The following is a 57,255-nucleotide window of genomic DNA, read 5'->3' on the forward strand; positions in this document are numbered from 1 at the left end:
AAACGGAAGGAGGCCGGGCGGACGCACACCCGCCCCACGGACCTGAAGCCCCGCCCGCTCGACGTGCTGCTGGCGACGAACATGATCTCCGTCGGCGTGGACGTGCCGAGGCTGGGGCTGATGGTGTGCAGCGGCCAGCCCAAGACGACCTCCGAGTACATCCAGGCCACCAGCCGGGTCGGGCGGAAGTTCCCCGGCCTGGTCGTCACGGTCTACAACTGGGCTCGACCGAGAGACCTGAGCCACTTCGAGACCTTCGAGCACTACCACGCCACGTTCTACCAGCACGTCGAGGCCCTTTCGGTCACGCCCTTCTCCGAGGGGTCGATCTACCGGGGGCTTTCCGCCCTCTTAGTCTCGCTCGTCCGGCTGCGGGGCTTCGAGTTCAACAAGAACGAGGCGGCGATGCGGATGGCGACCGACTCGACACACCCGTTCGTCCAGGAGGCGATCGACTGGATCGTGCGACGGGCGAGGCTCGTGGGCGGCAACGAGGTGGCCACGAAGGTCGAGGCGGAACTGAGGCAGAAGGTGGACCACTGGCAGAAGCGGGCCTTGCGGCTCTCCGGCGGCAGTCGGCTCGGCTACGAGGGCAAGAAGGACAGCGAGACGGTCGGCCTGCTGCAAAAACCGGGGATCGAGGCGTGGGACGAGTACACCTGCCTGAACTCGCTCCGGGAGGTCGAGCCGACCTCCTTCCTGATCCTGGACGATCACAACCTGGACGACGAGGCCGACTTCATGAACGTGGCCCAGGGCGACGGGGAGGTTGCCGATGAACAAGGGGCGTGACAAGCCACGGGTCGGCGAACTTCGGCCCAGCCAGATGCTCACGACGTTCGGAGTCGGCTCGGTCGTCGATCTGCCGCATCTCTCGGTCATGGTCATGGGGCTGGAAGACTGGCCCATCAGCGACTTCCGAGAGTTGACCGAGGAGCGGCTCCTGGCGTCGATGCGCAACGTCCTCGGGGCGCAGGTCAACGCCCTCCGTTCCCCGCCGATCGTGCCCGACACGGACCGCACGAACCCGTTCGAGGAGCAGTCGTACGTGGGGGTGCCGGTGGCCCCGTTCCCCCGGTGGATGCTCTGCCCCCGCTGCCGCCGCCTGGCCCCGCTGAGCAGCAACCAGTTCGCCCTGAAGCCGGACCCCTATCGGCCCGACCGGGTGAAATACGTCCACGAGAATTGCCGCTACCCCGGCAAGCTCCCCACCGCCGTCCCGGCCCGCTTCGTGGTGGCCTGCAAGAACGGCCACCTCGACGACTTCCCCTGGGTGAACTTCGTCCACGGGGGCGGCCCGCCGGACCACCCCTACAAGCTCCAACTCCTGGAGGTGGGGCCGTCCGGGGAGGCGGCGGACATCTACGTCCGCTGCGAGACCTGCAACACGTCCCGCCCCATGTCGGACGCCTTCAAGCTCCACGACGGCGACCTGCCCGCCTGCCGGGGGCGGCGGCCCCACCTACGGGACTTCGACGAGGACGGCTGCAAGGACGAGCAGGGCCAGCCGATCCGGGTCCGGGCGATGACGCAGGGGGCCTCCAACACATGGTTCCCGATCCTGCTCTCGGCCCTCTCGATCCCGCAAAGCTCGAACCTGCTCAAGCAACTCGTGGTCGACCGCTGGAGCGACCTCTACGACATCGAGGGCGAGGGGGACATCGCCAAGCTGCGCCGTCGCAACCTCCTGCGGGACTTCTCCGACTTCCCGGACGCCGACCTGTGGGCGGCGATCCGGGAGCGGCAGATGGGGAGCGAAGAGGCGACGGTCGAGGACGTGGCCGACCTGAAAACCCCGGAATGGCAAATCTTCTCCAATCCCGACGGTGCCCAGAGGACGAACGACTTCCGGCTCCGGCAGGTCTCGGCCCCTCGCCGCTTCGCCGGATTCTTCGAGAAGGTCGTGCTGGTCGAGCGGGTGCGTGAGGTGCGGGCCTTGATCGGCTTCACCCGGATCGAGTCGCCCGGCGATTACGAGAGCCCGGCGGACTTCCCCGAGGCCCAGCGGATGCGAGTCGCCCGAGGCAAGACGACCTGGGTCCCGGCCGGCGAGATCCGGGGCGAGGGGATCTTCTTTCAATTCTCCGAGACGGAGGTGGAGGGCTGGCTCGCACGGGTCCAGCGTCTCAACATGGAGTTCTTCGCCGCCCACAAGCAGTGGAGGACGGGCCGTGGCCTGACGCCGCCCGAGGAGGGCTTCCCCGGCCTGCGGTTCGTGCTCCTGCACTCGTTCGCCCACGCCCTGATCCGGCAGCTTTCGCTGGAGTCCGGATACACGGCGGCCTCGCTCCGGGAGCGGATCTACTCCCGGAATCCGGGAACCGACCGCCCCGAGATGGCGGGCGTGCTGATCTACACCGGGGCTCCCGACAGCGAGGGGACGCTCGGCGGCCTGGTGTCGCTCGGGGAACCGGCGGTCCTGGAACGTCACCTGAGGCAGGCGTTGGACTCGATGCGGCTCTGCTCCAGCGACCCCCTGTGCGCCGAGCACCATCCGGGCAAGGAAGGTACGTCGCTGCACGGGGCGTCGTGCCACGCCTGCCTGTTCGCCTCGGAGACCTCGTGCGAGCGGGGGAACAAGTATTTGGACCGCACGGTTTTGGTGCCGACGGTGGACCGGGAACAGTTCGCCTTCTTCCGGGATAGTCAAGGAGCCCCGAGCGGCTCTTCCTCTTGCTGAGCGAATCGCCATGGCCGCCACCCCAGCCCTCATCGAGGCCGTGACGAAGCTCGCCTGCGGCGTGCCGGTCGATGTCGTCGATCGGGTGGCCCAGGTCATCTCGGCGTGCGACCCCGCCGAGGCCCGGCGGCGGATCGCCGACGCCGTGCCCCATGCTCGCCACCGCAGCCTGGCCCTTGGGTTCCTCGACGCCTGGCTCGCCGAGGGACCGGGCGTCACGGCGGCCGAGGTGTCCATCTCCCTCCAGACGGCGGCCCACCTCAACCGCCGGAGGGGTCGGGAGCAGTCGGTCGAGTTGGCGTGGACCGGCCCACGATGCCGGTCGATCCCGCACCGCCACACCGAGCAGGCGATCCTCCAGGTGCTCGACTCTGCGAGGTCCCGCCTCCTCCTAGTCAGCTACGCCGTCTACTCGATCCCGAACATCCGAGATGCCGTCGTCCGGGCCGCCCGGCGGGGCGTCGTGATCGAGGTCGTGGTCGAGACGCCCGACCGGCTCGAAGGGCACGGCACGTACAGCACGCTCCAGGCCCTCGGCGAGGACGTGGCCGCCTGCTCGAAGGTCTACGTCTGGCCCAGTGAGGAGAGGGGCCGGAGCGGGGGCAAGCCCGGCATCCTGCACGTCAAGTGCGTCGTGGCCGACGGTCGCTGGCTGTTCCTCTCCTCGGCGAACCTGACGGAGTACGCCTTCACCGTCAACATGGAGCTTGGCCTCCTCTTGACGGGGGGATGCCTGCCGGGCCAGGTCGAGGGCCTCTTCGATCGGCTGATCGAGGACGGGATTCTGGTCAAGGCGTGAAGCCCGGAAGGAACAATCAGGCTGGTCAAGGATTTGCGACGTCAGCAAGACGGCCGATAGGCGGACCTTTGCCAATGCTCGACGACCGGATCAAATCTCGCATCCTGGACGACCACAGGCGGCTGACCGCCGACGGGAAGCTCTTCCCGAGGCCGAAGCTCGACGAGTTCTACAAGAACTTCCGCTCCCGGTTCGGCCCAGACCAGTTGGCGGGCCTCGACGGCGAGCGTCTGCTCGAAGCCATGCACGGCCACGGCGGCAAGGACAGCATGGTCTACTGGCTGGAGTTCAAGAACGACGACGAGTTCCCCGGACGCTTCGGCAGCATCGCCGGGGGCAGCGCCTTCAAGTTCGGCATCTTCCGCAGCAAGGAGACCGGGACCTGGGTGACGGGCTCCCCGACCAAGGTCGTCGAGTTGTCGGTCCCCCAGGCCGTCGAGGTCGCCCGCAAGCACCGGGACCAACTGATCCGGGGGACCGAGCGGCTCGGCGGGCTCCCCGACCTCGCCGACGACGCCGAGTACCGGGGCCTCCAGGAAGACCTCGGGCGGATCGCCCCGTCGGTCAACGACCTGGCCTGGGGCCACAAATACTTCTCCCTGATGCACCCTGAGAAGCTCGACGACTATCACAACCCCGACTACCAGCGGTTCCACCTCGTCAAGATGCTCCAGGTCCCTCCCGAGGGCGAGGGCCGCTACCTCTGCGCCGGTCGCTTCGTGGCCGCCGCCCACGAACTCGGCATCCCGATCAATCACCTGACGACGACCCTCAATCACCACGACGGGGAGCCGCACGCCTACTGGCGGGTCGGCACATCCGACGGGACGCAGCCGAGGAATCGCTGGCCGTTCATGCGGGACGGGTCCTGCGTGGCGATCGGCTGGCCCGACCTGGGCGACCTGTCCAATTTCGAGAAGGACGCCGCCTCCAAGGAGAGGCTGGTCAATCTGCTCGGCGAGCGCTATCCCGGCACCCCGCAGCAGGTCGGGAGGGCGGCCGCCCAGGTCCTCAACTTCGCCAGGGGGATCGCCGAGGGCGACGTCGTCCTCGCCTGCGACGGCCAGTCCGTCCTGGGCGTCGGTCGTATCGTCGGGGCGTACGCCCACGATCCCGCCTCCGACTTCCCCCACCGCCGGGCAGTCGAGTGGCTCTCGCTGGACGAGTGGAGGATGCCCGAGCCCGAGGGGCTCCAGACGACCGTCCACCGGCTCAGGAAGGCCCCGGCCAACCTCGTCGAGGCCGAGGAGCGTTCGCTCGACGGCCCTGTCGTCGCCCGGCCCCCGATCACGGTGCCGAACAAGACGGGCGGCGGGTCCGTGCCCCGCCCCGTGGGAGTTCCCGGTCGCATCCAGGCCGTGCTCGAACGCAAGGGCCAGGCGATCCTCTACGGGCCTCCGGGCACCGGCAAGACGTACTGGGCCGAGCGGACGGCGCTCGACCTCGCCTCATACTCGCTGGGCGGGAAGCCCTTCCACGGGCTGTCGGACGGCGAGAAGGCCGAGGTGGCGGGCGGACTCAATGCTGTGGGGGCCGTCCGCATGGTGAGCTTCCACCCGGCCTACGGCTACGAGGACTTCATCGAGGGCTACCGCCCCAAATTGCACGAGGGGCGGATGACTTTCGTCCTCCGGGACGGGATCTTCAAGCTGCTATGCCGGGACGCCGAGGCCCGGCCCGATCGCCCCTTCGTCCTGATCATCGACGAAATCAACCGGGGCGACATCCCACGCATCTTCGGCGAACTGCTGACCGTCATCGAGAAGGACAAGCGGGGCAAGTCGGTCATCCTGCCGCTGAGCCGGGCGGCCTTCCGGGTGCCCCCGAACGTCCTCCTCATCGGGACGATGAACACGGCGGACCGCTCGGTCGCCCTTCTCGACACCGCCCTGCGGCGTCGGTTCGGGTTCGTCGAGTTGATGCCGGACGTCACGCTCCTGGAGGGGACGGCGGTCGCCGACATCCCGCTGGGTCCCTGGCTGGAGGCGCTCAACCGCCGGATCTGCGAGCACGTCGGGCGGGACGCCCGCAACCTCCAGGTCGGCCACTCGTTCCTCATGGAGGCGGGCAGGCCCGTCCGGGATGCCGCCCGGTTCTTCCGGGTCGTCCGGGACGAGATCATCCCGCTGCTGGAGGAGTATTGCTACGAGGACTTCGACGCCCTTCACGCCATCCTTGGGGGCGGGTTGGTCGATCTCCCGAACCGGGCGGTCCGCCACGACTTGTTCGAGGAGCCGACGGGGCCGGAACTCGTCCAGGCGCTCCTGGCCCCGTGCCCCGAGGTGCTGACCTCGCTCAAGGCCGTGACGAGTCTCGGGGAGGGCGAGGCCGAGATCGACGAGGGCGAGGAGGAGCCCGATGCGGGGTCGCCGTCGTGACGGGCCACGCCCTCCGGCTCGCCGAGTGGCGTACGATCCCCCCCGATCCGGGGAGCCCGACGGAGGGCGTCAGCCTCGGGGATGAGCCCTCCGTGCGAGAGACCGCCCGCCGCCTGACCGAGAGCGGCATGCTGGAGGTCCAGGAACTTCGCACGGGCTTGTCCGTGCGTTCGACTTCCTTCGTCGGGCGGGTGCGACTTGGGGCGATCGACGTCACGATCGTCCCCAAGCTGCGGACCGTGGCCCTGCTGAGGCTGCTCCGCTACGCCTACGGGCTGCGGGACCTCCACCTCCTCCCCACCGCCGCCCACGCCACGCAGGACTTCGGCTTCCAGGACCTCCTGATCTCTCAGTTGGCCGAGGAGGCGCAGGAACTCGTGGCGAGTGGCCTCCGGCGGGGATACCTGCGGCGGGATGAGGACTTGGCCTCGCCCCGAGGTCGCATCGATTTCCGGGCGTTGGCCGGTCGGGGTGCCCTCGTGGAGGCGACCCTGCCGTGCGCCCACCACCGCCGTGATGAAGATCGGCTGATCAACCGGGTCCTGCTGGCGGGCCTTCGACTGGCGGCATCTCTAGCCGGAGACCGAGGGCTGCGGTCCAGGCTCGGGCGGCTCGGCGACCGGCTCGGCGAGACGGTCACATCGGTCCGGCTCGACCGCCAGGTGTTCGTGCGACTGGAGGCCGAGATGGACCGCACGACCGGGGCCTACGAGCCCGCCGTCTCGATCATCCGCATCCTCCAGGAGGGCGGCGGCCTCTCCCTGGATGAGGGCGAGGCCGGGCCACCTTTGCCCGGCTTCCTCTTCGACATGAACCGATTCTTCCAGGCGTTGCTGGGGAAGTTCCTGGCGGACAATCTGCCGGAATATACGGTCCGCCCCGAACATCGACTCAAGGGCATGCTCGCCTACGTCCCCGGCTGGAACCCCCGGCACGCCCAGGCCCCGACGCCCCGACCGGATTTCGTGGTGACTCAAGGGGCGAACGTCGTGGCGGTCCTGGATGCGAAGTATCGGGACCTCTGGGAGAACCCGCTGCCCAGGGACATGCTCTACCAGCTTGCGATGTATGCGATGGGCCACGAGGGCGGGACGGCCACCATCCTCTATCCGACAGCCCACGCCCAGGCGACTGAGGCCCGGATCGAAGTGAGGGACCCAGTGAACGCAGGGAGGAGAGCACTCGTCGCCCTGCGGGCGGTCGATCTGGAGGAACTCGAAGGGCTCGTGTCGGCCAAGCCGACGGCCTCGATCCTCCGGCAGAGGATTACCTTTGCCCATCGACTCGCCTTCGGATAAGAGAACCAAGGTGGCTTACGATAGTGGACGGTCAGGGTCCGGTGAATCCGTGGGCTTCGAGCCGTTTAACAACCGAGGCCGGGCGATGTTGAAGCTCCCCGTGATGACGCCCCACACGGCGGCGAAGCACCTCCTCCTGAAGCGGTATCTCGATCGCTGGTTCCCGATCCTCGGCAAGGGCGACAGGTCGATCAACTACATCGACGGCTTCGCCGGCCCCGGCGAGTACCAGGACGGGGAGGAGGGATCGCCCCAGGTCGCCATCGGGGCGGCCAAGGCCCACGTCGACCGGGGGACGCTCGCCCCGGACGTCCAGATCGACTTCACCTTCGTCGAGGCCGACCCCCATTCCGCCGAGAACCTCCGATCCAAGCTCTCGGCCCTGACCTTGCCGCCCTCCTTCACCTGGAGCGTTGTCCCCGGCGAGTTCGCCGAGGTCATCGGGGCCGAACTCGACCAGATCGAGAGGTCGGGGACGGCACTCGCACCGACCTTCGCCTTCGTGGACCCGTTCGGGTTCAGCGGCATCCCCCTGGACCTGATGGCCCGAATCCTCCGCTACCCGAAGTGCGAGGTCTTCGTCAACGTGATGGTCGAGTTCATCAATCGCTTCCTCGAACACCCGAACGAGCAGGTCGTCGCCCACTTCCCGCAGACCTTCGGGACCGACGAGGTGCTGGAGATCCCGAGTCGTCTGGGGGACCGGGTGGCGGCGATCCTGGCTCTGTACCGCAGCCAACTGGGGACGCTGGCGAGGTACGTCGGTCGGTTCGACATGCACGGCAGGCGGGACCGGAAGACCTATTCGCTCTTCTTCGCCTCGAACCACCCGAGGGGCTTCGAGAAGATGAAGGAGGCGATGTGGTCGGTGGACAAGGCCCAGGGGTCGAGGTTCTCGGACGCCGACCCCGGCGAGTCCTACGCCTTCGAGTTGTTCCCCTTCTGGCCGCTCTGGGACCAATTGCTCGCCCGGTTCGCCGGGCAGCGGGTCCCCATGGAGGACGTCGAGCGGTTCGTGGTCGAGGAGACCGATTTCCTGCCGACGCACGCCCGCACCATCTTCAAGGAATGCGAGCGGAAGGGCGATCTGGTTGCCGAGTCTGCGCCCGGATATCGCCGACCGCCGGGGACGTACAAGTCGGACCGGGTGTTCATCGGGTTCCCGAGTCGGGACGTGAGGCGGGGGCTCTTCTAAACCGGCGGTCGAGGCCCAGGGAGCCCTCCGTCCAGTGGTGGCTTCCCGGCATGCCGCCGATGGGGCCGCCGGGTTCGGGGCGATACGGAGATCGCCTATCCATCGACATCCCGCCTCGCCCGCCGGGTCGCCCATGCCTTGAGGGCCGCCTCACGACGCTTGTCGGCCCGCCCGTCGGGTCCTCGGGTCGAGGGTCCGCTCGTGTCCACCTCCGGGTGGTCCTCTCGGGACCCCCAACTCCGATCCTGAGCGGACCAGTCGGCCTGGTCGATCGCCGGCCCGATGGGCATCTCCCGCACCCGTAGCTCCTCCGGCCACTCCGACCAGTCCCCGGCGTGGCCGTCCTCGAACGACATGCGTCGGCCGTCCCGGACGACCACCGAGCCGAGTTGCTTGAGGAAGTAGCTCACGCCCTCGGCCCGGCAGAGCCCGATCAGGTCCACGGCCCAGGCCATGTCGAAGGGGCGTGCCTGCCGGCCCGACTCGCCGCCCTGGATCACCCAGTCGAGCTTCGGCAGCCAACGTCTCAGGTCGATGGGCTCGACCTGAGGCTCGACCGAGAGGAAGCGTGTCGTCCGGGGCGTGCCGACCTTGAGAAGGTTCTTGATCCGGCTGGTCGTCGCCTGGGTGGTGATGCTGGTCCCGGCCCAGAGGTTGTCCGGCCACTCGATCCCCCGATCCCGGAGCCAGGACGAGAACTGGGCCATCCGCTCGGGACGCTTCGTCAGCCAGAGCCAGCGATGACGCCGCCCAGGGCCATCGGCGACGTTGGCGACGATCTCGTCATGCAGGTACTCGAACTCCACCGACGAGGACAAGGAGTCGCTCATGTCCGAAACGAAAACGGTGCGGGGCAGCCCGTCGAGCCAGGGCTTGTCGGGGCGGCGCTTGCCCGTGAGGTCGGAGTAAGAGGCGGCCTGGGCCATGCGGCCCGGAAACATCGTGACCTCCTCGAAGGTCGGAGCATAGCCCTGGGTCACGCCCCCGAAGCGAGCATGGAGCGTCCCGGCGTAGCACGAACGCCGGAGCGAGCCCCATATCTCGCATCCGTCGCACCCCATGGTGGGATTCACGGTGCTGTCGCACCATTGGATTTTCGTCTTCACGGCCATATCGAGAACTCCTCGTCGCAGTGTACTTTGCGCTAGTGGGATGCGAAAGAGACGAAGCCTTGCTTCGACTTTGCCGGCGAACGGCGTGATCTTGGTCACGATCAGCTTTCGGGAACGACCCGTCGGTCGGGCTCTCGGAAGCACGAGCGAAATGAGAGGGACGGACGGTGGATGGAATCGATATCCGACCCGCCGCCCTCGGAATCAGGAGAGGATGCTCTGGACCTCGCCGTCCGGGCCGTCGTCGGCGTGTACCATGTAGCTGTGGACGAAGATCCGCTTCCTCTGCGAGCGGCCCGGCCCGTACGGCTGCATCTTCCAGTGGCCACGACGCCGGTGCCTCCTCTGGCGATGACCGGCAAGCCCATCGATGCCGTCCGTCGCAGGGCTCGTGGCACGGAGGATCAGGTCGAGATCCTGGATGACGACTTCCTGGGCGTCACGGGCGGCGAGCCGGGCCATGCGGCCGTCATGATGGGACTTGCGCCGTCGTTTCTCGGCTCGGGCGTCCAGGGGGAGGATTCGCACGCCACGCTCGACGGCGAAGAGGCAGAGGTTGATGACGATCCTTGCGACCGAGACTACTTTCTGGAATTCGACGGCACCGGGTCGTTCCTCCCCTTCGATGAAGACGCTCTCCGAGAGACTCTTTTCGATCGTCTCGCCGGGGGGAGAATTGATCTGCAATTGCGTCGTGTTCGTCACGCCGTGGTGCCCCGCTCTTGGCTCGTCGAAGAGGATGATATGGATGGGGCAGCCGGGCATCCAGGTGCTCGTCGCAATACGATCCTTGGAGCCGTCGAAGAGCGTCCCCGGCAGGATGACGCCGAGACCGTCATAGGGCTGGGCGTACTTATTCGCATCGATTCGGAGTTGAACATTCTTCAGCACGTCGCAAAGCCGTGCCGACGGCCTCATGACCTTCGCCCCGCCTTCGAGCATCAAGGCTGTGCAAAACAAGGTCGTCCGCTCATGCTTGGCGAGAGCGAGGCGTCCCAAAGTCATCGGGTCCCGGTTAAGGGCCGTGGCGAGATCGATCAGATCGGCAGGCATGTATTCCGTCAGATTCAAGGCGTCGGCCCTCTCTAGGTCGGTAGTTGAAGGTCGTCAGTTGGAGGCACCGCCCCGTCGCTCTCGGCGGTGCCTCCCGATCGCCGCCAGGCAGGCGGCGGCGATCTGGCGGGCGAGCGTTAGGTGCCGCTCGTCGAGGCCGGCGGGGTCGGTCCCGCCCGCCGCTGCGGCGATCTCGGCGATCGTCGCCGAGGTTCGATCGGGGAAGAACGTGTCGATGAATTGGTCCGTCCCCGGCTCGCAGTTGCCCGCCTTGAGCGAGTCCCGCCTGGTCACGACGACGTGGCCCACGTCCGAGAGGTCGTGACGGGCCAGTTTCCCCATCAGCCGCTCCAGCCGGGCTCGCCGTGCCTCACGGATGCGGCGACGTCGCTCGTCCTTCTCCTCCTGGGGGACCGCTTGGTTCCGCATCTTCCGCCGGAGCCCCGCCGCCGCCCTGGCGGCGTCCCCGCCGGGGAGGTGGTACGACGTGCCGCTCGGACGATGGCGGGCGACCCAGCCCGTCTCGGCCCGGATCGAGAGCCCCCGGCCTTGGCGGACCCAGGAGGCCGGATACGCATCGACTTCGCCGACCCGCACGACTCGGCCGGCGTGGGTCGTGAGGAGTCCGTCCAGCACGGCGAGCCCACGGGCATGGACCGACCGCCGCCAGGACGGGCTGACGGTGACGCCGACTTCGAGGTCGGTGCCCGACCAGGCATGCCTGCGGTGCCAGACCTTACGACTGCGGGCGGACGCCTTCGGCTCGTCGCCGATGGAGACCGTGATCTCGTTCCCGCCGCCGACCCAGCCGGAACCGGCGAGTCGATAATTGGCCCGGAAGAGGCTTGCGACCTCTTGCACCAACGTCTTCTTCTTCGCCATGGACGTACCTTCCTCGCCCTCCCCGTCGGGGAGTTCGTCGATGATGGACCTTGGGCCGGGGATGAAGTCCCCTGGCACCGTTCTGCGGCGGGGCCTCCTACCTGCGGAGACCTCTTACCGCCGAGCATCTCGAATCGTTGCGTTGCCGAGCGGGCCGACCGGCAGGCACGTCGGTTCGTCCCCTCCCTGGGGCCGGGATCACGTCACGTTCGCCGTCGGACGAAGCCCGCACGGCGGGATGGCCGCACGGGGCAAACCCCACGGCATCAGTCCCGGACCTCCAGCCCGAGCTTCCGCCGGATGTGCTCGTCTCGGGCGACGGCCCGGTGTGCCCTATAGAGCGGCTCGTGGGGCTTGAGGCTGCGGATGAGGTCCCGCTGCTCGGGGACGGCGTGTTCGATCGCCTCCTCGACGAACCGCTCCCGCTCTCCGGGCGTCAAGGATGCCCAGAACCTAGAGACCTTCTCCTCGTCGAGTCGCCTGGCACGCTTGATCGACTCTTCTCGGGCACGACGTTCTCTCTCCTCGGAGTGGCGGGCCGCCTTCTCCCCGGCACGCCGTAGCTCCTCGGGCAACGCCCAGTCCTCACGGATGGACGAGACTAGCGTGGCGGCCCTGTCCTTCGGCTTGCGGTGCGGCAGCGCCTCGATCTGCCGGGAGACTTGGTCGTCCCCGAACTTGCTGGCAAGCGCCTCGGCGACGGAGCGGGTGACGCCCGAGCCGACCAATTGCTCCACTGTTGACGACGTGGCCGTCGTCCGGCTCCCTGCGTCGGGCTCCTCCCTCCCTTGCTCATTCCCAACAACATCTCTCTTGGGCTTTGGTTCCCGGTCCTGCGCCGGGCCTGGGTCTGTTGTTGTTGATCTGCGTCTTCCTCTATCTGGCGAGTCTGAGTCGGGTGCATTGCACTGCGAGCGCAGTGATTTGCGCCGGGCTTCGCCTCGGCCGGGGCCGGGGTCCTCCGGGGCCTCGGGGACGCCCGCTCCCGCTCCTCCTGGGGCCTCGCCCTCCCGCCAGACGAGCACGATCCGACGCCCCGTCTTGACGGAGGGGTCCGGCTCGAAGCGAATCCAGCCGTGGCCTTTCAGGCTCGTCATCCACATCTGGATCGTCCTGACCCCATGTCCCATGACCTCGGCGAGTTTCTCGACGGAGACCCAGGTGGACGAGTCGGACCAGGCGAAATCCAGGATCACCCCAAGGAGCACCTTGGCACCGTGGGGGATGGTGTCGTCCTTGAGGACGGCCACCGGGATCGGCGAGAAGCGGAGGGGGTTCGGGGCGGACGGCGTAGGATCGGTGCGGGCCATGAGGGGGGCCTCCGGGTCGATAAGGTGGAAATGAAAACCGGCGGCAAGGGCCGCCAGGGAACGGTCGTTGGGTGCCGTGGACGGCGGGCATCAAGACCCCGATTCGTCGAGGAGTCGCCGACGGTAGGCGTCGTGGGCGTCCGAGAGTCGGCGCTCGGCCAGCCGGTGGTACGGCTCGTGGACCTCGAAGCCGAGGTAATACCTGTCCGCCAGGAGGGCCGACTTGCAGGTGGTCGCCGCACCGGCCAGGGGATCGAGCACGACGTCGAGGGGGCGAGACCAGGAGAGGATCAGGTCTCGGGCGAGCGCCTCCGGCATCAGGGCCGGGTGCTCGAAGGCGTAGCGATCCGTCGCCGTCGCCCGGCCGCCGGTCGTGTATCTCCAGATGCTCGGCCGAGCGCCGAAGGGCTTGGTCAGGACCTTCTTGGTCGTGCTGATCACCCCGGCCCGGTCCCGTGTCGAGTAGCGGAGGAGCTTCCCGGCGTGCTTGTTCGGCTTGTCCCGGATGAGGTTGATGGACCTCGGCCTGCCCTTCGAGAAGACGAACACGAACTCGGGACTCACGCCGTAGCGGACCGGGTTGATGCCCCTCGTGACCTGCTTCTCGATGATCAGCGTGTTGTGCAGGCGGAACCCGAGGCCCATGAAGTAGAGCGCCTGCCGAAAGCTCGTGCCCGTCTGGCGGCCCTTGGCGATCTGGTCCTGGACGTTCCAGCAGACGATCCCGCCGGGCATCGTCACACGCCAGAGTTCCAGGGCCACCAGCATGAACTTCTCGAAGTCCCAGGGGTGGTCGCCGTAGGACCGGATCGAGTCGAAGGGCGGCGAGGTGGCGCTCAGGGGGATGCAGTCGTCGGGGAGCGACCGCAGCCCGTCCACGGCGTCCACGCACTCGATCCGGTTGCGGACCGGGCAGTGCGTCTCCTGAAGGATGGGCTTCCGGGGGTTGCGGGCTGTGCGTCGGGCTTGGGCGGTTCGAGGCGGGAGGGGCAGGCATGCCATGTGGCACCTCTTGGTCATGGGCACCAGCAATGAAACGAGCCGCCCGGCTGGTGCGTCCGGGGCGGCTCGGGGGGTGGTTGCGGTCTTGGTCGAGGAGTCAAACACGAACGGGCCTCGGGGTTGGTCCCAAGGCCCGTCACGGCCGCCGACTTGTTCGTGTGGAGTCCAGGAGGCGTCTCCGATGCGGAAGCCACCTCATGCGGCGTCACGCCGGGCGATGGAATCCCGCAGGGTGTGGAGGAGGCCGGAGGCCCGGTCCAGGAGATCCAGCGCCCCGGCGTCCAGCCCGCCTACTTTGCCGACCTCCTCCAGGGCTCGAACGACCTTGGCGAGGATCTCCTTCGACGTCGGGGGAGCGGACGGGGCGGTGGCCCTGCCGGGTTGTTTGTTCTCGGCGTTGCGGGCCGGCGTCGAGGCCGAGACGACCGCCGATTCGTTGGGTTCCGCCTGCGGGGTCCGCTGCGGCCCGGCGTCCCCAGCCACGACCGTCGGCTCCGGCTTCGGAGCCTTGTCGGTCTCGGCTCCCGTTTCGGGCTTCGCCCCAGTGGGGGCCTTGGGCTTCCGGTTGAGGATTCCGAGCTTCTCCAGGGCCTCGGTCTTGCTCGTGAACTCGTCGAGCCGCTCGAAGGTGACGGCGTTGAAGAATTTGCGGGCGTAGCTGTCGGTCGTGGTGCTGACGCCGATCTCCTTCAGGGTCTTCCCCCACTCGCCCATCGGCCGGCGGCGGTACAGGTAGGCCAGCATCTCGCCCAGCTTGTGGAAGTCCTGGATGACCCGGCGCTTCCGGTCGAGGATCGCACGGACGTGGCCGTCCACGGACCTGGCGTACTTGCGGGCGGCGGCGATAAGCTGTTCGTCCGAGGAGCCCTCGTCGGGCGTGACGGGGACGGCGGGCATCTCAATGGTGACAACAGTGGCGTTGTGGTCGATCATGGCTGGCGCTCCTGAATCAGAAAACGACGAGGCAGGACGGCCCGGCCCCCGGCGACGAGCCGAGGCGGGCGGTCTCGAACATGATGCGTAACGATCCGGCCGTGAGGCCCCAACCCCTTGGATTCAGCCGATGTCAGAACCGACCATGGCCGAGGGCGGTGATGCTCGGCCCCAAGGCGTGAGCGGATCGCTCAGGGGGGCGATCAAGGAGTCCGGCATCTCGATCAGCGAACTGGCGAGGCGCACCGGGGTCGCCCGGCAGGCGATCAACCGCTTCCTCTCGGGGGAGAGGGGCTTGACCACCGAGACCGTGGACAAGCTCTGCGAGGAACTCGGGTTGGAATTGGTGCCGGCGAAGGCAGCCAAAGGGCCACCTCCCTCGCATATCGAAGTCGCCCCCTCCCCCGAGCAAGACGTGAAGGCCCAGAGGGTTTCAGATGAACTTGCACTGTTCAGATGCAAATACTTCCTGTCCAAACTCGACGACAGGAACGCTTTCTCGTACAACCCCATCTGGAGCGACATCATCAGGAGGACCAGGCATAGTTTGCCGATGTTCCATTTCTTGATGGAAGTCCGAGGCTTCGGCAGCGACAAGCAAAGGGCCGCCGTTCTGTGCTTGGTATTGTCGATCCTGGAGATGAATCCGAACTGCGAGAAGCTGCTGGCCAACGAGCACCTGCCGGGCTTCCTGCGCTATCTTGTCACCCAGGCCGAAGACCCGCTGTGCATCGGCTCGCTGGGGGCCGTCCTCGACACAAGCCACATCTACGCCTGGATTAACACCTTGCCCGACCCTGAGCCGGACGAGCATGATGCGGAAGACGAGTGGATCGGCTGACGTCAGATGGCGTCACTCCGGGTCTACCAAGCAGGGTGCCACGACTGTTAGTGCCAATCGGCACAGCGATTGGCTGCATTCAAACATTGTGCCAGGTGTGTCGTCTTGAGTAACTCCGATGAGATTGCACCTCCCACAAGGTTGATTTGAGGGACTCGATTCCGTGGAAAGTGGCCAGACCGGAGGAGAGAAAGGGGACCGCCGTCGTCTCGCCGACGTCCTGAAGCGGGCGATCGATGGGTCGGGGTTGAGCCACTATGAACTGGGCAAACGGGCGGGGGTCGCATCGCAGGGCATCATGCGGTTCGCACGGGGACAGCGGGGCCTCACCCTCGACGTGGCAGATCGCCTCTGCGAGGCGCTGGGCCTGACGCTCTACTCCGAGCGCAAAATTCGCCGTCTTCGTGCCAGGCTGCGGCGAGCCGAATCGGGTGACGAGCCCCCTCTCCCCGCCGGGGAGATGTACTCACACCAGACGATCTATAGAGCACCTGAGCGCCCCGGTTCCGTTTCGGCGGGCCTCGCCGAACTTCGGGCGAGGCACTGGCTGAGGAGTTGGTGCCTCGGAGACACGAGCCGTTGGAACTACCTCAGCCACATGTGGCCGGAGGTCGATCGCTCGAACCGGCCGCTCTACAAGCTGTACCTGTCCTTGATGCACGAGGAAGGCGATCGAGGGGACCGCCTCGATTATTTCGTGTCCTGCCTTATGGAACTCAACCCGCTGCGTGATCAAATCCTTAAGTTGCCCCAACTTGTCCAGGCCGTCGAAATCGTCCTGGATCAGGTCGATTCGACGTGGGCTTGTGGCCCGCTGGGAGCCAAGCTGACACCCGAGGACGTTGAACGCATCATCAAGAGCAGCACACTCGCTTCTGATGGCCAAGGACCTCAGGATGGGGACTGATCAGCCCGATTCACGCATGGATGTTTTCTCAGAGTGAAAGAGAGCCGCCGAGGTCGCCGAGTGTGCCTGGGCGACCAGATTTGAAACCAACGCTCATCGACGAACCGGCGATCGAAAAGGTCGAGGGACCAGACGGCGGCAAGGGAGCGTCCTGCTCTCCGCCCTCGCCACGCTTGAGACCTCCGATCCTCTGAGACTTGAGACTCTCAGGCGGCGTCCTCCAGTGCTTATCGGTCCTTCACCTCCTTATCTGATGGGACCATGACCTCCTCCGCCTGAGGTGCTGACTGCTTTGCGGCCCGCCTCGGCCTCGCCCTCCTCGCCACGACCAGCCCGGCCGCCCGCTCCCTCTCCCGCAGTTCCTTCGTGTACCTGAAGTAGGTCGCCCTCGACATCCCGGTCAGCGAGCAGAACCTGGCGAACCGCTCGGACTCGGCGACCAGGCTGGCGTCGTTGCGGATGTCGTCGAGGATCTTGAGGTGATCGGGGGGCTCGATCTGCTCTTCGAGCCAGGACTGCCAGTCCAGCTTCGCCCGCTTGAGCTTCAGGGCGTGGACGTAGAGCCGCTGGCTGGGCTGGTGTATGCGGCCCAGCCGCTCGCCGATGAACCCGTAGACCGCCTCGTCCTGGAACCACCGGCCCGCCTCCTTGTGGACCTCGGCCGGGGGTGGGGCGAAACGGACCAGGATGCCCCGGTCTTCGAGCGCCCCGAGGTTGCGGTCGAGGCCCTCCCACTCGTTGGCCACGATGCAGACCTGGGACTTCGTGTCGAACTCCCTGGGGACGCCCTGGGCGGCTAGCTCCTTGCTGGTCGTGTGCCAGGCGACCTTGCGGACCGGGCGGCTGTCCGTGACGGCCTTCAGGACCGAGACTGCCTGTTTGTCCTTGTAGAGTTGGTCCACGTCGTCGAAGACGATCGGGGCGTCCCTGTATCGATAGAGGTTGGCATATATTTGGATGCCCGTCGCCCGGCTGTTGATCCAGCGTGCGTGTCCCTTGAGCCCCTTCGACTCCTCGGAGTGCGGGCGGCCGTCGGCCTCGGTGGGGAAGTCCGGGAGCAGTTCGGCGAGGGAGGTGCTCTTCCCCACGCCGGGCGGCCCCACGAGGATCAGGCATTCGAGCTTCTCGGTGGCGAACGCCTTGCAGAAGCGCCTCAGGTCGTCGTACGTCGGGATCAGGATCGGCTTGGCCATCGGTCGAATCACTCTATGTTGCGGAATTCATTGAGACATGAGACCGGAGGACCGCCCTCCTTGAACGTCGTCTCGTCTGTCCGGGCGGAACCTTACCGGCCTGAAAGAGAAAGAGATAGGCCGCCTTTCGGCCTTTCGAACGTCTTCGTCCCACCCGGCGTGATGAGGACGTCCTGACGGTGAGCCGCATTCACGGTCTAAATGACTCGATGACTCATCTCCAGGCCCGATCGCAACGAACCTCCCGTTCATCGTCGATCGCCAGCGGGGCCTCCACCGCTCCTGGCCGATGGACCCAACCTCTTCCTCGGCAATATCCAAAAAAACTCCCTCCGGGCGTGAGAATTCGATCTAGGTTCGCTATGTAAAGGAGGGAGGCGAAGCAATGAAACTTCTTGATTGGATTGATGTGGAGCGTGAGACGGGCGTCTCGAAGCATCGCATAAAATACGCCCTGGACAGGCGCAGGATCGGCGGGATCGCCAAGGTGCGTGGGGCCTACGTGTTCACGCAGGATGACGTCGTGATGATCAGGTCCTACTTCGCCGAGGCGAAGCCGTGGCAACGGATCGCCAACACCATGATCAGCAGCACGGAAGTGGAGGGCGATAATGAGAAAGGTTGAAGCATGACCCTATCGTATGTCACGCAGAGCAGGCTCGGGTCTTGGTTCGGGATCTCCTCGATCAAGGTCGGCAAGATCCTGGTCATGAACGGGCTCAAGGATTGCCACGGTGCGACCCGGATGGCCGTCGCCGGGGGTTACGCCAAGGAGGCCCAGACCAAGGAGAAACTCCCCTTCTGGGTCTGGGACGCCACGAGGGTCTCCTTGATCCTCGACGAGGCCCTCGGCGGCGTCGGGACGTCGTTCATCGACGAACTGGTGGTCCAGGTCGGCGAGGCGCTCGCCGAAGCTCACGGCCTCCGGGAAGGGGGCAACGACTTCGTGGCCGAACTGATCGAGGACCAGGCCCTGGCGGGCGTGCCGCCGGGGCTCGTCGGGCTGCTCCGTGGGCGGCTCTCACAAGAAACGAAGCAAACAATAGGAGCGTGAACGACGACGGCCACGGGGGCCTAATCCCGTGGCCGTCCGATTGCAGCGTCACTCAACAATGACTGATTATATAGTAGAATGTAAAAAACACAAAACCAAAGCTGATGGCCCGTCCGACCCGGATTTCTTCGGTCGTGGAATCGAAGACGGGGAGAAGAAGGCCAAGATCGACAAGGCGATGCCCCGCTTGCGGGACCTCTACCCCGACGACCTGGAACGATACCTGGAGTTGTTCGTCCACCGTTCGGATCACAGGGCCTTCAACACCAGGCTGGGATACTGGGGCGACGGGGACGTCCCCTATTGGGAGCAGGCCGAGGACGTGATGTCCAAGGACTGGCGTCCCCAGGTCAGGGGCAGGTCGATCGACGGGAAGCCCTTGTACGTCGCCGCCACCACGAACAACCTGCTGCCCCTGATCGAGCGTCACCTGGACACCGACTACTGGAGGTCACGGGGGCATCGGGCCAAGGGGTTCAGGCAGCCCTTCTGGATGGGCACTCTCGGAGGCCGTTTCACCTCCTCGGCGGCGTTCGACCTGGATAATCACGGCGGCCGGGTCCTCAAATTCACCAGGGACGGCGGGAACTACCGGGTGCCGGACCTCGGGGTCGAGATCCTGGACCTCGCCCGGCGAGTCCTGGGCCTCCCGTACCAAGCGTATGGGCTGCCCAGCCCGACGGCGCTCGCCACGTCCTCGGACAGCCTCGGGCTCTGCGTCTGGGTCATCCCCGAGGCACCCCAGGAGACCGCCGTCCTCCACGCCAGGATGAAGGAGATGGCGGCCGACCACGGCCTGCCGAAGCTGGAGGTCTACCCGATCCCGCCGGCACGAGGGCGTGGCCCTTACGAAGGCCGCAGCGTCCACCGCCGTCCTTGCGGGCACGGGGCCGTCACGCTGGCCGGCACGGGGATCATCCGGGGCTGGCGTGAGCAGGTCGCCAACTTCCTCGACCCCCGCCCGTTGCCATCCCTGCCTCAGGTCGCCGAGCAACTCCTCGAATTGTGGCTCGGGCTGCATCAGGTTTGGCGTCCCAACTTCCTGGACGTGCCCGGCGAACGACTCGACCACTTCAACCAGCGGTGCCGGGAGATCCGGGACTGGGTGGGGCGAGGCTGTCCACCGCTCGATGGCGGTGACGCCGAAGCCGGGGCCGCCGTCGAGGTGGTCAGGAGGGCCGGGAAGCGGTCGTCGTCCGCTTGTCCGAAGGTGAGTTTGCCCGAGGGCTGGGAGTCGTGGCCCTACCCCGAGAGGTTGTACTACATCGCCAGTCGTGGGTGTCCCGCCGAAGGAATGCTGAACGAGTGCCTCATCATGCTGGCCAGGCACATGATGGCGTACGAACTCGACGGCCTGGGCGACGAGGAGAAGGATGAGGTCGCCTTCTCCGTCCTGGAGGCGTGGTGCCTGTCCCGTCATAACGGCTGTTCGGGTCGGCTGTCTGAAGGCGACACCGCCCTGCCGAAGGACGTGGAGTCCGTGATCTGGAGGGACCTCCGGTCTGTCTCGTGCCGTGAACCGTGGGCGGGCGTGAAGAACACGCTACGGGTCCGCCACCTGATCACGGGCGAAGGGCCTCGCAACGGGCTCGTCCCCCGTTATATACAAGGGGGGAGAGAGGAGGACCTTCTTAGTGTTTACACTTCCGAAGAATCCCCTTCCCAAGGCGACGACTACCGGCAGGCCGAAGCCCGTGTCATCGAGGCGATCAGATCCGGCCTCTACGACCACGAGACAATCGAGGCGGTCGAGGAGAAGATCGCCCCGGCCACACGGACCTTCCAGAGGTTCGCCCGGAGGTTGGCGAACTTCCTGATGATGAAGGACAACCGGACGGCCAACATCCACACCAACATCTTCAAGGCGATGGCCGACACCTCAAGCCCCACGACGGCGACGAAGTACAAGCGGGCCGCCCTGGACGAGAAGGTCATCAAGGTGGTGAGCCACAAGTACCGGATCGGTGGCCAGTCGAAGTCCTACCAGTTGCACCCAAAGCTGCGACTGCCGGGATCTCTCTGAGGAGTCTTTCTCGGACAGTGAGCGGCTGCTTGCAGGAACCCGGCATGCGGACCGTAGATCGCTACGGCCCGCACCCCGTTCAGGGACAGACGGGTTGGCGACAGCAAGTCTCAAGTCTCACGGATCTGGGGTCGCCTCTCGTGACGGCGTGACCGGCACGACGGGAATAGCGTCCTTGTCGCCGCCCGACGCCTTCCCCGACCGCTGTCGTTCCCACGGTTGCGGTCGCTCGGCCCGGCTCACGTCCCGCTGATAGCCCCGGCCTCGCTTCGCACCACATCCCCGCTACTTCCAAACCCTTAACAAACCTCGTCGTCGCCGTGTTGTACCCCTGCCTACCCCAGGGCTCGGCCGCTACGTGCCCCGAGGGCAAGGACGGCTCCGGCACCAAAACGGTCTCCTTCGGCCCGACGCCGCCCCCGCAGCACTCGTCCTGGACGTCCGGCCGACTGCCGTCCTGGAGGGGCACGAGCCGGCCGGCGAGCAAAGAGTATTGGCACCCTGACGGAGGCAGCACACGACATCCCTCTGGAGCACGCCATGCCCCCGTACGTCCCCAAGCTCTTGGGAGATCCTCGGCTTTGCAGCAGGTACGTGGTACGTGACCGGAGCCGCCGCCCCGGCGACTGGTATTGGACGGGGCGAGGTTGGAGCCGCCGGCTCGCCCAGTCCCTCCTGTTCGACGACATGAACGAGGTGAATCGGACCATCGCCCGGCTGTATGCCGACTTGCTCCGCTGAACGACCCATAACTCGGAGGAGACCCTCGTCGTGCAACGCCTCGTCGGCCTCGTGTTCGTCGCCTGGCTGGCCATCATGGCGGTCGGGCTCGTCATCGCCCTCCTGCCGGTCCTCGCCTTCGTCGCCGGGTTCGTCGGCGTCCTCCTGCTCTTCGCCTTCATGGGCCGGTTGGTCGCCGGCCTGTTCTGGTGATCGACCTTGCCTGACCTCCGTCCTGGCCAGGACCCACCCGAGGAACCCATGCCCGACGACCACCGACACATTGAAATTAACGACGTCGGCCCCACGAGCCTCTCCCACATCATCGGCCAGCGTGGCGTCGTCGCCCAGGTCGCCGTCGCCCTCGACGCCGCCTTCGCCGACGACAAGAAGCTGGACGACGCCCTGCTCGTGGGGCCGCCGGGGCTCGGCAAGACCCAGGTCGCCAAGGTCATCGCCGCCGAACTCGCCAGCGAGGTTCATGAGGTCCTGGGCCAGGCCATCGAGACCCCGGCCGACCTGAACGCCCTCCTCCTCACGGCGAAGGGCAAGGACGTGGTGTTCATCGACGAAGTTCATGAACTCGCCAAGGAGTTCCAGACCGCCCTCTACCTGGCCATCGATCAGCGGCGGGTTCTCCTGGCGGGCGGCAATTCCGGCCGCATGCCCCAGTCGATCCCGATCTCGAACTTCACGCTCCTGCTGGCCACGACCGACGAATACTCGCTCCTGGCCCCGCTCCGGGACCGCATGAGGCTGACGCTCCGGTTCGTCTACTACGACGACGGCGAGCTTGTCGAGGTCGTGAAGCACCGGAGCCGGGCAGTCGGCTGGCGGGTTGCCGAAGACGTCCTTCCCGAGATCGCCGGGCGATCACGGGGCACGCCGAGGCTGGCCCTCCGGCTCCTCCAGTCGTGCCGCCGGGTCTGCCGTGCCGAGGGCGAGGCCGTCATCACGATCGACCACCTGAGGCGGGCCTGCCTGCTCGAACAACTCGACGACCTCGGGCTCGGGCCGATCGAGCAAAAGTACATCGAGATCCTCGCCCAGGGCGTCTCCAGGCTGAACGTGATCGCCTCGATGCTGGGTCTGCCGTCGAGGACGGTCGCCGAGGTCAGCGAGCCATTTCTCATCAGAACCGGGCTCATGATCAAGGACGACCAAGGACGTCGGCAACTGACCTCGGAGGGCCGGGAGCGCCTGCTCGTTACCCGCCAACAACGTGTTTGATTCGTGCCGGAGTTTTGTCTTATGGGTGCCCAGCGACAGCAGGAGAAGGTCGCCGTTTCGGTCAGCGAGATGGCCAGGATGGTCGGTATGAGCAGGGCTCGCTTCTACCAGTTGATGGCCCACGGTTGCTTCCCGAGGCCGAGCTACGACCCCGATACCGGGCGGCCCTATTTTGAGGAAGCCCAACAACTCGTCTGCCTCGATGTCCGCAGGCGGAACTGCGGGATCGACGGCAAGCCCATCCTGTTCTACGCCAGGCGTGTCGAGATCCGACCGGCCGACCCACGTACCCGCAGACCCGCCGAAGGAAAGGCTCGGAGAGTCGAGCCGGACGACCACGCCGACCTCATCGATGCCGTGAAGTCCCTGGGCCTGGCGTCGGCGACGAGCGCCCAGGTCAAGGCGGCGGTGGCCGAGTTGTTCCCCCTGGGTGTCGCCGGCATCGACCAGGGCGAGGTCATCAAGAAGGTCTTCGTCCACCTGAAGCGCCGGAACCCGGCGGATAACGTGCGGTGATAAGTGCCCTTACCAGCCCGGTTAGCCACGGTGAGCGTCTACATGCTGTCTGATTCGTGCCCGCAACGCCGCCGGTACTCGGGCGATAAGGTCTTCGAGGGCATCCCGGCCGGTCCCGATGAGTCGGGGCTCGTCCTCGCCTTCCTGGACGGCAACGACTTTTCAGCCCAGACACGCCGGGCCTTCGTCAACGACCTCAAGAAGTTCGCACGGTGGTTCACCGAGGCCAACCGGGAGCCTTTCGTCGTCGCCAGGGTCACGACCCGAGACGTCGGCGACTTCCGGGACCATCTGCGGCGTGGGAAGTGCCAGGCCGTCGCCACGGTCAACAGGGCACTCGTGAACGTGCGACGGTTCTTCTCGTGGCTCGTCGAACATGGCCACCTGACCGCCAACCCGGCCGTGAAGGTCAAGGAGCTTCGCCGGGTCCAGCTTGCTCTCAAGGGGCTGGACCGCAGCCAGGTCCGGCGTCTGCTGCGTGAAATTGAACTGCGTCAGGACGTGCGGGCCAACGCCATCTTCGGCCTGTTGCTCTTCACCGGCTGCCGTGTCGGCGACCTCGTAAGCCTGGAGATGCACGACCTGATGATCAGCGAGCGGAACGGCCAGGTCGTCTTCAAGCAGGCAAGGGCGGCAAGCAAAGGACCGTGCCGTTGCCGCTGCTGGCCAGGAGGGCTTTGATGTCGTACTTGGAGACCCGACCGCCTGCGTCCTCGTCGAGCGTCTTCATCGGAGAACGTGGGCTGTTGACCGATCGAGGCATCCGGGCGCTTTGTGATCGCTACGGGGCGATCATTGGCGTCAAGCTGCACCCGCACCTCTTCCGCCACAGGATGGCCCACCAGTTCCTCGCCGACAACGGCAACGACCTTGTAGGTCTGGCGCAGATCCTCGGGCACGAGTCGCTGAACACGACCGCCAGGTACACGAAGAAGACGACCGAGGAATTGTCGGCGGCCTCCGAGCGGCTGAGCTACTGAGCGGTTCCGTTATTTTGTGAAACCAACGGCCTCGTAGATCGGCGAGGTGGCCGCCTTCGAGGCCGCTTCATTTACGGGTCTGGTGGGCAGGCGAGCGTTCCGGCGAAGTCGGGGGGAGCCACTGGACGCCCATCGGTTCGTGGCCATGAAGGCATTCAGGAGCGGCACCCTGGCTCGTGAAGGTCAACCCGACACAACCAAGGAGCGAGAGGATGCCGACCCAGACCGAGCTTCGCCGTCAGATCACCGACTCGATCATCGCTTCCCTCGAAAAGGGCGGGATTCCGCCGTGGCGAATGGGCTGGTCGGTCCACCCCGCCGGCAGGGGCATGCCCGCCAATGCGGTGACGGGCCGCAAATACAACGGGATCAACGTCCTGTTGCTCCAACTTCACGCTCGCCGCTTCGGATTCACGAGCCGTTATTTTGCGACCTTCAACCAATGGCGTGATCGGGGCTGCGCCGTCAAACCTCGCCCGGCGGGAGTCGAATCCGGCCAGTGGGGATGCCATGTCGTCTTGTACAAGCCCGTCGAGAAGACCGAGACGGATGAGGCGACCGGGGAGTCGAAGGAGATCAAGTTTCCCATGATGAGGTCGTTCGTCGTCTTCTCGGCGGATCAGGTGCGGGGGGCCGAGAAGTGGCAGGTGCCCGACACGTCGGACGCCGAGCATTTCCCCGGCTACGAGCCCGCCGAGACGGCCATCAAGGCGACCGAGGCTGACATCCGATTCGGCGGCAACCGGGCGTTCTACAGCCCGGCCCACGACTACATCCAGTGCCCGCCAAAGGGCCAGTTCATCGACATCAAGGAATACTACGGCACGCTCTTCCATGAGTTGGCCCACTGGAGCGAATCCCGCCTGAACTGGAAGGGCGACTACCCGAGCGGGGAGCTACGGGCGGAAATCGCCGCCGCCTTCGCATCGGCGGAACTCGGGGTTCCCCAGTCCGACGACCTGACGAACGTCAACGCCTACCTCAAGTCGTGGCTCTCGGCCCTCAAGGACGACCCCCGGTACATCTTCACGGCGTCGGCGGCGGCGAGCAGGGCAGCGGATCATATTCTGTCATTCAGCCGCCCGATGGAAGCGGCAGAGGAGCCCAGAGAAGCCCTCGCCGTCTGATGCGGGCCATCAAGCCAGACATACCCCAGGCCGCCCGGATCATCCGGGCGGCTCTTTTCGTTGGGCGGCGACCAATGAGGTGGAGCACCCTGGTCCATGGAAGCGACCGCCGCAAGATGCCGCCCTACCGGAGGCCACCATGTCCGACTTGTTGGACCGCATCAACGATCTCCGCTCGACGGTCCGCCCACGACCCACGTTCACCTTGGAGATGGGCCGGGGCGAGACCTACCGCCACGCCCGCCCCGTCCTGTACGCCCACAGCGTCTACGAACGTAGCTCCGTCCTGGCCGGTCAGCCCAGACGGCTATTCGTCGAGCAATGGGATTCGTGGGAGGAGGCCCGTGCTGCCCTGACCGAGGTCCGCCGTGCCGCCTGCTCGTTCAATTTTGAGGATTTCGGTGATGGTGGCGGGACGTCCTACATCCCGTCGTCTGTCCTGATCCGCCACCTCCCCGAAGACGACGATTGGTGAGATGCCATGCCGATCGACTCCCGGTCATCCGGGGGGCGATAGCGTCGCTGCCGGGGGCCCTTACGTCTTGAACCCGGGCTGGGGTCAGCCCACGACACCAACCAGGAGCGGACCGATGAGCACGACCGGACAGATTGATTGGATTGCCGAGCACGACCGATTCCTGGCCCTCGCCTACCAGCGGGCCGAGCGTGCCGCCCGGCGGGCCTTCAAGCCCTGGCACGAGCGGAAGCGGGACGACGCCATCGCCGAGATGATCGGCAAGGTCTGGGCGACCTGGGTGTACAACCTGGAGAAGGGCAAGGACCCGGTGGCCCTGCTCGGTCCCAACATCCAATTCGCCATTTTGTGGGTCAGATACGACCGCAAGATCGCCGGGCGGGGCCGGAACCCAGACGTGTACGACTACCGGGCCGGGATGAAGCGGCAGATTCTCAGCGGCCAGGGCAAGGCGAGCCCGACGGATCGCAGCAACCCCGACAACTCCTGGATCGACTGGGGCCTGAGCCGAGGCGACGACCCGGCCGAAACGGTGGCCGCCCTGGAAGGGGCCGGGATGACGTGGGCGGCCTACGCCGCATGACCGTTTGGAAAGGGGGCGGCACGTCAAGCCGCCCCCTCATGTCTTGTTGCCGCATTCAAAGAGTGATTGAACCCTGGGACGTGTCGTAAGAGACAAGCCGAACGTCCCGAGGCCGACGAGACGACCGACGTGGCGGCGAGGCGGCAACTCAAGAAGATGCTGAAGTCGTTCACGGCGGCCAGCCTCCTGCGCCCAAGCAGCAAAGAGGAGTAGGACCCTGCCGCTCGACGCCTCCGGTCTCCTCAACGCCTCAGGGGCAAGGCTCGGTCCTGGCGAGGCCGACGTTTCACTTCCAACTACCGATTAATTCCGAAGTCATTAGCATCGACGACTCCCCTCCCAGGCCCCGCATACAGCGGCTTACGCCGACAGCCCCTTCTTGGGTTCCATACGGGCCAACTCCGACATTGCAAAGCCCTGCTAGGGGAGACCAGAAGCCGTGCTCGAAAACCCGGTTCCATCCTGCCCATCCTCGCCACGATCACTGCGAACATTCAGCATCCTGTTACCGCTCGCTGCGACTGCTTACACCCAGGTGAGAGACGACATCGGGCTCGTCAACCGGGTGGTCGTCAATCATCGTCTTCCGCCGGGTCGGGCAGCGACCGCAACTCGGCGAGCGTCATCTTCGTGTTGGCCACGTTGACGGCGATCAGGAGCGTGAAGTCCTTCGGTTGCGGCAGGTTCTCGGCGAACACTCGGCCGCCCAGGGGGAGGTCGCCGCTTGCCCCCTTGCCGATGTAAAAGACTTCAGACCACACCCTCCTGCCCGGCTGGAGGCTCCCGCAGTCGATCTCGACCCGGAACCGCTCGGCGTTCTTCTCGATGACCACCTCGCCGGGCTCACGACGGAAGGCGGGTCGGATGCTCTTGAGGCCGGGCACAGCAAAGGGGGCCGCCCGCCGCTTCGGAGCATCGGGCATGTCGGACGAGTCCATCACCATCACGCCAAGGCTCGTGGGTACGGTGATCTCGGCCCGCACGCTACCGGCGGCGACTCGGCCGACGTTCTTTACCACCAACCGCACGGGCCGGAACAGCCGCCTCACGAACTCGAAGTTCGCAAGTTCACGGAAGTAGTCCTCATTGAGCCGGTCCAATGTGCTGAACTGAATCGACGACAGGTCGATGCCAAACGGGTGCTGCCGCCTTGGTCGGGCGAGGTCCGGGATCGCATCCATGGGCGGCATCTCGCAGAACTCGGTGTCCCACGAGACGTGCGTGCCCAGCGATTCGTCCCGCCCCACGTCGGCGAAATCGACCGCCAACTCGGCGTCCTGCGGCCCCGACGGCTGGCCCATCAAAGCGATCTCGTCCGGCCCGGCGGGCTTCGTCGGGTCGGTGGAACTGCCCCGCCGGACGTACACCTCGGTCCTCTTGAGCTTGCCGTAGTCCCGCTTGAGGTAGAGCGGCCTGGCCTGCCGCTCCTCGATGTGGATGATCCCGACTTGCTTGCCTTCGAAACCGAACGCCTCGTAGTGGAAGCGGACGGGGCGGTTGGTCAGGTTGTTCACGAACTGCTGCAACGAGTGGTCGTCGAGGTGGTCGGCGGACGGGATGCCGAGGACGTTGCCACGACCGCCCCTCAAGTCCTCGACCCCGATCAGGATGTACGCCTCGGATCGCCGCCAGGCGTTGGCGAAGCCGAGGACGTCCTTGAGGAGTTCAGACTTGTCCTCCTCGCTCGCCTTTGCGAAGCGGTACTGCTCCTGCTTGAAGTCGAGCGTCGTGCTCTCCTCCTCGTAGAGGAGCCGCTCGAAGAGTGCGTCGTTCATGGTCGGCCCCTCCCGCTCCTCTCGCCTCGTCGCTCACTCCAAAAAACCCGCAGCCTCCGCTGCCGCCTCCTGGGCCGACAGCAGTTCCTCGCTCACTCTCTTGACGATCAACTCGGTCTCGGCGGTGGCCTCCCAAGTAAGCGGGATCGGGGTGACGCCTTCTCGAATTTGCCGAACCAGGATCTCTCGGTCCTCTACAAGCCGCATGTGACTCAGTTGCGTCTCGACCGGCCCGAGGTCCACCTCAACGCCCAGGAACGGCTGGGGCCGGTCGGAAAGCAAAGCCAGCCGCAACGGCTCCCCGTCGAGGCCGATGAGCTTCGAGAGCGTCTGCATGTTCAGCTTGGTCAACCGGGCGCTGCTCGTTTGGACCGCCCCCTTGATACGGATTTCCTCTCCCCTGGCGAGGCGATAGAGTCTGGCGACCTGCTGGATCTCCTCCATGGATATCTGCCTTGGGAGCACGGCCTCCACCTTGTACTCGACGGCGATCCAGCGGGCCTGTGCGACCAGTTCGACGAGGCCGAGCGTTCGTCGAATCGAGGAGAGTTCATCCCATTTCCAGAGCATGTATCCTGAGAAGATCGGCATCCCCTCGGCGAACAGATCCACGTTCATCCGGTGGCCCTCGTCGAGACGCCCCAGCAAGTCTTCGATAAGGTGAAAACTTGGCAGCGACGATAGGGGCCTCCCGAGCCAGCATCCAAGGTCGTAGCCGATCCCGAGGTTCATCGGCTTGTCGGGACGGGATGTGACGGCCCCATGCAGCACGAGGTTCTCATAGGAGGTCCGGGCCGAGAACCGGATCTCCTCAACCCCTCCTTCGAAGGCACATTCAAGTTCATGAGGCCGCCCGATTGCACGACCCTCGCCGTCGAGATGCGCAAGCCGAAGGTGTCCCCTGCCGTTCAAGCATAGCTGGAGCGATCCGTGGCGGTCGGCGGTGTCCTCAAGAACGGACTTGATTAGCAGCGATCCGTCGGCCGTCACGTCTCCCGGTCCGATACTGACGGGGACGCCCCTCCCGATCAGGTCGCCAAGCCTACCGCTTTCGTAGAAGCCGGCCCCGAACTTCAGGTCCACACGGATGTCTTCGAGGGCGTCCGCCTCGATGAGTTCCCCCTGAGAGGTCGCCGTGACTCGCACATCGAAGCGGGAATCAAGCCTTTTCATCGAGTCCTGTGCGTGACCGATACCCATGCCCAGTGAACGCCTCGCCATGAAGCCGATGGCCGTCTTGACGGCCGCCCGGAGAGCGACGTTATCGGAGAGAAGGTTCGACGCCGGAAGATGGATCTGGATCTGCCCCTGTGCCGTCCAATCCACGTTACGTAGTCGGGTCTGTTCATACTCCTGGGTGAAGACCCAGTACCCGACCCGGCTGCTGACATCAACGACCACGAGGAAGACGGGGGCCTGCAACTTCGTGTGGTAGTCGAGGTCCTTCGTCTCCAGCTTGAAGCTGATCGTCCCGTCCTTCAGCTTCTTGACCCTCTTCTGGCCCTTGACCTGCACCCAGAACGACAGGCCGGTGTGCTCGCCGCCTTCGACCAACTCGACCTTGTGGTCCTTGCCGTAGTCGGGGCGGATGTCGTAGACGGTCCATTGCTCCGGCGGCAGCGACCCCTTGAAGAAGTGGACCGCCTGTTCGTCGATGACGTGAGTCGAGTGCTTCTGCATGGGGCTCACTACCCGAGTCGTCGTAAAACCTTAGGTTCGATCTTACGCCCTTCCTGATCGAGCGTCCAGGTCGTCTGTCGGTGGTCTTCGACCTCATGCTGGGGTGGGCGGCTTGTGCCCGTGGCCATGGCAATAAGCGGGACCATCGATCACCTGGCCTTCGGGCCGGATCGTCGCTGACCTCGAAAGCTAGCCTCTGATGTGTCTTTAGACGTGGCTATCGCAGGTGCCTGGGCCGCCCGCTTTTTCTCGTCCTTGACCATCCTCAGGACGTCGATCTCGTGCGGGCCGTGCGGGTCTACCCCCAGCAACGCCAGCATCGTCGTCGGGTCGGGCAAGCCCGCCTTCTGACGGCGTGCGACGTACTCCAAGAAGCTCATCATGCCACCGCCCCCGGCCCAGGGCCTCGCCCTTCGAGGTCCACCAGGCCCTTGATGTCGTCACCGACGTGGCCATCGAGTAGGTGCCTCCAAGACCGGCCGTTTACGATCGCCTTGATGTTCTCCTTCGTGACCTGAAAGCGAGCGGCCAGGTCGCCGAAGGTCTCGCCCTCGGACCTCATCCGCCTGATTTCGATCACGTCGTCCTCCAGGAGCTTCGTCGCCCCGCACCTCGACCCCCTGGCCCTGGTGCCGTGACGGAGGGCGTCGTCGGCGTTCGACTGGTGGGTATCCCACCTCAGGTTCTCGACAAGATTGTTCGATCGGTTGCCGTCGTTGTGACAGCCGACCAACCCCACGGGGCAAGGCCCGACGAACGCCTCCAGGACGAGCCTGTGAATTCGAAGGGCCGTCTTCTTGCCGCCCCTGGCCAAGTTCACCGTGCAGTATCCTTGGCGGCGGATCGGCTTCAGAAGGTGCCACTTCTCGGCCAGCACGACCGCCCGACCACGACGGGTCCAGCAGGATTCGACATGTCCTTGTTGATTGATCTTGTAGCCGGGGTAGCCCTCGATTGGGCGGAAGTAGTCGTCCATGCCCGTATGTAGCCGGCTGGGCGACGATCCTCATCGCCAGCGGAGGCGATCTTCTTCAACATGTGTAAGCGAGGTCGGGCGGCGTCGTCGAAGCGATCGACAGTCCTGAACCGACCCGTCGCCTCAGGAAATCCCCAGCCGCCTCTGAATTCTCGGGGTGCCCTGCCATAGATAGGGCATGGCAATGATGAGATTGGAGGAATGGCTGGCCCTCCACGAGATGGCCGCCCGCCGGTCGTTCGCCCGCTCGCTGGGCAAATTCCTGCCGCAAGCGGTGGACAGGCCCGTGGCCACCCTGACCGCCTGGCGGGGCGAACTCCTCGACCCCGAGGGGAGGCCCTACCCGGAGGCGATACGTCGGAAGCTCAACGCCGAGGCGAACCGGCGGCTCACGGCGAACGTCCGACGGCGGGGACTCTCGTACTACCCCGTCATCGGGGCCGGTCAGGAGGAGAAGGACGGCGAGGTCCACATGAACAAGGAGGTCAGCCTGGTCGTCCAATCCATGGGGAAGATGTCGGAGGCCGAGTTCCTCAATCACATCAGGCAACTCCTGTTCAACCCGACGGCCGAGTCGGGGCCTGGCCCCTTCGCCCACACCCAATGGGGGGCGGCGGTCAAGCTGCCGGACATGCCGCAGGCGTTCCTGTTCCATCTGGCGAGCGAGTCGCCCACGAGCCCCGCCGACTACAAGATCGGCGAGAACATCGGGGGCACCGCCGGTCCGAGGAGGGGCGAGCCGGCCTACACGCAGATGAAGTACGGGCCGAGGGCGACACCCGGCATGAACGACCCGCTCGATCGACCCGACGACCTGGGTAACATCAAGGGAGAGCCGGGACGCAGGTTCACCGTGAGGGACAAGCCATGAGCGACGAGGTGATCGATCAGGACCGGCCGGAGGGGCGGCTTGAAGGGTTGAGGGCGGAACTCTTCAAGCACTTCGGCAAGTTGACCCGGTTCGAGGCCCTCTGCCGGGAGCGGGGGGCGATGACGGTCGAGGAGAAGATCCGCCTGGCCGAGGAGGTCCTGGCGTCGTCCTCCACGGGCACCGTGGCCGAGTGGTATGGCCACCACCTCCGGCTCCAGGGGAAGGAGAGCTTCGACGTCGATGACTATCTGGCCAGGCGAGCCGGGAAGGACGGGGCGTGAGCGGGGACTTGATGGAGCAACAGGCGGGGCTCGGGTTCAAGGACTGGTTGTTGGACGAGACGCTGGCCCTGGCGGGCAACTACAAGGGAGGCGTCTTCCAGCGGCTCGTCGCTGCGAGCTACAAACTCGCCCCAGTCAGCGACCCCGCAGCCCTGCCTGCCTTCCAGGAGTTGGCCAGGAAGATGGCCCGCCAGAGCGATTTTCTCAGGCACGACTTCAACTTCATCCCCTCGTCCGGCGACCATTACGCCAGCCTCAAGCAGCTTCGCCGCTCGATCGACGCCCAGCGACAGGCCGGGAAGCGGCGGGCCGACATGTTCGTCTACGCCGAGCCGCCCGGCCCCGAGGAGGACGCCAAGCAGCAGGGCCACCCGGTCTACACGAACGACCAGAACGTGATGATCAGGGGCGTCCACGACGCCATCGCCCACCTCGGCGGCGGCCATTCATTTTCCGCCCGTGGCGAGTACGGGGCTTACAACCGGCACCTCAAAACCCTGTGCAATACCCAGGATGCCAGGGCCGGGAAGTGTTTGGCGGCAGCGGCCCTGTTCACCGAGATCGTCGGCCAGACGTCGTTCTACTACGTCTACAATGCCTTCGCCCCCCAGAAGGCCGTCTTCCTCCCCGACTTCGACTTCTACAACGTCGGCCTGCTCGCCCCCTCGTCGAGGTTGAACGCCTTCTTCGTGCTCCAGAACAAGGATCTGGTCTGCCGCCCGGACTTCGACCCCGAGGGCTTTGCGAGGGAGTATCCGGTGTTGTCTGAAGAGCTTTCCAGACAGGAAGGTAGGGGGAAGGTCAGGCTGGCGAACATCCCGACTCGGCGATAACAACGAGTGCCCCACGCTCGGGGCAAACGCTTCAACAAGCCGATCAGCCTCGCCTAAGCGATAGGCTCAGCCTCGTGCCAGTCATGCTGATCATCGTTGGACGGTCGGCCACGCTTTATCCAGTTAAAGTAAGCCGCCACGCTCCACCTTCGGTGCTGCTCGTCTGGGGTTCGGAAGTCGCTCACCAACGCCCCGACACCGTTGCGTCCCACGAGGTCGTTCAACTCGTTGACCGTGACGACTTGTCGTGAGTGGGAAGCGCCGGTGTCCCGAAGGCGGTTGACGAACTTTTCGTCGGCCGTGCAGATCACACTCGGCAGCGGGACGTTGAAGAGGAGTGATATATCGAAAGCATCGCCTCGTCGCTTATCGGTGGAGGGATTGTAAGGGTCTCGCTTCTTAAGCGCCTGGGAAACAAGTCGGGCGATCATTCGGTCAGCGGAGTCGAGCTTGTCGGCGAGGTCAGGCGGATCGCCGGGGTAAGTGCCTTGGCCCTGCTTCATCAGCGCCAGGATGACCTCTTCGGTCGCCCCGGTCATGCCCAGTGAAGGCAAGAGCGACTGAATGTGCTGGATGTAGTTCCGCCACGACTCACGCTCGGCGGTCGCAGCGGCCTGGAGCTTTGAGAGTTCGAGCTTGAAGGCGTATTTTTTACCGTCCGCACCTTCGTACCACCCGCCACGCTGTAGGTCAGCCGTGCTGGTGGCATAGCGTTGGAGACTCCATACTGCCCGAAGATACCGCTGTTCAGACTCGATATCGACAGATATGTCGGTCTGCGTCTCAGCAAGGGCGGCTAACTGTCGTCCGGTCGGCAATAACGGCCACCGCCGGTCCAAGATCGAGTCGATGGATGGCATCCTGTTGGACCACTCTGTCCAAGCCACCCTCCCCTCGGTGAGTTGCTCTAGCAACTCGACCCAGACTGCACCAGGGATTGAGAACCGAAGCTGTTCCGTGCTTGATAGGATCGCTCCGAAGTCCAGTTGGCTGCCGGTGGCGTGCAGATGGTTACGGACGGTGCAGGTATCAAGAAGAATGCGGACGAGCATTGTCGCCTCTCGGCTCGAACCCAACTACTGGTTGCGGCCATCGCTGGCACCTAATGGGGCATCAACACTTAACAAACTTCTGGCATTATTTGCAACACGAGAGGCTATCCGACCGCACGTTGCACCCGAGCCAGTTCACCTCCAAACACTCCACTTCCGCCGCCAGGGCCTCGCTCCGCTTCAGGTACGGGCCGAGGACAGGCCCGCCGACGGGTGACAGGTCGGTCAGCCACCGACCTATGTCATCAGGTTCGACGTGGCTGGCCCTGGTGATCCGGGTCGGCCTGCGTCATGCCCCTGGAGAGCCACGCCTCCGGCTTGAGCCATGGACCGTGAAACACCCAGCCCAGAGCCGGAGGGTGGCCAGCGTGACTTGCCGAACCAGGGCCTTGCTTGTCCCGATCAATCCGGTAAACCTTGGTCCGTGGCAGCCGTTGGCTTATCTGCCGCTCGTTCTGCTCGTTGGTCACGTATGGGAGAAGTAGGTGATCACGATCGCCCTCGAATTCTTGCGGGTGTTGGCCTGGCCGGTCGTGGCGTTGACCTTCGCCGTCATGTACCGCTCGGTGATCGCCGGGATCGCCCCGAGTTCGACCATCAAGCTCAACATATTCGGGGTCGAGATCGAGACGACCTTGCCGCAGGTCCAAGCCACCATCGAGGAGAACTTCCGAGGCCGGAAGCTGTCCTCCGAGCAATGGGCCTGGCTAGGTAGGCTCGGCGACGGCAGGCTAATCGACTACGACCACGATCACTACTTAGAGTTGCGCCCCCTTCGGAACGCCGGCCTCATCCGGGAGTATCCCGAGGGCCACCTGACCTCGGCGAAGGAGATTGAGATCACCCAGTTAGGCCGACTCCTCTTGAACGCCCACGGTCGTCAAGGTCAGGGGAGCCCGCCGGGCACCGGCGGTTAGCCAACAGGTTCGGCAGCCCTTCGCTCCGTACAGGCCCCCTGGCCGTCCCTCACGTTCTTCAGTTAGTAGGACGAGGAAGGACCTCCGTCGCAGGCCAAGAGGAAAGTTGACTTATGCCCCAGTCGATCCCCAAGGGCCTGACGAGAGAGCATGTCCTCCGGGCGCTCGCCGACCTGGACGCAGGGATCGATCACCCCTTCGGGACACCGACCGGCTGCGAACTCGTCCACGAGGGCAGGCGATACCCACCCAGGCAATCGTCGGCCTGGCGTACCGCCCCCTGGCCGGGCGGGTCCTGGGTCCCGAGGAGTTCAGGGGCGGCGAGGCCCCCTGTCAGACGAACGACGTGCTTCTGCACGGCTTCACGGTCTACAAGAAGGGGCGTCGGAAGAGGCCGAGGGAGCCATCGAGCGTGGGCATCCCTGATCCCCTGACGAGGTGGACCTGATCGTCGCCGACCACTTCACCATAGTTAAAGGCGGAAATTGCGGGGTGTCTTATCGAGCGACATCAACATGTTGAAGCCGTGGGGCTATACCGGCACGTTCTTTCCCGCACCTGTCGATTTGACTCCACGCATGCACTCGAACACTGGAGGACCGACCGGACCTTAGGTATGCTTTCCTGAGATGCAGGAACGGCGAAAAGAATCGGCAGTTGGTCGAATCCCTCCTGGGGTAGTTTGATGAGCACCCTGTCCGCATCCCCCGGAACTTCGACCCCGAGGCCCTTGTTCGACCCGGTTGATCGCTCGACGATCCGGGAGGCGATACGGGCCGAGATCGCCGCCACATCGAACGAGGTGAAGTCCTCCTGGCTCGACATCGACGCCATCGAGCACCTCGCCGACCAGCCCGGCCACTTCGTCTACCGCCTGGTCCTCTCCTCCCCGGTCCACCTGGCCCTCGACCAGGCCGTGACGTTCCAGACGCAGCGGCCCAGGGACTCGATCCCGGCGGTCGTGATCAAGGCGGACGACGAGGGATTGGTCGTCGAATGCCGCAAGGCCCTGCCCGCCGACGCCAAGCTCCTGAGGATGTCGCTCGACCCGGCCTTCATCCTGCGGGCGCTGGGCGAGTTCCTCGAAGCGGTCTCCGAAAGCCCCGGCCCCATCGCCCGGCGGGTCTACAAGAAGGACCTGCCGCCCCGGCCCTGGGTCGTGGCCCAGGACGTCGAGGGCCTCAACGAGGATCAATGCACGGCGATCTCCGAGATGGCGGCGACCCCGCTGTACCTCCTCTGGGGGCCGCCCGGCACGGGCAAGACGACCACGATCGGTGCCGCCGTCGCCGGCTGGATGCGGGAAGGCATGAGCGTGCTGGTCGTCTCCACGTCCAACGCCGCCGTGGACGTGGCGATGCGGTCCGTCCTCGGGCGTGTCGATGCCGATGAGCAGAAGCACCTCCTGCGGCTCGGTGCCTCTCTGGACCTTGAAGTGGGCACGCTCACCCTCGAAGGCAAGCTGGCCGAGCGGGACCTCATCCTCGCCGTGGGACTGGCGAAGGCCCAGCGGCGGATCACCCAGATCAACGAGATCATCGCCACGAAGTCCCCCTCGACCGCCCGATTGCACGCCTATTTCCAGGAGTTGGCCGAGTGCGAGGGCGTCGTGCGGCGGTTCAACGAAATGGCCGAGTCGGAGGCGTCGAAGCTGCTCGCCGACGTCAGGGTCACGGGCTGCACCTTGGCCCGGATGGTCCTGGACGAGGGACTCCGGCGGCGTCGGTTCGACGTCGTGGTCCTCGACGAGGCGTCGATGGCCTCGCTGCTCTAGGCCCTGGCGGCTTCGATGCTGGCCGGTTCGCACCTCGTCTACGCCGGGGACCCGAAGCAGTTGCCGCCGATCGTCCAGGCCGACACGCTCGAAGCGAAGCGTTGGCTCGGGCGAAACGTCTATGGCTGGTTCGGGGTCGAGATGGAGGACTCGGCGTCGGGCCTTAAGCTGCTCGGGACCCAATACCGCATGACCGACGAGATCGGCGGGCTCGTCAGCCGCCTGACCTACGGGGACCGGCTGCGGCACGGCCGGGGGCGGCGGGGGCAGTTGGTCGTGTTCGTCGAACTGCCCGAGGAGTGGCGGAAGACCCACTACTCCGTGGCCGAGGGCTCCTACTACCACCCGGCGGCGGTCCCCGCCCTCCACGCCCTGGCGGACGTCATCTGCGAGGACGGCGACCTGCTCCTGCTGTCCCCGTTCCGGCCCCAGCGGTCGCTGCTCTCGGCCCTGGCGTTCGACCTGAAGGAGGGCCGCCCGGACTGCAAGATCGTCGCCAGCACGATCCACCGCTCGCAGGGCTCGGAGAGCGGGGCCGTGGTCGTCGATCTCACGACCCACCAACCCGGCAAGGGGGTCCCCTTCTTCGCCGACGAGAACTGTCAGAAGTTGATGAACGTCGCCCTCAGCCGGGCGAAGGACCTGCTCCTGATCCTGGGCGGCCGAGCCATGCTGGAGTCCCTTGCGACGGGCTACCCGTTCTGGAGGTCGTTCCTGGGTGAGTTCGGCCGGGGGATCGATTGGCTGCCTTGCTCCGATCTCTTCGACGGCTTCGAGCGGGTCGGCGACCTGGCGCAGTTCTCGCACGGCGGACGGAAGGCCCTGCCCGCCATCTACTCGCACACGACCGAGTGCGGCCCGGTCCGGGCCGGGGCCGAGCGGCTCGTCGGGGTCGAGGCGAGCCGGAAGCTCCTGGTGATGGACCGGGCCGACCCGATCGCCGCCGAGGGGGGCGTCATCGTCCGGCAGGGGCGGGACAACCCGGCGGTCTTCATGGCGGGCGGCCATCTCTGCCTGAAGTACGGCGACGGGTGGCTCGTGGTGCGCTCGCCGAACGTGACGAGGGTGGTCTGGCGGATCGCCTTCTCGCACCTGGCCGACGAGGCGCTGAACCCGGTCCAGGCGAAGCGGTTCTTCTGTCCGGAGTGCTTCGACGGCAACCTGTTGCTGAGGTCGATCAAGGGAGAAGGGCTGTTCTTGGTCTGCTCGAACGCCCAGGTCCACCAGTGCTATCACCGTAGGCGGCTCTCGTTGGCCGACGCCAAGGTCCTCGTGCAGATGCACGACTTGAGGTGTTCGAAGGGGCATCCGATGACGGCCCGCACGGGTCCCAAGGGCAGCCCGTTCATCGGCTGCGAGAATTACCCGCAATGTGAGGAGACTTCACAGTTCTCGCTGCTCGCCGGGTCATGAACTCCGTGGCCTGAACCACCGAACGATCATCGCCTCCTGGTTGGCGACTCCAGCAACCTTGCCAGCAGTGGCACCAGCATCAGCAGCGTGTCCCTGTCCGCCGCCTTCATCGCCTCGGTGAGTCTATGAGCCTGCTCCTTCAACAAGGGCAGCGGGTCCTGCGTCTCGGCCTCGGCCGGCAGGTCCGAGATCGACGTTTCCAACGGCTTCGCCAGCGGAGCCACGAGGTCGACGCCGGGGGCCACTTTCGCCCCCTCCAGCTTGGCGATGTAGGTCGGGGTGACGATCGCCCGGTTCGCCAGGTCGATCTGCGTCAGCCAACGAAAGAGCCGCACCTCCCGCAGCCGAGTGGCGAAGACGCCGACGATCGGCTCGTGCTCAATTGGGATTTTTCTCTTCGGTCTCGCCATGCGCTCGGTCCCCGCTCGTGAAATGATTTCGGCCGGGAGTGAACACGAGGCTCGATTCAGTCTTGTTGACTTGCATGATGCTGCGAGTAGAGTGGTCTGGGCGGCGGGGATCTCGCCGGAGCGTCTGCGGCGGGCGGAAGCCTGGATTCTCACGGAACCGCCGAGTATCTCTTCGGTGGCCCTTCCATGACGATGATCACACGGGGCCGAGTCCGGGCCTTCTTGGCGATCGCTCTCATCTGCGCACCACCGGGCATGGCGTCGGCCGGCGAGCGGGAAGTCGTGAGGGCCAAATTTGAGCCCCCCGACGGCAAGACGATGGTCCTCATCGGCTGCGACTGGAGTGACGGCTTCAAGCAGTACAAACATCTCACCGGGGACACCCCGGCCGGCGGCGTCTTCTGGTATGAGTTCAACGGCGACACGGATTTCTTCTGGCACAACGCCAGGGGGGTCGTGGGCGAGAACGGCGTCCTCCACGTCAACTTCAACCTCGTCTCGAATACGGGCGGCTCCTTGAAGCCGTACCTGGAAGGCAAGAAGGACGCCGAGATCAAGAAGATTGGCGAAGCCTTCAAAGCCTGGGGACATCCCCTCCTCGTGACCATCGGGACCGAGTGCGACTTCCCCGGCAACAAAGGCTACACTTCCCAGCAGTTCATCGCCGTCTACCGGAAGATCCGCAAGATGTGGGAGGGGCTGGGCGTCATGAACGTCGCCTACGTCGTCCACTTCATCGGGAACGCAGGCAATCCCCGGTGGACCTCATACTACCCCGGCGACGACCTCGTGGACTGGGTGGCTTTCTCCTTCTACTGGTTCGACAAGGACCTGCCCCACGTCAGAGAGATTGCCCGCATAGCCCGGAAGCACCGTAAACCCGTGATGATCGCCGAGAGCGGTCCGCTCAACGGCGAGGCTAGGTCGTGGGAGGATTGGCACGGACCCTTCCTGAAGCACGCCTCGTCCCTGGGCGTGAAGGCCATCTGCTACAACAACTGGCGAGAGCCGCCGGTCGATCGGGCCTTCCACAACTCGGCCTTCGACCGCTTGCCGAGACCCGTCGCCGAAGCCTGGGGCCGGGCGATGGAGGCACCGTCTTTTCTGCACGCCTCGCCCGCCCTGTACGCAACGCTCGGTGCCCAGGCCCAAGCCGTCGCCCGCCCCGCCGACGGACCGGAGATGGACGAGGCCGGAGGCGAGATGATCTCCGTCCGCCGGGTCTCGCTGTCATTGAGCCAGGAGGGTGATTGCCTGCTGTCGGTGGACACGAGGGGCGAGGTCCCGCCCATCGATGATCCGCAGGGCAAGCCGGCCACGATCGCCGGCCTCCCGAACGCCAAGGTGACGCTGGAGGAGGACGGCACGCACAGGGTCGTCTACTCGTTTGGCGATGTGGCCACGACCGCCGACTTCGCCGGTCTGAATGGAAGCCTGATGCCGATCGACGGCCTCTCGATCGATAAGACGGCGGGAACGCTGTTGCTGACGCCGATTCTGGTGGGAAAGGGGCCGGTGAAGAAGTCGAGCTTCTCGTTCCCGAGGTATCAGAAGGCACCCCTCTCGGCGACGATCGACTTCGAGAAGTTCGATAACTACACGGTCTTCCTGACGCTGAAGTTCGCCGAGGGCCTGCTCCAGGTCCGGGTCTCGCCCAGGCATCCCGGCTGGGAGCAGGACGGGAGCCGCCTGGGGGCCACGTTCACGCCGATCGTGAACAAGAGGGCCGGCAAGGAGTCCGTCATGCTGGAGGGGCGGCTGGAGCCAGAGAAGCTCGCCGAGTACGCCTTCCACGTCCCCGCTGACCCATCGATCCTCGGGCAGAGGAGCGAGTTGAACGTCCACTAGCAGGGCCACGAACCGGCATCGATCGCCAGGCTGGACGTCAGGGGCCGGGTCACGCCGTCGTTCGGGGTCTCGCTGGACGCCGACAATGACGGCGTGAAGATCAACGCCGTCATTCGTGGCGGGGCGTCCGAGAAGGCTGGGCTGAAGGCCGGGGACATCCTCCTCTCGATGGACGGCGAGAAGGTCTCGGACGTCGTCGGCGTGGTGAATAGCCTGTCAGACCTCACGGCGGGGGAGGACGTCCCGTTCGTCGTGAAGAGGCGTGGCCAGGAGAAGCGGGTTGTCGTCAGAGGTGAGTGAGGAGCGAGGTCGAGCGGGATCGACCGGAGGTTCGAACGCAGCGCCGATGTACCAAGCAGCAGATCGAGCTACGGCGAACGACCTGGAAACCGACACCCCCATCCACCAGGATCTAGCCCGCCGCCTCACTGATGCCGCATCGCCCAGCATGGCTCCAAATGTCCTGCCTTTGTTCGTGTGAGAGATAGGCGAAGCTCCGGGGCGGCTGGAAGCCCGGCCATGTGATGCGGAGGCTCTCCAGGCTCACGGAATTCGGGAACGAGATTGGAGCCTCCAGCCAGATCCCAACCGCCCGCCTCGCCCCTTCGTAATAGCGCCGATATTCATCACCGCCTAGGCCGCAGCCCTCCTCGACCTGCTCCCAGAGTTCCTCCGGGGTCGCTACGACGACTTGTCGTGCCCTGACGACACCGATCACCGCCCTCTCCGGGGTCGTGGCATAGAGGGCGAGCCAGAAATCGGTCGGACATCGTGGGGCACGACGCCGTAGCTCGACGTACTTCTCCCCACGAAGGATCATGTGGGCGAAGCGAGGATTGATCGACAACAGAAGCAACATCGGGCTCCGGCCTGCAAGACGGGGTTACTCGATCCCGAGACCACGCCGGTAGAGATCGACGAGGGCGGGTTCGGGGATCTCGACCGGCGACTGGACGTTCGTCCGCTTCCCGTGCCGGTCCAGGATGCCCTGAAATTCATCCCACTTGAGGGGTTTGGGAAACAGTTCGTTGTCGTCGAACCGCATCGCCATGATGCGGCCTTCAGGATCTCCGTCGGCGGTCTTCAAGACGTCACCCCAGCCATAGACGCCCAGCCTTCGGAACTCCCGATACAGATCTTTCGCCGGGCCGACAACCACGTCGGCCAGGCGTGAGCACGCCCGAATCCTCATGGTCTCGGGGTCCCTTTTGACCTGGCTGACGTACCAGAGGATTCGACCGAAGGGCCGTGACGGGCCGTTGCGAGCGGAGCGATAGTAAACCGACTCGGGGTTGAGTGCCAGGTCGGCGTCCGCCCCCCACAACCTCCCGTCGGCGAGTCCCGAGTCGAAGAGGTCCGACGCCCAGCCGGGCCGGATCGGGACGATGTAACTCGGGATGCCGCAGTCCAGGAGCTTCGCAGGCCAGAGGAGGTGCTCGGCCTCCCAGGCGGCCAGGGGTTCCCCCCGGATCGACTCGTCGGCCAGGAGGTCTGCGACCTCGGCCAACTCCTTGCACTCCAGCCCGGCGTCGGCCAGGGCGGAACGGATGGCGAGGGACATGCGGCCGGGAGGTGCGACCATCCTCAGGCTCAGCTTCGCCCACGCCGAACCCAGCGGGAAGAAGCCGGAATCCCGCAGCGGCCCCATCCAGGCCGGATCTGTCAACGTCTCCCCGAAGGTCACCGCCTTCGCCTGCGACCCGCAGGCGTGCTCGACGATCCCCGCCAGGAGCGTGCGGAAGAGGGTGTTCGCAGCCCGAGTGGTGCGGACGGATGCGGCCAGCCGGAAGAGCGGGACATTGAGGACGTGCTCGGAGGCCCGCTCGACGACGTAGAAGGCCAGAGGCGACCGTCGGTCGGGCGAGGACGAGGCGTCGGCGATCAGGAAACAGTTGTACTTGTCGGGGGCCGAGAGGTATGCGTTGATCCTCTGCTCAAGGTGCCACCGCTTCTCGACGCCCGTCGAGTCCTGGAACGCCGAGACCACGCACTCCGACGGGCGACTCAGCCGAAACTTGTCGATCGAAGTGCCGGCGAGGCGTTCGTGCTGGTATGCCGGCTCGTTCCTCAACTCCTCGAAGCGGCCGACCAGTTCCGCCGGCCGGACCAAGCTCAGGCCGTACTTCGAGTAGACGACGCCTGCATGCCCGAGGAGCGCCTCGTCTCGGGTCACGAAGATGGCGGCCTTCGAAGCGACGGCACGGGCGACCTGCCTGATGTCGGCCTCGTCCCTGGCGTTCTTCGGGTCGCCGACCAGGGCACGGACCTCGGACTCGGCCGATTGGAAGTCCTCGGTCGCACACTCCAGGGAGTCGAAGCTCCTGGCGGCCCGAAGCCGCTCCGATCTGCGGGTTGGGTCCTCCTGCCGCTGGATCTCGTTGAACACCTCGTCGGTGATGCAGGGCCGGATCAGCGGCCTGAGCCAGTCGGCGACGATGCCCTGCGACTCCTCGGCCCCGTTCCTGCCGGGGTCGTCCAGGTCGAAGAAGACGTTGGCGTCGAGGACGACATCGACCCGCTCGTCCTCTTCCGGCCGAGGGGCACCGAGGAGGCTGGCCCGGAGGTTCGACATCCAGAAGTAGGTGAGTTCGCCGCCGTCCTCGCCCCGGCCCCGCTTCTCGGCCAAGGCCACGAACCCGAGCTTGGGCCAAGCGAACCACGTCGGGAAGTCACGACGGCAGTACAGGCCGATCCCGAGATAGTCCCTGGTCAGTTTTCGGAGCGATTCGACGAGCCGCCTGGCGAGGCCCCGGCCACGTTGAGCCTCATCGATGCAGAGGTGAGTGAGCCGAACTTTCCTCCGCTCCGTCTTGTAGTAAAGCAGGTAGCCGAGGCACAGGTCGTCGTTGAGGGCTACGAGGATTTCCTTGCGACGGGCTCGGTCGAGGAACGCACCTTCGGGATAGAAGCCGAGCCAATCCGAATTCGACCGCCAGAGTCGCTTCACGCTCTCCAGGTGAGGTGACTTCTCGTCGATCGACTCGATGGAAATCATTCGGACCCCTTGGGAATTGAGCCGGACATCATCGACCCGAGTAGATACGCCGCATGGAGAATGGCCGCTCGGTCGCCCCATTAGAGCCGCCTCCCGACTTATAAGCGATAGGCGGGGGTCAGTAATCGTACCGACCCATCACACGGTAGACGGTCATGTTAGAGACGCCGCATTCCCGTGCGATCTCGGGGGCCGATTTTCCTTCTGCGATGAGCGACTTCACCATGTCACGCACCTCTACCGAGATGTATCGTTTCTGCTCCTCGACCGGGTCTTCCGGGGCGGCGGCGAAGACGTCGGCGTAATGGGATCGCAACTCCCTCAACGCCTTGTGGAGCCTCCCGTAAGGCTTGTTGCCGTAACATTCGAGCAGGTTGTCCCCGTGGAACGGGGAGCCGTGGGCCAGGCACAGCGATGCCATGTCGTCCCCCACCCGATGCCGAAGGAGGTCCGGCAGGGTGTCACGCAACGTCCCGAACGGCAACTTGCGAAAATCGGAAGAGGATGGAGATTTCCGCACCCGATCCAGGAGCCGGGTCCATGTGTTGGCGAACTTGTACTGGGCGTTGCTCGCCGCCTCGTTGTACCAGGGCCGGCCCTCCTCCGAGACGAGCAGCAAGTCCGAGCCGATGCGGCGACACCGATCCAACGCCCAGCGGACCATGACGACCGTCTCCGGCCAGAGGAGCCACTCGCCGAACACGCCGGTCTTGGGCCGCAGGAACCGCACGAAGCTGTCGGCCTCCGTGGAATCGAAGTGCAGCCGTTCGGCATGCTCGTGGGCATGCCCGAGGAGGACGTCCCCGGCCACGAGGCGGCCCATCTCGGACGCCCCCATCGCACAATTCAGCCCGAGATAGAGCATGAGCCGCTCCAGCGGCGTGGCGTGCCGATTGAGGGTCGCCAGTTCCTTGACCGAGTACACCTGCTTGGTGATGACCGAGAGCTTCCGCTCGGCGTCGGTCTTGGGGACCTTGCGGGCGAGCCCGTCAAGCCCCCTGGGCATCTGCCAGCGGTACTTGTCGGTGCGGTCCAGCCACCGGAAGAACCGCATCAACTCGCCGACGTGGTGCCGAGAGTTGTCCCGGCTGGTCGGCCCCCTCTGGCCGACGGGGCGGCCCAGCCAATGGGCGAACATCGCCGTGCAGGCGTCGTAGGTGAGGTCGTGGAGCGGGATGTCGTCGTGGGCCTGCTTGAACCGCTTCACTCGTTCGAGACGGAGCCGCCCGTACGGCTTCAGGTCGGCCGTGCCGGGGAAGACGTTGTGCGAGCGGACCGTCTCCGAATAGTGGTCGAGCGCCTCGTGGAGCGTGCCGGGGATGAGTTGCTCGGGCAGCGTCCGGCCCGGCTCGATCGCCCCCACCTCACGCATCTCTCGCTCCAAGCCCTGGAGCCGGCCCTCGACGATCCACTTCGAGACCTGCCGGGACTTCTCGTAGATGTCGGGGTGCTCGGGAACGAGGTCTACGGAGGGGAACCGCCCCCGTTCCCGGTGGAGCCACTGGGCGTAGGCGACGATGGGGTCTTCGCCGTAATAGTCCTCGCCGCCCACGGGGTACGGGATGCGGAATTCGCCCTGGGCGACCTTCTCGGCGAACTTGAGGCCCAAGGGGGTCCAGCAGTCCATGCCGCCCGCCTTGCAGTTGTCCTCGTATAGCTCCCTCAACTTGGCGAGCCGACGTTCGGCCTCTTTCCGGTCGGTCCCAAGGTTGAACCTGTGCTGCCGACGGACGCCATCCGCTCCCTTCTTCCAGCCGAGGTAGGGCCGGTAACGCCCCTGGGCGTCGGGACGGAGGTCTCGATCTCGGGTCGCCATGCGTCCAGTCCGATGCTGGTGTTCAGGAGGTCATCGCCCCTGGATTCTACCAGCTTATCTGACAGCCGCAAGCCGTTATCTGACACGCTATCTGACACCGAGCCCGAGTCGCAAGTCCTTGCTAGGCGGCAGAATCGACGTAAGTCAAAAAGAAAAGGCCCCTTGCGATGACTCGCAAGGGGCCTTTCAGTGGAGGCGGCGGGAATTGCACCCGCCGCACGCATTCCGCAACCCCCTCAATGCAATGCCTTTACGGAAATCAGGGGTGTGGGTGGTCGGAAATGGGTCGGGAGGCTGCGGCACACGCGCCGGAGTTGCTCGAAGTCCTGGAGAAATGGACTCTTCTGCCGCCGCATATCGTGCAGGCGATTCTCGCCCTGGTACGCTCGGCAACACCTTAGTGGAGGCGTTATGCCTCCAACCTGCGTCGTGAGAAGCATCGCGTTCCAGCCGTACCTTGGGGGTTCTGGGAAGATTTATTTTTCTTGTAAACACGGAGTAAATAGACAATCTGCCAAAGCGACCGAAGAGGCATCAGCCGTTTTCGGGTGATGCTCCTGTGCGTCGCAACCGGCCGGATCGCAGGTGGCGAAATCCAGGCAGGATGCCGGTCGATACTCGCCCTGGCGATGCCGGCAGGGAGCGATGGCGGAGAAACCGCATTAGAAGCCCGCACAGAAGAAGTAGTAGCGTCTGGCTGGGGTGTGGCCTGAACCACCAAAACCCCCTTCTCCATGCCCTCTAATCGCGAATACGGGGCATTCCCTCGGCAGCTCTCCCCTCTCCCACCACGGGCGGTGCGCTTCCGGCACGGGCGCCACCGTTACCCGTGGCAGCAAGTCTGGCCGCGGAACTGCCTGCGCTTCGGGCGCATTTCCATCGGCGTCCGACCTTCCGGGGTAATCCAGATCCTTCGGTTTCAGCCCGGGAAGCGCTTCCCGCTCCCCCGGCCACAGACCGCACCAATTCCAGCGTCCGCGCCATAATGGGGCCTGCCGTGGGAAGCGGCATCCGGTTACGCATGGGATCGGATGTGCCCGACGAAGCCAGCGTGGATTCTCGCGCCCTGCGGCCGGGGTGCTGTGTGTGCGTGCGTGCAGGCGTAAGACGGGCGGTTGCCACGCTTCCCACGGGTTATCCACAACGGCCACCCGTTAAGTAAGTTATAAGTATGATAATACAGTTAAAACGTTAAGGGGGTCGCAACCAGTTGAACGAACCCGAGAATTCGGCCCTCCGTGCGCCTAATAGGCCGAGTCTTTGCGCCTAATCGAACGTGCCTGCATGCGCCTAATCGACCGTGTGGTTTACGCCTAATCGACCGACGCTATCCACAGCCGTCACGCCACTTTTCACAGTGCGGACGCCCCGTCCGGCATGCGCCTAATAGGCCGTGCCGGCTGAATCCAAGGCTATGCGTGCCCACAAGGCCTCCAATCCGGCGTTTTCACGGACAAAATACTGTCCAAACGCTTTCAGCCTATGTACTTGAGGTGCGCGCGGGGGCGAAAAACCGCCAAAACTGCGCCTAATCGACCGTGCCGGGCCACTACCCCGGATTGAGCCGGACGCAGGCACAGAGAACCGCTTACGGTTCGATGTTGCTGAATCGCTTGGATTTTCTGCCGCTTGCTCCCGCCAGGCGTCGCCGCGAATAGCGGGGCGACTCGAAATTGGGGTCCTCTACCGGCAATTGGCTGCGGCGGACGAAATTGACCACCTCCTCCCCCTCGTCGTTCTTGTGGATCGCCATGCTGTATTCGGGCAGGGCATTGCCTTCCACGGCCTTCCGCACGTCGATGGCGAAATCCGAAAAGCGGGCGGTGGAGCCGGATTTCTCGAAGAGCTGCCGCATGGTGAAGCTCCACCCCAGCTCCTGCTGGCCGGCATGCTTCCGCGCCACGCGGTAGAGCCACCGTTCGATGCCGCCGGTGAGCAGGAAGTAATCCTCGTGGATGGTGAGCACCCCGCCCCGCATCAGCACGCCGTCATAGAGCCAATCGGGCAGCGTCATCGTCATGCCGGTGGTTTCGCCCGTCGCCTCGTCGATCACTTCCGTCCAGCTTTCCAGCCAGTGGAAGGAGGCGATCTTTTTCTTGCCGTGGCCGCGGATATTCGTGCGAACGGCGGTATGCGTCAGCCGGTCCAGCGCCGCGCGCAGCCGACGGTAATGCTCGCCCCCGGTTTCGCGGCGGATCGCCTTCAGGAGGTTGTAGGGATGGAAATGGATGGTGCGTGACGGTTTCAGCTCGCGGTCCAGCGCCTCCGTCACCTGGGTAGAAGCCCAAATCAGGATGTCGGCATCCCAGATGGTGGCCATGCCGAACTTCGGGTTGGCGCTCACCTCCACCCACACATCGCCCACCTGGTATTCGATCGGGGCATGGCGTGGCTTCTTGGCCAGGCTGAAAAACGGCCGCTCCATCGTGTCGCGCTGATCGCGGATCGGGATATCGGCAAAGCTGGCCGCGAATAGGTCCGGCTGGCTGTCGCTCGGCGGCGGCGGGCGCTTAGCCATGATACGCGTACGCCATCAAGCCCTTACACGGCTGGGAGCTTACGCTTGCCTGCCGGCACGCCCTGCCCCTCGGATACGGGCGCACGGTCATCCCTCTTTGCCCTTGAGTTCGTCCACGCCGGGCAAGCCCCGCTTGCGGAAGACCAGATCGAGCCCTTCGATCAGGTAATCGTGCATCTTCTTCCGTTCCTCAAACCCGAGCCGACGTAGCTGCTCGTAGATCGGGATGGAGAGATACGCGGTCTGCTGCTTGACGCCGGCACGGTTGCCGGCCGGCTGCGGCTCGCTCCTAGCCGGCGCGGCCACCGCAATCGGCGCCGTCGCCGGTTGCTCCTGCTCCAGGTTGCGCGTCAGGATGGAATCAAGCGATGTGCGTTTTTTCACTGTCATAGGCAATCTTCTCCATTTTCTTTTCGATCCAGTTCCACAACTGACGGATTTCGGCGGCCGCCTTCCCTTCCGGCTCATATTCCATGACGCCCAGGCCTGCCCCGAGCGCGTCCTGGTAGGCGGCGCGCGTGACGATGCGCACCGGGCTCACGATGCCGAGCATGCTCAACCCCGCTTCCGCCTCCCGCAACCGCTCGCCGCGCGGCGGCGTCTGCGTCAGCACGAACACCGCCGATTTGGACAGGCGATTGATGGTGGCCACCGTCGGCGGCACGGCTCTCAAATCCACCGGCGTGGGGCGGCACGGGATGATGCAGAAATCGGCGCAGCGGATGGCGGCGGTGGTCGAAGGTTCATCCCGTCCAGGCGTGTCGATGATGACCAGATCAAATCCGGCGGAGCTGGCCTTGGCGATGGCGTCCGGCAGCGACCAGGAATCGATTTTCACCAGCTTGGGCGAATCGGCTTCGCGGTCCTGATACCAGCCTTCCGATGAGGCTTGCGGGTCCAAGTCCAGGATCAGCACTCGGTGCTTCTTCAACTCGGCCGCAATGGCGCAGTTGATGGCGAGGGTGGTCTTCCCCGCCCCCCCCTTCTGTGTGACGAAGGTAATGATCCGCATCGGAAACTCGCTGGCTGTTATGCAAGGCTCCCCGTGCAATCGCGTACAGGTGGGATGGGATACGCGGCGCACCGGGTCAGGGTGTGACCTTGCAATAGCATACGCGTACACCAAAGTAAATGATTACCATGCACTCCGCGTCATGGTAAGCGATGGGACGCGCATGCCACTGCACGCGGATCATCGGGTACGGGCGTACGCGTCCATGGATTCCCATCAGGGTGTACGGTGGCACGCCGATCACCCTTCAAGCGTATGCGCGGATACGCGTAACGCCCCGTCCTTCTCAGGGAGCGCCCAAATCGGAAGGCAGCCAGGGTGGAAACCGCGCCGAGGAGCGGCCGAGCGGCGGCATGCAGCCTCTCTGGGAGGCGAAGAGGCTTAGCGCAGCACGGCGCTGCAGCGTCAATCCGATGCCGGTCCGAAGCATCTGCTCCTAGAACGCGAACCTCAGGCTGCAACGGGGATTGTTGTTCGTTGCGTTATATGATACTCCATCTGAGCAAAGCCCGGCGGCCCCGGATGGATCGGGACGATTCCAGAGTTGGACCGAAACGGGGCTGGATATCGACACGATGTCGCCAGTCACCGGCAGGCCGTCATCCGCCTTGGAGTCGAGCGCCAAAGCGTCGGCGGCGGTCAAGCCGTAATTAACGACGAACTGCGAGGATCCCGTGGTGCTCGTGAATTGCGACAACGCAAAAAAATTCACCACGCCGTCGCTAAACACGTGGATGAAGTGCTTGCCGCCGAGGCTGGCGGCTGGCAGATAGCTCGCCATTTGGGAGGCCTGGACGTTGGGCACGATGCCGCTCGACGTTGAAAATGCCCCAGTAATCAGGCTCGCCGCCGCAAGGTCGCTCCAAAACAGCGTGGCCTCGCCGCCCAGATTCAAGGAGCCCGCCCAAGGGACCGCCGCGTAATTGAAACATGACAGCAGGAGCCCGTCGTTGTTCCCGCTGCAGTTGGTGCCCGACCGTGCCGCGAATCCGAAATTCTGACCGGGAACGTCCCCGGGCAGGCCGTCGTACCTGACCTTGAATGTGTGAACGGCCGTCCTGTATTGTTCGATTTGGCGAATCTGGCCGCGCAGCTCCGCCGCCCGTATGAGGTCACGTCCGGCCAATATGCCGCCTGTCAGCAGGCCGATGATGACCAGCACGATGGACAGCTCGATCAGCGTGAAGCCGCTGTTAGTTCCTTGTTCCATACGGCGTCACTATAGCAGGGAGGCGGTTAACGCGAGGTTAACCACCGCTTCGCCCCCTCGGTCAGCGTGCGGGCGTTAAGCAGCACGTGTCGCTTGCTCCTTGCCGCCGCGACGGCCGATGCTACGCTGGGTCGAAGAGCGGAGCGCCTACCGCCTGGGCGGCGAGTTTGAGCTTTCCGTCCGTCGTGGCGAGCGGAAGCCCGCGGCGAATGGCCAGCTCCAGGTAGGCGGCGTCGTATGCCGTGAGTTGATGGCCACGCGCCAGGTTCAGCGTATCCGTCCAGGCGTGGGCGTTGGTGTCGCTGTCGATGACAATCGGCAGCGAAGCCAGGATGCCGGTCCATTTGATCGTTTCGGCTTCGGTGGAGCGCTTCCGCCGCTCACCCATCAGTAGGGCGTTGGCCACTTCCAGGGGCCACAGGGCGGGGACGATCGCCCGTTCGGTCGCCAGCCGATCCAGCACGGCATCGGCGTAGGCATCCGCCTCATCCTCGAAACTCCACGCCATCGCGATGCAATTGTCCAGAACGAAGCTTTCGCTGGGCCTGGCGGCGCGTCCTTTCGCCTTGGCCATCAGACCCGCCTTCCTTCGTCGATCAAATCCCGGAGAGTGACGCCATCGCCGAGCTTCCTGCCCTTGCGGAATTCCCTGATTTCGGCGATCACCGAACGCACGTCGGCCGCTTCCTCGCCCGGCTCCGGCACCAGCCGGGCGACAGGGCGGCCGTTGCGGGTGATCTGGATTTCCTCGCCGCGCGCTACGCGGTCGAGCAACTGAGGAAGATGCGTCTTCGCCTCGTAAGCTCCTACTGATTCCATGATACACTCCTTGCCTTAGACTGGTCTAATCAGCTAGTCTAGGTTCTCTTGCCCATTTTGACAAGCTCTTCGTCGTCACAAGGGGCTTGAAGCGATGTCGGTTTTCGGCGAAGCTATGCCGCCATGCACGCAAGGGCCTAGGTTGTTGCCGCTATGAACCATACGGTTGAATCCATCCTCGAATTCGTCGCCTATGCTCGCACGCTCAAGGGGGACGAAAAGGGCGAAGCCCAGGTCTTCTGCGACCGGTTGTTCCAGGCGTTCGGGCACGGCGGCTACAAGGAAGCCGGTGCCACGCTGGAATTCCGGGTGAAGGGGCAGGGGAAGAGCACGAAATTCGCCGATCTGCTCTGGCGGCCCCGCCTGCTGATCGAGATGAAGAAGCGGGGGGAGAAGCTTCAGAAGCACTATACGCAAGCCTTTGAATACTGGCTCCAGCTCGTGCCGCAGCGGCCAAAATACGTGATCCTATGCAACTTCGATGAATTCTGGATTTACGACTTCGATTCCCAGCTCAACGATCCGGTCGACACCATCGCCCTGGCCGATCTTCCGCACCGCTACACCGCCTTTAACTTCCTCTTCCCGGTCGAGAAGAAGCCGCAATTCGGCAACAACCGCGTAGATGTCACGCGGGCGGCGGCGGACCAGGTGGCGGCGGTCTTCAACTCGCTGGTTGCTCGCGGCGAAAACCGGGAGCAGGCCCAACGCTTTGCCTTGCAATGCGTGGTGGCCATGTTCTCCGAGGATGCCGAGCTGCTGCCGCGTGGCCTCTTCAGCGAATTGCTGGACGATTGCCGGAACGGCGAAAGCTCCTATGACCTAATCGGCGGGCTGTTCCGGCAGATGAACACGGACTCGCCCGCACGCGGCGGGCGGTTCAAAAACGTCCGCTACTTCAACGGCGGCATCTTCCAGACCATCCATCCGGTGGAGCTGAACCCGGACGAGATCGCCCTGCTGCTGAAGGCGGCGGAGGAAAACTGGAGTAAGGTGCAGCCGCCGATATTCGGCACGCTCTTCCAAAGCAGCATGGGCAAGGAGCGGCGGCATGCCTTCGGCGCTCATTTCACCTCGGAAGCCGACATTCAGAAGGTGGTACTGCCTACCATCGTCCGGCCCTGGCGGGAGAGGATCGAAGCCACGAAGACGCTGAAGGAACTGCGGAGCCTGCTGGAAGAGCTGCGGTCATTCCTGGTGCTCGATCCCGCCTGTGGCAGCGGCAACTTCCTCTATATTGCATACCGGGAGCTGAAGCGGCTTGAGCTGAGCCTGATGGCCAAAATCCACGCCGAATTCGGGCGGAGGGCACAGCAGGCGGTGGGTACGCGGTCGCTGGTAAGCACCAGGCAGTTCTTCGGCATCGACAAAGACGAATTCGCAGTGGAGCTGGCCAAAGTCACGCTCATGATCGCCAAGGAGCTGGCGATTGACGAAAGCCAGGCATGGATTGACTCCGAACAGCTCGACCTGCCCATTGAGTTCGATGCAGCGTTGCCGCTCGATAACCTGGATGCAAACATCAAGTGTGATGATGCATTATTCTGCAAATGGCCAAAGGCTCATGCCTTTGTCGGCAATCCGCCCTATCAATCTAAAAACAAGATGCAAGGGGAATATGGGGCGGCGTATGTGAACCGGGTTCGGGCACAGTACCCAGAGGTGCCCGGCCATGCCGATTACTGCGTCTATTGGTTCCGCCGGGCACACGATGAGCTGCCGACGGGCGGGCGGGCGGGCCTGGTCGGCACCAAAACCATCCGCGAAACCAATTCGCGGCAGGGCGGATTGGATTACATCGTCGGGCACGGCGGTACGATCACCGAAGCCGTGTCCCGACAGGTCTGGTCTGGCGATGCCGATGTGGACGTTTCAATCGTCAATTGGGTGAAGGGCGAGCAGCCGGGGAAAAAGCGGCTGTACCTACAGCATGGCGACCGGTGGGATAGCCCTTGGGAAGTGAGGGAGCTGGAGCACATCCATTCGGCTCTATCGTTTGAGGTTGACGTTTCCACGGCCATTGATCTTAAAGTAAATGCTGATCCTAAAACATTCCATCAAGGCATAACGCCTGGAAATGACGGCTATCTTCTGAAGCCCGCTGAAGCGGCTGCCATGATTCAGAGCGACCGGAAATACGCCGATGCGTTGCTTCCGTATCTGATAGGGGATGATCTGCTCAGGCACAATCCACCGCAGCCACAGCGGGTGGTGATTGACCTGCATCCCCGCGATTTGCTGGCGGCGAGCAAATACCCCAAGCTGCTTGATATCATTAAGGAAAGGGTACTGTCCTCGCGGGAGCGAGCTTTAGCGGAGGAGGGGCTTCGCAACGAAGAAGCCTTGGCTGCCAGCTCAGAATATCGGGTCAACCGCCATCACCAGAATTTCTTAAACAAGTGGTGGCTGATTTCGTATCCCCGGGCAGATTTGATCCAGGCCATTTCCCGGTTGCCGCGATACATCGTCTGCGTGAGGACAACCAAACGCCCAATCTTTGATTTCATCCATCCGTCGATCCGGCCAGGCGATGCGTTACAGGTATTTACGTTCGCAGACGATTACTCCTTTGGCATACTGCAATCGCCTATACATTGGGCTTGGTTCACGGAGCGTTGCTCCAAGCTATCGGCAAGGTTCCGTTACACATCGGAGACGGTGTACAGCACCTTCCCTTGGCCACAGAAGCCAACGCTCCCCCAGGTGAAGAAAGTGGCCGAAGCCGCCGTATCCCTCCGGCGGTTGCGGCGAAAGATCATGACAGAGAACGAATGGAGCCTGCGGGAGCTGTACCGCACGCTGGAGCTGCCCGGCCAAAATCCGCTGCGGACCGCTCATGACACGCTTGATGCGGCGGTTCGGGCGGCATACGGCATGAAGGCCAACGATGATCCGCTCGCGTTCCTCCTGGCTCTGAATGCCGAGCTGGCCGACCGCGAAGCGTCGATGCAGCCGGTAATTGGGCCGGGCCTGCCACCTTTGGTTAAGGATGCGGCGACGTTCATCACCGAAGACTGCGTGCGTATTTCTTGGCAAACCGGATAATGCCCGAAACGAGGTTTGGTCGGCAAGACAGAATCAGGGTGCATATGGACAGGAGGCGTCGGATCGGCGATGGTACAGAGAGCAAACTTTAGAGGGAGATCATAGAAAAGCCGCCTGTGTTCTTTGTGCCCGCCGCCACGCCGGAGAACCAAGAATCGACTTACGCGGAATTGGCGAAGCTCACGCTACGCGACTCGCTGATGGCGGAAGGAAACTTCTAGGATTCGGCTCAGGTGTCATTGAAATGCGCGTAAACGCCGTCCAGCAGAGCGAGCGCAATTCCCTTATCTACGTCATCGTATTTGAGCTGACGCATGAGGTAGCTGTACGCACAGGCCGAAATCTCCCGCTTGCCGACGGAGACTCGGTCTGCCCACGCGCGACATTCGCGTATAAATTCGGCGGATGGGCAGCCGGCAAGGTAGAAATCCAGATCGCCCCATCGCATCGCCTGTTCCTTCGTGGGCCAATCCACTTGACCCTTCCGATAAGGGTGAAATGGCCCATCAGGGTGGAAAATCAGGCTAAGCTCCAGCGTAATGGGATCGAGACTAGCCGGCCCATCGCCAACATCACCATAATCGATGATGACCACTGCACCTTGTTCGGAAATCAGGATATTAAGGCCGTGGAAATCACCGTGGATATAAGCCCATTTTGTTTGGATGCCTTTCGCCTCTAGCTCGTTTGCCCATCGAATTCGGTGTGCCGCTGCAAGCCTGGCCGCGTTGTCGTCCGACATAACGCGCTGGCGAATCTCTCTGATCGTCCGTCGACTTTGTGCAACCCCGTCATTCCAACGTTTAGTCGCCTGTTCAACAGCTCTGATTGCCGCTGCCGCCCGGCCCTCGGTCCAGGATGCTACGTCGAACGCGGAAGCCTCAAAGCCGCGGGCCAAACTGTAGAAGTTCCCTGCCTGAGCCCTGGCACCGAATTCGAGCGTAGCCAGCTTGCGCGGCGTGGCGCTGGGGTCGAGGCGCGCCACTAGCCTTTCAAATTTTTCCCCTTCAGCGCGGACGACTTCCGCGCTCCCCAACTTGGCGATCGCATCATGAATGATGGCTCCAGATGCATCGGTGAGGTGCAAGCGCAGAACCACCGCATTTGACAACCCGCCGGAGAGCTTGGCGACGCGGCAGAATGTTCCCCTATTCAGCTTGGCGAAGATGCGGACTAGCCGATCATCTGGAGTGGAAAGCTCGCATCCCTGCCGATCTAGCTCAATATCGGTTAGGCCGATAATGCCATCGACGATGGGGCGCAGTTTATCTGGACATTGATCGAAGTGAAATTTCTGCAAAAAGGTGAGATTCCCAACCTTCTGGCCCTGGCCCCAAATGTCTACCTGTTGCTGCTTTGAGAGCATCGGTTGAATGAAATCTTCGACGGGCGATCCGGTCAGTACGAACACCGGTGTTCCGGGAGCAACCGCCTGTGCCCTGGCGAACACGGCATGGCCATGCTCGGGATCGGCGTTTAGCGCACCGTCGATAGTCGGAATTTTTAGATCAAGAACTATCAGATCGAAGAATTCTTTGTCGATCAGTTTCATGGCGCTACTGCGGCTTCGCGCGACCTGAAGAGCAGCCGAAGGCGCCAGCTCCGAAAAGACTTGGCGCAGTTCGTCGATAAAATCTCCTTCGTCTTCCACCAATAGCACAAACATAATCAGCGTTCCCACCTCGCTTCGTACCGGGCGCCACCCTCTGTCACAGGCTGAAGCGTCACCGACCCGGATAGCGTTTCGATGGCTTGACGGGCGATCGTGAGGCCAAATCCGCTGTGCCCCTGCTTCGTCGATTTGCCCATCTCGAATGCGGACTCCATTGGGCCGATAATTCCATGGCCCTTGTCCATAATAGAAACCCAGATGTCCACATCCGTCTGGCCCCAGCTAATGATGATGGGGTGCGGTTCATCTGGCCCCAAATGTTTTACCGCTTCGAGCGCATTACGCAGCCCATTGCAAATCGCAAGTCGCACCAGCGTGCGATCACTGGTTATCAGCATCGGACGCTGCCCTTGGAGGGAGATCGAGACTGTGTGGCTCACTGATTCCGTCGCAATTATGTCATTTAAAAGCTCGGCTAGATCGAATTGCTCGGGTTTAGGCACCGCAGTTGCGCTCTTTAACTGTTCGACAGCTTCAAATATCCTGACTACGCTCTCTAACTGATGCTTGGTTTTGGAACTCTCATAATTTGGTATCTCACGGGATGCGGATCGTTTCACCAAACCCATCGGCGAGGCGATTTCGTGGAGAATCAACCCGGTCACCCATTCTACCGCTTCGCTCCAAATCTGCTTTCGGACTTCTTCGGGAACCTCAAACTCCTCTACGTCCGCATTCGCCTGATCGACTGGAAGGTTGGATAAGCGCGAAATCGTGGCGTCAAGGCTTGTCTTTACATATGAAACGGTCTCGACGCGGCGAGCTTGGCGAAGGACTGGCAAGTCCGACACGTTTGCCTGCTTGCCCAGGAACCGCGCTGCCTTCAATCGCTCGTGAGGGGATTTTGATGAAAGCAGAAGCAGTGCTTGATCGGATGTCATTTGCCCTTTCGCCGGCTGTAGAACGACGCCCTCCGTCCGAACGCTTCGATCCCTCCTTCCATTACTGACGTGATCGCGTGAACGGCAGCAGGGGAATTGAGGTCTGCGGAAACCAGCGCAAAGCCGCGACGGCCGTCGGAGCCTAGCTGCACTACGCGGTCTGCGTTGCCCAGAACCGGGATGTTCGCGTTATGAGTCGAAAAAATAATCTGACCGGATGGGTCGCGCGCCACGATAGAACGAATTAGGGTGTCTGCAATGAAGGCGTTGTCGATATGATCTTCGGGCTGGTCCACAATCAGCAAACGTTCCGTGTGTCGAAGCACGAGCGGCAAGATAACGGTGCATCGCTGTCCAGTGGAAAGCTGCGAAATGTCCTTGTAATCGGTCCCATCGAGCAGTTGGAAACTTACGACATCTTCCACATTGACCGTCGCCAGCGCGCCGAGATCGGCTTCCTTGAGTTGGGAAATGGCACGCAGTGCACGGTCTTTAGTGATACCAACCGCCTCCGAAACCAGCGTCACATCGCTGGCATCTGCTGCTTCCATCAGCTCGCGCGGGCTAACGGATTTAGCGAGTGCAGGGGCAAGTTCGCCATAACGCAACCCGCTACCACGCAGTACTTCCGCGATGGCAGAAGCGTACTCGTCATACTGGCCGAACCGAGTTACAACGATTCGGATCTTTGGCCCGAGCACGTGGTTTAGCTGATCCGCAGCAGTTGCACGTGCGCCAAACCGGGATTCCCGTACGGACTCCAGCCGGTCTAGGGCGGCATTTCTCTGGCTCAATAGCTGGTTGATGCGATGCCGCCTCTCCTGGGCAACAGTGCGCAGCGACTCAAGTTGTGCTTTGCGTTCGCGGAGCTGTTGCCCCTGGCGTGCGATGCTCCCCGCACCTTCTTGCAATGACTCGATTTCTTTGCGGAGCTGTCGCGCTTGCTCCTCGAAGGTCACTTTCTGTTTGTCTAGCTTAGCGGCTGCAGAGCGAGTTTCAGACTCGATTGCGTTGACTTCGGTGAGCGCGTGCTGGATGTAAGCTGCTGCCTTGGCGGCGCGTTCCTGGAGCGCGGGAAGCGGATTGTCCTCTGTGCGCGTGGCCCACACCTCATCGGGAGGTGTAGCCTGGACTGCCGCGGCAATCGTGGCACGCCAGCGTGCCGT

General features: G+C 64.3%; 53 protein-coding genes (2 of these 53 running past the window's edge). 29 read left to right on the top strand and 24 right to left on the bottom strand.

Annotation, left to right across the window (positions count from 1 at the left end):
• The 6 genes from drmA to WG209_RS02960 form a co-directional block, all read left to right on the top strand.
• On the top strand, positions 1–792 hold the final stretch of the coding sequence (drmA, locus tag WG209_RS02935; RefSeq protein ID WP_337173503.1) for a DISARM system helicase DrmA. 2,892 nt of this gene lie to the left of the window's left edge; 792 of the gene's 3,684 nt are visible here — the last part of the coding sequence; its start codon lies beyond the left edge, outside the window; the stop codon is at positions 790–792.
• Positions 776–2,680, top strand: coding sequence for a DUF1998 domain-containing protein (locus WG209_RS02940; protein ID WP_337173504.1), 1,905 nt, complete (start codon positions 776–778; stop codon positions 2,678–2,680). Before drmA ends, WG209_RS02940 begins: the two co-directional genes overlap by 17 nt.
• Before the next feature lie 10 nt (positions 2,681–2,690).
• Positions 2,691–3,479, top strand: coding sequence for a DISARM system phospholipase D-like protein DrmC (gene drmC, locus WG209_RS02945; RefSeq protein ID WP_337173505.1), 789 nt, complete (start codon positions 2,691–2,693; stop codon positions 3,477–3,479).
• A gap of 74 nt (positions 3,480–3,553) precedes the next feature.
• The gene (locus WG209_RS02950; protein WP_337173506.1) at positions 3,554–5,857 is read left to right on the top strand and encodes an AAA family ATPase; all 2,304 of its coding nucleotides are present in this window, start codon (positions 3,554–3,556) and stop codon (positions 5,855–5,857) included.
• A 92-nt stretch (positions 5,858–5,949) separates the two neighbouring features.
• Complete coding sequence (locus WG209_RS02955; protein WP_337173507.1) at positions 5,950–7,155, top strand: hypothetical protein; 1,206 nt, start codon at positions 5,950–5,952, stop codon at positions 7,153–7,155.
• A gap of 85 nt (positions 7,156–7,240) precedes the next feature.
• The gene (locus WG209_RS02960; protein ID WP_337173508.1) at positions 7,241–8,350 is read left to right on the top strand and encodes a three-Cys-motif partner protein TcmP; all 1,110 of its coding nucleotides are present in this window, start codon (positions 7,241–7,243) and stop codon (positions 8,348–8,350) included.
• A gap of 95 nt (positions 8,351–8,445) precedes the next feature.
• Here WG209_RS02960 and WG209_RS02965 read toward each other — a convergent pair whose 3' ends face one another.
• The 6 genes from WG209_RS02965 to WG209_RS02990 all read right to left on the bottom strand — a co-directional run bounded on the left by WG209_RS02965 (position 8,446) and on the right by WG209_RS02990 (position 14,642).
• Positions 8,446–9,462 (bottom strand): DUF5131 family protein, encoded by a 1,017-nt coding sequence (locus WG209_RS02965; protein ID WP_337173509.1) that lies wholly within the window; start codon positions 9,460–9,462, stop codon positions 8,446–8,448.
• Between the two features lie 204 nt (positions 9,463–9,666).
• Positions 9,667–10,533 carry a hypothetical protein gene (locus WG209_RS02970; RefSeq protein WP_337173510.1) on the bottom strand — a complete coding sequence of 289 codons (867 nt, stop codon included), beginning with the start codon at positions 10,531–10,533 and terminating at the stop codon, positions 9,667–9,669.
• Between the two features lie 36 nt (positions 10,534–10,569).
• On the bottom strand, positions 10,570–11,397 hold the full coding sequence (locus tag WG209_RS02975; protein WP_337173511.1) for a hypothetical protein: 828 nt from the start codon (positions 11,395–11,397) through the stop codon (positions 10,570–10,572).
• A gap of 266 nt (positions 11,398–11,663) precedes the next feature.
• The gene (locus WG209_RS02980) at positions 11,664–12,707 is read right to left on the bottom strand and encodes a helix-turn-helix domain-containing protein (RefSeq protein ID WP_337173512.1); all 1,044 of its coding nucleotides are present in this window, start codon (positions 12,705–12,707) and stop codon (positions 11,664–11,666) included.
• A gap of 90 nt (positions 12,708–12,797) precedes the next feature.
• Positions 12,798–13,709 carry a site-specific DNA-methyltransferase gene (locus tag WG209_RS02985; RefSeq protein WP_337173513.1) on the bottom strand — a complete coding sequence of 304 codons (912 nt, stop codon included), beginning with the start codon at positions 13,707–13,709 and terminating at the stop codon, positions 12,798–12,800.
• A gap of 195 nt (positions 13,710–13,904) precedes the next feature.
• Positions 13,905–14,642, bottom strand: coding sequence for a hypothetical protein (locus tag WG209_RS02990; RefSeq protein WP_337173514.1), 738 nt, complete (start codon positions 14,640–14,642; stop codon positions 13,905–13,907).
• 130 nt (positions 14,643–14,772) lie between these two features.
• Between WG209_RS02990 and WG209_RS02995 the strand changes: the two genes are divergently transcribed.
• Positions 14,773–15,483 (top strand): helix-turn-helix transcriptional regulator, encoded by a 711-nt coding sequence (locus tag WG209_RS02995; RefSeq protein ID WP_337173515.1) that lies wholly within the window; start codon positions 14,773–14,775, stop codon positions 15,481–15,483.
• 163 nt (positions 15,484–15,646) lie between these two features.
• Positions 15,647–16,390: a helix-turn-helix transcriptional regulator gene (locus WG209_RS03000; protein ID WP_337173516.1), complete on the top strand. Its 744-nt coding sequence runs from the start codon at positions 15,647–15,649 to the stop codon at positions 16,388–16,390.
• 227 nt (positions 16,391–16,617) lie between these two features.
• On the opposite strand, the gene WG209_RS03005 is transcribed toward WG209_RS03000, so the two are convergent.
• On the bottom strand, positions 16,618–17,583 hold the full coding sequence (locus tag WG209_RS03005; protein WP_337173517.1) for an ATP-binding protein: 966 nt from the start codon (positions 17,581–17,583) through the stop codon (positions 16,618–16,620).
• A gap of 385 nt (positions 17,584–17,968) precedes the next feature.
• Between WG209_RS03005 and WG209_RS03010 the strand changes: the two genes are divergently transcribed.
• From WG209_RS03010 to WG209_RS03065, 12 genes are all read left to right on the top strand, one after another.
• Positions 17,969–18,208: a hypothetical protein gene (locus WG209_RS03010; protein WP_337173518.1), complete on the top strand. Its 240-nt coding sequence runs from the start codon at positions 17,969–17,971 to the stop codon at positions 18,206–18,208.
• Positions 18,209–18,211: 3 nt separating this feature from the next.
• A complete protein-coding gene (locus tag WG209_RS03015) occupies positions 18,212–18,637 on the top strand; it encodes a hypothetical protein (protein ID WP_337173519.1) in 426 nt (141 codons plus the stop codon).
• A gap of 178 nt (positions 18,638–18,815) precedes the next feature.
• On the top strand, positions 18,816–20,660 hold the full coding sequence (locus WG209_RS03020; RefSeq protein WP_337173520.1) for a hypothetical protein: 1,845 nt from the start codon (positions 18,816–18,818) through the stop codon (positions 20,658–20,660).
• Positions 20,661–21,200: 540 nt separating this feature from the next.
• Positions 21,201–21,401, top strand: coding sequence for a hypothetical protein (locus WG209_RS03025; RefSeq protein ID WP_337173521.1), 201 nt, complete (start codon positions 21,201–21,203; stop codon positions 21,399–21,401).
• A gap of 30 nt (positions 21,402–21,431) precedes the next feature.
• Positions 21,432–21,593, top strand: a complete 162-nt coding sequence (locus WG209_RS03030; RefSeq protein WP_337173522.1) for a hypothetical protein — start codon at positions 21,432–21,434, stop codon at positions 21,591–21,593.
• Between the two features lie 48 nt (positions 21,594–21,641).
• On the top strand, positions 21,642–22,610 hold the full coding sequence (locus WG209_RS03035; RefSeq protein WP_337173523.1) for an AAA family ATPase: 969 nt from the start codon (positions 21,642–21,644) through the stop codon (positions 22,608–22,610).
• Positions 22,611–22,631: 21 nt separating this feature from the next.
• Positions 22,632–23,126: a hypothetical protein gene (locus tag WG209_RS03040; protein WP_337173524.1), complete on the top strand. Its 495-nt coding sequence runs from the start codon at positions 22,632–22,634 to the stop codon at positions 23,124–23,126.
• 42 nt (positions 23,127–23,168) lie between these two features.
• The gene (locus WG209_RS03045; protein WP_337173525.1) at positions 23,169–23,807 is read left to right on the top strand and encodes a site-specific integrase; all 639 of its coding nucleotides are present in this window, start codon (positions 23,169–23,171) and stop codon (positions 23,805–23,807) included.
• Entirely contained in the window at positions 23,774–24,106 is a 333-nt protein-coding gene (locus WG209_RS03050; protein ID WP_337173526.1) for a tyrosine-type recombinase/integrase, read from the top strand. The genes WG209_RS03045 and WG209_RS03050 overlap by 34 nt, the downstream gene beginning before the upstream one ends.
• Before the next feature lie 212 nt (positions 24,107–24,318).
• Entirely contained in the window at positions 24,319–25,233 is a 915-nt protein-coding gene (locus WG209_RS03055) for an ArdC-like ssDNA-binding domain-containing protein (RefSeq protein WP_337173527.1), read from the top strand.
• Between the two features lie 139 nt (positions 25,234–25,372).
• Positions 25,373–25,708, top strand: a complete 336-nt coding sequence (locus WG209_RS03060) for a hypothetical protein (protein WP_337173528.1) — start codon at positions 25,373–25,375, stop codon at positions 25,706–25,708.
• Between the two features lie 115 nt (positions 25,709–25,823).
• On the top strand, positions 25,824–26,291 hold the full coding sequence (locus tag WG209_RS03065) for a hypothetical protein (RefSeq protein WP_337173529.1): 468 nt from the start codon (positions 25,824–25,826) through the stop codon (positions 26,289–26,291).
• A gap of 572 nt (positions 26,292–26,863) precedes the next feature.
• On the opposite strand, the gene WG209_RS03070 is transcribed toward WG209_RS03065, so the two are convergent.
• The 4 genes from WG209_RS03070 to WG209_RS03085 form a co-directional block, all read right to left on the bottom strand.
• A complete protein-coding gene (locus tag WG209_RS03070; protein WP_337173530.1) occupies positions 26,864–28,066 on the bottom strand; it encodes an ATP-binding protein in 1,203 nt (400 codons plus the stop codon).
• Positions 28,067–28,099: 33 nt separating this feature from the next.
• Positions 28,100–29,746: a DUF4365 domain-containing protein gene (locus WG209_RS03075; protein ID WP_337173531.1), complete on the bottom strand. Its 1,647-nt coding sequence runs from the start codon at positions 29,744–29,746 to the stop codon at positions 28,100–28,102.
• A gap of 149 nt (positions 29,747–29,895) precedes the next feature.
• Positions 29,896–30,129 carry a hypothetical protein gene (locus WG209_RS03080; RefSeq protein ID WP_337173532.1) on the bottom strand — a complete coding sequence of 78 codons (234 nt, stop codon included), beginning with the start codon at positions 30,127–30,129 and terminating at the stop codon, positions 29,896–29,898.
• Positions 30,126–30,722: an HNH endonuclease signature motif containing protein gene (locus WG209_RS03085; RefSeq protein WP_337173533.1), complete on the bottom strand. Its 597-nt coding sequence runs from the start codon at positions 30,720–30,722 to the stop codon at positions 30,126–30,128. Before WG209_RS03085 ends, WG209_RS03080 begins: the two co-directional genes overlap by 4 nt.
• Positions 30,723–30,900: 178 nt before the next feature.
• On the opposite strand from WG209_RS03085, the gene WG209_RS03090 reads away from it, so the two are divergent.
• Genes WG209_RS03090 through WG209_RS03100 form a run of 3 tightly spaced genes read left to right on the top strand, consistent with a single transcriptional unit; the run spans position 30,901 to position 32,707 of the window.
• A complete protein-coding gene (locus WG209_RS03090) occupies positions 30,901–31,593 on the top strand; it encodes a hypothetical protein (RefSeq protein WP_337173534.1) in 693 nt (230 codons plus the stop codon).
• Positions 31,590–31,874, top strand: coding sequence for a hypothetical protein (locus WG209_RS03095; protein WP_337173535.1), 285 nt, complete (start codon positions 31,590–31,592; stop codon positions 31,872–31,874). Before WG209_RS03090 ends, WG209_RS03095 begins: the two co-directional genes overlap by 4 nt.
• Positions 31,871–32,707, top strand: coding sequence for a hypothetical protein (locus WG209_RS03100; protein ID WP_337173536.1), 837 nt, complete (start codon positions 31,871–31,873; stop codon positions 32,705–32,707). The genes WG209_RS03095 and WG209_RS03100 overlap by 4 nt, the downstream gene beginning before the upstream one ends.
• 53 nt (positions 32,708–32,760) lie before the next feature.
• On the opposite strand, the gene WG209_RS03105 is transcribed toward WG209_RS03100, so the two are convergent.
• Positions 32,761–33,759 carry a DUF2934 domain-containing protein gene (locus WG209_RS03105; RefSeq protein ID WP_337173537.1) on the bottom strand — a complete coding sequence of 333 codons (999 nt, stop codon included), beginning with the start codon at positions 33,757–33,759 and terminating at the stop codon, positions 32,761–32,763.
• 485 nt (positions 33,760–34,244) lie between these two features.
• Here WG209_RS03105 and WG209_RS03110 point away from each other — a divergent pair, with 485 nt between their 5' ends.
• The 3 genes from WG209_RS03110 to WG209_RS03120 all read left to right on the top strand — a co-directional run bounded on the left by WG209_RS03110 (position 34,245) and on the right by WG209_RS03120 (position 37,863).
• Complete coding sequence (locus tag WG209_RS03110) at positions 34,245–34,676, top strand: hypothetical protein (protein ID WP_337173538.1); 432 nt, start codon at positions 34,245–34,247, stop codon at positions 34,674–34,676.
• A 730-nt stretch (positions 34,677–35,406) separates the two neighbouring features.
• Positions 35,407–36,450 (top strand): AAA domain-containing protein, encoded by a 1,044-nt coding sequence (locus tag WG209_RS03115; RefSeq protein WP_337173539.1) that lies wholly within the window; start codon positions 35,407–35,409, stop codon positions 36,448–36,450.
• 15 nt (positions 36,451–36,465) lie between these two features.
• Positions 36,466–37,863 carry an AAA domain-containing protein gene (locus WG209_RS03120; RefSeq protein WP_337173540.1) on the top strand — a complete coding sequence of 466 codons (1,398 nt, stop codon included), beginning with the start codon at positions 36,466–36,468 and terminating at the stop codon, positions 37,861–37,863.
• Between the two features lie 26 nt (positions 37,864–37,889).
• Here WG209_RS03120 and WG209_RS03125 read toward each other — a convergent pair whose 3' ends face one another.
• Complete coding sequence (locus WG209_RS03125) at positions 37,890–38,273, bottom strand: helix-turn-helix transcriptional regulator (RefSeq protein ID WP_337173541.1); 384 nt, start codon at positions 38,271–38,273, stop codon at positions 37,890–37,892.
• Positions 38,274–38,555: 282 nt separating this feature from the next.
• On the opposite strand from WG209_RS03125, the gene WG209_RS03130 reads away from it, so the two are divergent.
• Together WG209_RS03130 and WG209_RS03135 are read left to right on the top strand one after the other, a co-directional pair.
• Positions 38,556–40,121 carry a hypothetical protein gene (locus WG209_RS03130; protein ID WP_337173542.1) on the top strand — a complete coding sequence of 522 codons (1,566 nt, stop codon included), beginning with the start codon at positions 38,556–38,558 and terminating at the stop codon, positions 40,119–40,121.
• A 30-nt stretch (positions 40,122–40,151) separates the two neighbouring features.
• Positions 40,152–40,421: a PDZ domain-containing protein gene (locus WG209_RS03135; protein WP_337173601.1), complete on the top strand. Its 270-nt coding sequence runs from the start codon at positions 40,152–40,154 to the stop codon at positions 40,419–40,421.
• A gap of 583 nt (positions 40,422–41,004) precedes the next feature.
• Here WG209_RS03135 and WG209_RS03140 read toward each other — a convergent pair.
• The 8 genes from WG209_RS03140 to WG209_RS03175 form a co-directional block, all read right to left on the bottom strand.
• The gene (locus WG209_RS03140) at positions 41,005–43,116 is read right to left on the bottom strand and encodes a GNAT family N-acetyltransferase (protein WP_337173543.1); all 2,112 of its coding nucleotides are present in this window, start codon (positions 43,114–43,116) and stop codon (positions 41,005–41,007) included.
• Between the two features lie 118 nt (positions 43,117–43,234).
• On the bottom strand, positions 43,235–44,932 hold the full coding sequence (locus WG209_RS03145; RefSeq protein ID WP_337173544.1) for a hypothetical protein: 1,698 nt from the start codon (positions 44,930–44,932) through the stop codon (positions 43,235–43,237).
• Positions 44,933–46,520: 1,588 nt separating this feature from the next.
• The gene (locus WG209_RS03150) at positions 46,521–47,450 is read right to left on the bottom strand and encodes a replication initiator protein A (RefSeq protein WP_337173545.1); all 930 of its coding nucleotides are present in this window, start codon (positions 47,448–47,450) and stop codon (positions 46,521–46,523) included.
• Between the two features lie 87 nt (positions 47,451–47,537).
• Positions 47,538–47,840, bottom strand: coding sequence for a hypothetical protein (locus WG209_RS03155; RefSeq protein WP_337173546.1), 303 nt, complete (start codon positions 47,838–47,840; stop codon positions 47,538–47,540).
• Positions 47,812–48,462 carry a ParA family protein gene (locus WG209_RS03160; protein ID WP_337173547.1) on the bottom strand — a complete coding sequence of 217 codons (651 nt, stop codon included), beginning with the start codon at positions 48,460–48,462 and terminating at the stop codon, positions 47,812–47,814. Before WG209_RS03160 ends, WG209_RS03155 begins: the two co-directional genes overlap by 29 nt.
• Positions 48,463–48,898: 436 nt before the next feature.
• Entirely contained in the window at positions 48,899–49,672 is a 774-nt protein-coding gene (locus tag WG209_RS03165; RefSeq protein WP_337173548.1) for a prepilin-type N-terminal cleavage/methylation domain-containing protein, read from the bottom strand.
• A 121-nt stretch (positions 49,673–49,793) separates the two neighbouring features.
• Positions 49,794–50,246, bottom strand: coding sequence for a type II toxin-antitoxin system VapC family toxin (locus WG209_RS03170; protein ID WP_337173549.1), 453 nt, complete (start codon positions 50,244–50,246; stop codon positions 49,794–49,796).
• Positions 50,246–50,491 (bottom strand): type II toxin-antitoxin system prevent-host-death family antitoxin, encoded by a 246-nt coding sequence (locus WG209_RS03175; protein WP_337173550.1) that lies wholly within the window; start codon positions 50,489–50,491, stop codon positions 50,246–50,248. The genes WG209_RS03170 and WG209_RS03175 overlap by 1 nt, the downstream gene beginning before the upstream one ends.
• Before the next feature lie 153 nt (positions 50,492–50,644).
• Here WG209_RS03175 and WG209_RS03180 point away from each other — a divergent pair, with 153 nt between their 5' ends.
• On the top strand, positions 50,645–53,536 hold the full coding sequence (locus WG209_RS03180) for a DNA methyltransferase (RefSeq protein ID WP_337173551.1): 2,892 nt from the start codon (positions 50,645–50,647) through the stop codon (positions 53,534–53,536).
• Between the two features lie 229 nt (positions 53,537–53,765).
• Here WG209_RS03180 and WG209_RS03185 read toward each other — a convergent pair whose 3' ends face one another.
• The 3 genes in view from WG209_RS03185 to WG209_RS03195 are tightly spaced (each overlapping or abutting the next) and all read right to left on the bottom strand, a layout consistent with a single transcriptional unit that may run on beyond the window.
• Complete coding sequence (locus tag WG209_RS03185; protein WP_337173552.1) at positions 53,766–55,217, bottom strand: phosphotransferase; 1,452 nt, start codon at positions 55,215–55,217, stop codon at positions 53,766–53,768.
• Positions 55,205–56,089 (bottom strand): ATP-binding protein, encoded by an 885-nt coding sequence (locus tag WG209_RS03190; RefSeq protein WP_337173553.1) that lies wholly within the window; start codon positions 56,087–56,089, stop codon positions 55,205–55,207. Before WG209_RS03190 ends, WG209_RS03185 begins: the two co-directional genes overlap by 13 nt.
• Positions 56,086–57,255 carry the 3' portion of an AAA family ATPase gene (locus WG209_RS03195; RefSeq protein ID WP_337173554.1) on the bottom strand. It continues 744 nt past the right edge of the window, so 1,170 of the gene's 1,914 nt are visible here — the last part of the coding sequence; the start codon falls outside the window, past its right edge; its stop codon occupies positions 56,086–56,088. The genes WG209_RS03190 and WG209_RS03195 overlap by 4 nt, the downstream gene beginning before the upstream one ends.

It is taken from the genome of Paludisphaera sp. (genome assembly GCF_037189885.1).
GTDB lineage: Bacteria > Planctomycetota > Planctomycetia > Isosphaerales > Isosphaeraceae > Paludisphaera.

Bases quoted from the DNA above. Each gene is read 5' to 3' on its own strand.
- WG209_RS02940 (WP_337173504.1), top strand. From the start codon at position 776: ATGAACAAGGGGCGTGACAAGCCACGGGTCGGCGAACTTCGGCCCAGC.
- drmC (WP_337173505.1), top strand. From the start codon at position 2,691: ATGGCCGCCACCCCAGCCCTCATCGAGGCCGTGACGAAGCTCGCCTGC.
- WG209_RS02950 (WP_337173506.1), top strand. From the start codon at position 3,554: ATGCTCGACGACCGGATCAAATCTCGCATCCTGGACGACCACAGGCGG.
- WG209_RS02960 (WP_337173508.1), top strand. From the start codon at position 7,241: ATGTTGAAGCTCCCCGTGATGACGCCCCACACGGCGGCGAAGCACCTC.
- WG209_RS02965 (WP_337173509.1), bottom strand. From the start codon at position 9,462: ATGGCCGTGAAGACGAAAATCCAATGGTGCGACAGCACCGTGAATCCC.
- WG209_RS02975 (WP_337173511.1), bottom strand. From the start codon at position 11,397: ATGGCGAAGAAGAAGACGTTGGTGCAAGAGGTCGCAAGCCTCTTCCGG.
- WG209_RS02980 (WP_337173512.1), bottom strand. From the start codon at position 12,707: ATGGCCCGCACCGATCCTACGCCGTCCGCCCCGAACCCCCTCCGCTTC.
- WG209_RS02985 (WP_337173513.1), bottom strand. From the start codon at position 13,709: ATGGCATGCCTGCCCCTCCCGCCTCGAACCGCCCAAGCCCGACGCACA.
- WG209_RS02990 (WP_337173514.1), bottom strand. From the start codon at position 14,642: ATGATCGACCACAACGCCACTGTTGTCACCATTGAGATGCCCGCCGTC.
- WG209_RS02995 (WP_337173515.1), top strand. From the start codon at position 14,773: ATGTCAGAACCGACCATGGCCGAGGGCGGTGATGCTCGGCCCCAAGGC.
- WG209_RS03005 (WP_337173517.1), bottom strand. From the start codon at position 17,583: ATGGCCAAGCCGATCCTGATCCCGACGTACGACGACCTGAGGCGCTTC.
- WG209_RS03010 (WP_337173518.1), top strand. From the start codon at position 17,969: ATGAAACTTCTTGATTGGATTGATGTGGAGCGTGAGACGGGCGTCTCG.
- WG209_RS03015 (WP_337173519.1), top strand. From the start codon at position 18,212: ATGACCCTATCGTATGTCACGCAGAGCAGGCTCGGGTCTTGGTTCGGG.
- WG209_RS03020 (WP_337173520.1), top strand. From the start codon at position 18,816: ATGCCCCGCTTGCGGGACCTCTACCCCGACGACCTGGAACGATACCTG.
- WG209_RS03025 (WP_337173521.1), top strand. From the start codon at position 21,201: ATGCCCCCGTACGTCCCCAAGCTCTTGGGAGATCCTCGGCTTTGCAGC.
- WG209_RS03035 (WP_337173523.1), top strand. From the start codon at position 21,642: ATGCCCGACGACCACCGACACATTGAAATTAACGACGTCGGCCCCACG.
- WG209_RS03040 (WP_337173524.1), top strand. From the start codon at position 22,632: ATGGGTGCCCAGCGACAGCAGGAGAAGGTCGCCGTTTCGGTCAGCGAG.
- WG209_RS03045 (WP_337173525.1), top strand. From the start codon at position 23,169: ATGCTGTCTGATTCGTGCCCGCAACGCCGCCGGTACTCGGGCGATAAG.
- WG209_RS03055 (WP_337173527.1), top strand. From the start codon at position 24,319: ATGCCGACCCAGACCGAGCTTCGCCGTCAGATCACCGACTCGATCATC.
- WG209_RS03060 (WP_337173528.1), top strand. From the start codon at position 25,373: ATGTCCGACTTGTTGGACCGCATCAACGATCTCCGCTCGACGGTCCGC.
- WG209_RS03065 (WP_337173529.1), top strand. From the start codon at position 25,824: ATGAGCACGACCGGACAGATTGATTGGATTGCCGAGCACGACCGATTC.
- WG209_RS03070 (WP_337173530.1), bottom strand. From the start codon at position 28,066: ATGAACGACGCACTCTTCGAGCGGCTCCTCTACGAGGAGGAGAGCACG.
- WG209_RS03075 (WP_337173531.1), bottom strand. From the start codon at position 29,746: ATGCAGAAGCACTCGACTCACGTCATCGACGAACAGGCGGTCCACTTC.
- WG209_RS03080 (WP_337173532.1), bottom strand. From the start codon at position 30,129: ATGATGAGCTTCTTGGAGTACGTCGCACGCCGTCAGAAGGCGGGCTTG.
- WG209_RS03085 (WP_337173533.1), bottom strand. From the start codon at position 30,722: ATGGACGACTACTTCCGCCCAATCGAGGGCTACCCCGGCTACAAGATC.
- WG209_RS03090 (WP_337173534.1), top strand. From the start codon at position 30,901: ATGGCAATGATGAGATTGGAGGAATGGCTGGCCCTCCACGAGATGGCC.
- WG209_RS03095 (WP_337173535.1), top strand. From the start codon at position 31,590: ATGAGCGACGAGGTGATCGATCAGGACCGGCCGGAGGGGCGGCTTGAA.
- WG209_RS03105 (WP_337173537.1), bottom strand. From the start codon at position 33,759: ATGCTCGTCCGCATTCTTCTTGATACCTGCACCGTCCGTAACCATCTG.
- WG209_RS03120 (WP_337173540.1), top strand. From the start codon at position 36,466: ATGCTGGCCGGTTCGCACCTCGTCTACGCCGGGGACCCGAAGCAGTTG.
- WG209_RS03125 (WP_337173541.1), bottom strand. From the start codon at position 38,273: ATGGCGAGACCGAAGAGAAAAATCCCAATTGAGCACGAGCCGATCGTC.
- WG209_RS03140 (WP_337173543.1), bottom strand. From the start codon at position 43,116: ATGATTTCCATCGAGTCGATCGACGAGAAGTCACCTCACCTGGAGAGC.
- WG209_RS03145 (WP_337173544.1), bottom strand. From the start codon at position 44,932: ATGGCGACCCGAGATCGAGACCTCCGTCCCGACGCCCAGGGGCGTTAC.
- WG209_RS03150 (WP_337173545.1), bottom strand. From the start codon at position 47,450: ATGGCTAAGCGCCCGCCGCCGCCGAGCGACAGCCAGCCGGACCTATTC.
- WG209_RS03155 (WP_337173546.1), bottom strand. From the start codon at position 47,840: ATGACAGTGAAAAAACGCACATCGCTTGATTCCATCCTGACGCGCAAC.
- WG209_RS03160 (WP_337173547.1), bottom strand. From the start codon at position 48,462: ATGCGGATCATTACCTTCGTCACACAGAAGGGGGGGGCGGGGAAGACC.
- WG209_RS03165 (WP_337173548.1), bottom strand. From the start codon at position 49,672: ATGGAACAAGGAACTAACAGCGGCTTCACGCTGATCGAGCTGTCCATC.
- WG209_RS03170 (WP_337173549.1), bottom strand. From the start codon at position 50,246: ATGGCCAAGGCGAAAGGACGCGCCGCCAGGCCCAGCGAAAGCTTCGTT.
- WG209_RS03175 (WP_337173550.1), bottom strand. From the start codon at position 50,491: ATGGAATCAGTAGGAGCTTACGAGGCGAAGACGCATCTTCCTCAGTTG.
- WG209_RS03180 (WP_337173551.1), top strand. From the start codon at position 50,645: ATGAACCATACGGTTGAATCCATCCTCGAATTCGTCGCCTATGCTCGC.
- WG209_RS03190 (WP_337173553.1), bottom strand. From the start codon at position 56,089: ATGACATCCGATCAAGCACTGCTTCTGCTTTCATCAAAATCCCCTCAC.